Here is a 57,391-nt window from a genome sequence, read left to right on the forward strand (position 1 = left end):
ACCGGCACGCCGGCTTCGTGTTGCTTGAGAATGGCCAGAATCTGGCGGTCGGAAAATCGAGACTTCTTCATGCTTCACTCCTTCTGCGATCATCTTAAAAGTCTCTACTCAAAACCTCGACTAAAATCTGGGGGGATTACAAATGAAGTCGACTCTTTTAGAGGTTTGAGGGACCTTGTATTCAATCGCCACGCCGGCATCATCAGGAATGCCGGCCCCAAGGAGCGCGTTGTTCATATACATCATCGAGTTTCGCCAAGACTCGATTTCCGATTTACTCGTTGATGCATGTCCGTGGGTACGAAATGCATTCAAGATTTGTTCTTCTATGGCGTTGTCATATACGTCCGCCGTGAACTCAGAACGGAGGGCGTCGTAAATAATCATCCGTTGTCCGGATCGTATTCAGTATATTTCTTGGCGCTACCCCTTACCCGGTCAGCCGGGTATTTCTCCGCGTTAATTTTGAGCTTTTCTTCAACCGCGCTTTCAATATCGACTCCCACAACATCAGCGAGTCGAGCTAGGTAGATCTGAATATCGGCGAGCTCTTGTTCGACCGCGGCCTTTTGATCGTCAGAAAGGTTTTGCGATTGTTTTGGGTCAAGCCATTGGAAGATCTCGAGCAGTTCCGAAGCTTCTACCGTAACGGCCATAGCCAGGTTTTTTGGCGTATGAAACTGCTCCCAATCTCGTTCTCTGGCGAAATGTCGGAGGCTCAACTGTAGGGCGTTAAGATCCAAGCGGTCATCCCTATACTAATCAAAAGAGTGGAGGTTCAAGCACCATGAGGAGTATTGCATGAAATTACCAGACCCAGCGTTCAGCCTCTGCTTGGACAATTGGGTTACTCGATGAGTGTTCAGCTCATCGGTGTCGACTGCGCCGTAAACCCAAAAGACATCGGCATTGCTGTTGGACACTATTTCGACGCGGAAGTGGAAATTTCGCAGCTTATTGTCGGGCGTCCTCGGACAGTCGAAACTATTGCTTCAGTAGTAGATCCAAAAATGCCAACTCTTTTTGCCTTTGACTCTCCCTTGGGGTGGCCTCAGTCGCTTGCAGAAAGATTGGCGGATCACCAAGCAGGGACGGCCGTCGGAGCATGCCCGAATCATCTGTTTCGCCGCACGACGGATCGATTTATTCGTCACCTCGTCGGAAAGCAGCCGCTAGAGGTCGGAGCCGACCGCATCGCCAGAACCGCAGTCGCGAGTTTGAATCTGATAGCCGAACTTGAGGAGGCTCTTGGGAGCAATATCCCGCTGGTGTGGTCGCCTGCGGAGCTTTCATCTCTAGGCTGCATCGAGGTGTACCCAGCGGCAACACTAGAGGCCTGCAAACTGTCTTCTAGAGGATACAAGGGCAAGAAACCAGAGAACTTTGACGCCCGTAGTGTTCTGCTCGAATCATTATCAACACGATTTCAGTCTGATTCAGGATTGCTTGCTGAGGCCAAGGCCACCGATCACGGACTGGATGCAATGGTGTGCTGTCTTGCAGCTGTGCATTTTTTGGAGGGATCCTGCCCCCCGCCTCAAGACCTGGCCGTTGCTAGAAGGGAGGGGTGGATATGGGTGAAGTTACCCGGATCTAACAGTAGATAAGTGATCGGGTCATGCCGCGGGTCATGAAGTGGCTGAAGCGGGGTTCTGCCATCAGATTTGGGTTTCTTTCGGGATAAGCTCGCCTAAAGCGCACGTCAAAGCCATACTTCGTCGCCGATTTTCGATCGTCTGACAGGCGCTAAAAGGGAGCACTGCGCCCCGGAGACTGCGCAAGCTTTTGATAGTCGCCCGGCGTGACGCCGAACGCTTTGCGAAACACCCTCGTGAAATGGCTTTGGTCGGCAAAGCCTGTGATCTGCGAGACCAGCGACAGGTCGTTGCCTTCGTTGATCAGCTCTCGAGCCTTGGCCAGCCTGAGCTGCCGGAAGTAGTTGCCCGGCGTGACGCCGTGGCATGCGTGAAAGTCTCGGATGACCTGATTGCGACTGACCTCGGTCTCGTCGGCCAGTCTCTGAAGATCGATCGGTTGATCGAGATGCTGCTCCATCAGCGCTTCGTACGCGGGCGTTCTTTGCTGCGACCGATCGTTGTCCAGATCCTCCTTCGGTGCCGCGGCTGATACGGCGAAGCGAGCCACGAGCTGGGCGAGCGCCTCGATCGCGCTGGACTGACGATCCAACAGTTCGCCCTGCTGACTGTCCCGGTGGGCAGAGAGGAGCGTTTGCGCCATAGCTGCGTTGGCAATCTTTGGCGCCGCCAGCTTTACGCTGTCCGCCAGGCCGGCCGCAGCGCCGAGTTCGTCCATCAGATCTGCAGAGAGATACCAGGTCTTGTGCGACCAATGACCATCGTCAATGGGCCCGCACCCGTGCAGCTCTCCGGGGTTTGCTACGGCAATCTCCTCGGCTTGAACCGTGATGGTGTCTCCCTGGTGATGAAAGGTTTTCCGACCCGAGTCGAGGACGATGATGGAGTAGGCGTCATGGGCGTGCACCGCGTGTTCGTGAGGTCCGGGTTCCGCGCTGAACAGCGTCAGGCCATCGATTTCGGGGTGTAGCTCAAGCGTTGTTGCCGCGCCCATGTTTGCTCCGATTCTGGTGTGTGACACCGAGCATGAGAGGACGCGGAGCAAACTGCTGTGACGCCAATCACAGTGCAGCAAGCCCTACGGTGATCAACGTCAGTTCGGTGTCTCGAACGAGTCCCGGAACAGGTCGTTCGATGTTGCCCTGACCGACATGTAGGCGTTGTACTCCACCATGAACGTGGCGTCCGTTGCGATGTTGCGCCCACCGATGTAAGTCAGCTGGCCGGTCCCGCTGACGGTACCATCCACGTCGATCATCAGGCTATCTTCCAGGTCAACGCCTTCGCGGCCCATGTACCAGAAGCCGGGGGTGTCGATCAGCGTGATGTTGGAGGCCCGCAGATAAGGAGAGGTATCCAGCACGTCCTTCCACATCGTAAACGCGCCGGGTTCAAAGCCCACAAAGGTCACGTTGTCGACTCGCGGGTTGTCTCCGCCGCGGCGTCCGCCCTGAAAGTGCATGCCGCCACCGAGATGCCGGCGATTCCCGATAATTTGATTCTCACCGCCGATCAGATTGTCGGTCTGCTGGATGGCGACAATGTTCTCGATGTTGGACTGGTGGTTAAAGATCGCCATCGAGCTGTCGGCGATGATTGAGTCTCGAAAGGTGTGGTTGCGGTTCTCCAGCCACGCGCCGGCTAGCGAATTTTTGTAGGCGGTGAACTGCTCGAAAACCACGTTTTTCCCCAGCCCCGCGTAGTGGGTCACCATCAGCCCGCTGGTGCGGGTCTTTGGCCCATAGGTGGGAATGCCGCCGCCGGGCAGCACGCGGTAATGCGAGTGTGCGACGTTGCCCCGAAAAATGTTGGGCGTCTCGTTGTACACAATAAACTGCTGATCCCGATGACCGATTACCTGGGAATCAAAGAAGAACCCAATGCCCTGCGCTCCGCCGGCCGCGTGGTTGTCTTCAATGATGTTGTGATAGCTCCGCATCCAGAACCCTGACGGGCGATGCTCCGCCTGGTCCGACTCGGTGTGGTCGTCGCGCGGAAACGAGAAGTCTTCGTTGGGGCGCCGCTTGTACAGCACCGCCAGGTTTCTGAGGTAAGCGTTGCCCACCTCGGTACCCGTCTCGGACGGCACGTACGCATGCCCCCACACGTCGTACACGACGTTATCGCTCACCAGCACGTTGTTCACCTCGTGAGTGACCACACCGCGCTGGAAACTGTTGTGGATGCTGGTGTCGCGGATGTAGCTGCCGCTGGCGTCTAAGCCAGGTTCTGAAGGGCCGTGCCAGTGAGCCGGATACCGGCCCTGTTTTCGGAGCTGGCCGCCGCGCGTCATCTCAACGCCCGAGATCTGTACCTGGCTAAGAGGCATGAACATGGCGTGGAAGCCAAAGTGATCAGCCTCGGAAGACTCGGGCGCCTGGATCCGAACGTTCCGGGTCAACAGGCCGACCTCAGCACGAACGTCGAGGTCGCGACCGACAATCGTTTTGACATGGCCGAGGTGCGGAAAGGCCAGCGCTGGCGTGAACGACACGGTATTCTCATCGATCGCCGTTATCGTCAGTTTCTCAGCTTCTTCAGCATGGAAACCGCTGGCGGCGATCACAATTTCGTCGCCGATTGACCAGCCTGGCGCATTTGCCAGCGTCAGCTCAGTGTCGCCGGGATTCACGTCGGCCGCGAGCTGTGTCCAGCTCGTCTTGGCCGCGCTGGCGCCGTGCAGTGACAGCGAGCCGCCGCCCATAACTCCGAGCACCCGGTTGCCCATGGCGCCGCTGCCCAGGTCGGGTTCGGTCAGCTCGATCACGGCGTTGGCGGTGAATGGTTGAGCCGAGGTGCCGACCTCCAAAGCGCCGCCGTTGTGAATCATGATGCGCGCCACCTCCAGGCGGAGATCCTGATCGGCAAAAGCCAGCGTTCCCATAATGTCGAGCGAACCCAGCGGCGGTGGCGAGACGTCCAGCGTGATGAGCTGTCCAGCCGGAATCGTAACGTTCTCTCCGGTCCCGGGAACGCCACCTGGCCAGCTGGCCGGATCCGACCAGTTTCCGGCGTTAGCAGCCACCGTAAGAAAGAGCAGGGAAAGCGCTAGAAGCCTCATAGACCATTCCTTATTCGATCGGCAGCCGGGAGCGGTGCCGGAATGGGCTCAACTATCAAAGCAACCTTGAACGGGCGTATAGAACAGAATCAACGTGCGCTAAGCAGACGAACCATGAATTTTCTAATCTGTGACCCACTTCCGAAGAAAAGCGATTTCAGGTCACTGGCATTGGACCGACTCAAAATCATTCTGCACCAGCGCAGACCAGGTGGGGTTGAGTTCTGAAAAGCGGCAGAAGCGCTCCTGGAGCCCTTGCCGATCGCCAACCGCGAGCGAAAATCGAGCCGCGTTCAGCCAAATACGGTCCCAATCCGGAGCGAGCTTAAGGGCTAACTGCACAGATGCTTCGGCCTTTTCCACCTCGCCGCGGGCCCGAAGCCTGCCTGCCTGAAAAACCAGGCTGCGGGCTTTGACGGCGTTGTAGGCGTGACGGAGTTGATGAACGGCGTCACCCGTCGCGAAATCAACCCGCAGATCGATATCCACCGGCCAGCCCTGCGGTGTGGCAACAAGCAGTGCAGCCGACATGACGCCGATCCGTTGGCCTCCTGCCGCAAGCCCTGCCTCAAGCGCGGTAAGCAGGCCCTCACCCAGAGGCCCCCGATGCTGTTCAAAGGTCCGGAGCATCGCTTCCAACACCTCATCTGACGCAAGCCCGTTGCCCTGCACCGAGACGTAGGCTGATTGGCGATGGCCGGCAACCGGGCCAGCACTCTCTCCGGTGAACGCCGCGCTGTCACCTCTGATCGAGACTACCGCCACCTGTCGCTCATCGAGCCCGGCCCCATCGCCGAATTCTTTGCCGGCCTCGAGCGCAAGGTCCAAGGCGCGCTGCGCCGAATCGCCGGCCGAGAGTGAGGTCAGGAGGGCCTCGCGATGCAGCGGATTGGTCTCAAATTGTGAGACGCCGGCACCAACGCCAGCTTTGGCAAACGGCACGCTGTTACCGACGGCGAGGTTGTGTGTGGCAACCGCGACGCCGCAGGATTGAGTTTGCGGGTCGCAGGCCACGATGGAGTACGTTGCTGGCGCCGACGGCGATACAAGGAGCAGCAGCCAGAAAAGCGCTGCGGTTCGGGAGATTTGGATAGGCATTATCAAGCCGATTGCAAGAGTGAACTGTTGCTTAGACGCCGCAGGTGACCAATTTGCTACACGAAACGGAAACAAAAAGGGGTCAGGAAAGCTAAACCAAAGCGCAGCCCCCGACCGGAGGCTGCGCCGTCACTTTCTGCCGTAACTGGGCTCTCAGGCAGACGCCCTAGCTACTCCATGTCGACGACAATCGTGACGCCTTCGGGTACCGCAAAGAGCTCTGAGGGCAGAGGTTCATCGAAGGTATAGGTTGCCTCGAGCGTCATTCCGTCGCCGATGTTGGCCTCGAGCCGTACGGGCTGGTTGGTATCGACGTCAGCCCATAGGGTGACCCGCGTTGCGTCAAGCTCGAGGTGGTAGCCGCGGCAGGGCAGGCCGTCGATGATGCGGGTTTCCTCGAGCGGTTCGGCCCTTCCTTGAAAGTCCCTCAGTTCGGCAAACCAGGCCAGCGACTCATTTCCCACCGCGGCCGCATCAACCGCCGAGTCCCAGCCGGTATCGCCCGCAATGGCGATGCGCATGGCCTGGTTACCCGGCAATAGCGTGGTCATCGTGGCCGACTCCGGATCGACGATGTGGGTAACCGGGCCCGTCTCGATGCGGGCGAAGCCACTCGCTTCCGCCATGACGTCGATTTCCGTGACGATCGCGCCTCCGGTCTCGAACGTCATATGCATGTGGACGGTCTCGAAGTTTCGGAACCACTCCTGGACCGACGCAAACGCCACGCCGTTGCCCGGCACGAGCAGCGGAAAAAGCCCGACGCAAGCGACGAGCGCGAGGGCGGCGCCAGCCCAACGCAGGGGGCCTGACAAACGGGAGGCCGGGCGGGGTGACGGCAGTTGTTCCTGAAATCGTCGCGCCGCCTGGTCAACGGCGGCTTGCGGCGTATCACTTCGCGCAGCGTCGATGCAGGAGTCCAGCAGGTTGTTGGTCATGTCCGTAGTCATTGTGCTTCTCCAGTAGTTTGAGGCGCGGCATCCAGGAGTTGGCTCAGGTCTTCTGACAACCGTTTGCGGAGCCGATGCAGAGCAACGCCGACAGCGTTGGCGTTCATTCCTAGCTCACGACCGATTTCTGCTTGATCAAGGTCCGCAAAACACTGCAGCGAAAACAGCGTGGCGTCGCGTTCAGAAAGCCCCGCGACGGCGGTGCGAAGCGCCTCCGCACGCTGGCGTTGGACCAGCTGTTCGTCGGGTTCTTCGGGCAGCGTTAGATCGACCGGAAGCTGCGACGGATCCCGGCGCCTGCGCAGCTGATCAATCGCCCGGTTCACCGCCATCTTCTTGAGCAATGCCGGCCAGCTTCGAACTTCCGCTGGACGTTTCCTCAAGAGCTTTTCCGCGATGTCCTGGGCAACATCTTCGGCTTCCGCCACGTCGCCAAGCACTCTGGCTGCCGCGCTGATCATCAGGCCCGCATGTGCACTAAGCGCCTCGATTAGCTCCTGCTCATCGACGCGGCTCGGAAAGAAGCGCGCCATCAGGTCCCGCGTTCGGGTGGTCATTTCATTGTCATCCTAAGTGCCGTTCGACAAGGAGACGTGGGTCTGCGGACTTTCTTACACACGCGAGACAAAAGAGAACAAAAAGGGGTCAGGTTCAATTACCAAAGGGAAATTGAACCTGACCCCTTTTCGCCAACAGCGATGCCGTCAGGCGGAGTCGATCTCAAGCATGTAGCGGTTCTGGATGTCGCCGACGCCAAACACTCGCAGCGTGTATTCGCCGCCCTCGCCAGGGGGAACCAGATAATTGACCGATTCGTTATTGGTTGTGGAGTCGCCTCGGGCGACCACAGCGCCAGAGGGGTCGAGCAGCTCAAAGTCGATGTTGCCGCCGGCATGATCAAAAGTTGCCGTAAGAAACACGACCTCATTTTCCTCCGCCGTAAACCGAAAGAAATCGTCATTGCCGCCGCAGCTCACAAAGCTGTCGCGCTCGAAGGGCGTTAGGATGACTGTCGGGGCCGCCAGGGAGTCGTTGGGTTCCCAGCCGTCGTCAAGCGGGCAGAGCTCTTCGAGGCTGTCGGAGAACAGTTTGCTGGTTGCGCCCACCTGGGTAAAAAATACCCGGCCGAAGAACTCGTTCTCGTTGGCGTTGGGTGATTCCAGGATCCGCAGAGTGTCGAAGACGATTGGCGTCCATATTCCGACGAAGTTGTCTACGGACGGGTTCGGCGTTCGAAACGAGAGCGTCCCGACTTCGCGGCCGAGCAAAAACATCACGGCGTCAAAGGTGGAAGGGCTGGATCCGCCGGATGCGTCGTCAAATTCAATACCCAGACCTCGAACCGATTGGCCAATTGCCTGGATAACGAGGTTCTCGGCGTCGTTGATCGCCAATTCGATGTTGTTGTCGCCGGGAAAGTCCGCCGGCCAATTGCTGAAATTGAGCGACGAGGGTGCCACCGCCGAGAGCGTGACACCGCCGCTGACAAAAGGCTCGCCGGGGCTGCTGTTGTTAGGATAGGGGTCGGATACAACAAACCCCGCCGGCGCGCCTTCAAACACCTCCCGACGGGTGATCAGCAGCGGCGCCTCGGCGTCAAACTCATAAGCCCCGATGTCCGGGCCGCCGCCAATTCGTCGGGTGGCGCCGTCCGCGTCCAGTCGGAAGGAGCCATCACCGCTGGCACCCCTATCGATCAGGGACGACTCTTTGCGCAGCCGGAAATTGGCACGAGCAACGTCAACAAAGTGAGGGTCAATCGCCAGCACGCCGTCAGCTGCCGAGCCCTCCAGGCCCACATCCGGCTGACCATTGTTGAAGCTGTTGTTGTCCAGCACCAATAAACTCGAAGCGGCACCCTCCGGGAGGATCCTATATCCGGATTGGCGCGCTTCGGAAACCGTGTTGTTGATGATGGCCAGCGAGACACTCGCGCCGGGATCAATGATAAAAACATCGATGCCGTCACCCGTGCCCTGGATATCGTGCATCGTGTTGTGCTGAAAGTCAGCGTCGACCTCCGCCGCGTCTTCAATGCGGAGCTGGATTCCACTCGCGTTGCCGCAGGAACATCCCGCGACCGAGTAGATCACGTTGCCGTAGGCCCGCAGGTTGTGGGTCCCGGTGCCGATAATTCGGTAGCTCAGGCCGGAGTTGCTCTGTTCCGGCAGGCTGGTGGTGACAACGTTGTCGAAAAAGTCGACAGTCGTTGCATCGCCCTCGCTCTGCACCCGGACGCCTTGCCCGGTGCTCGCAATGTGATTGCGTTCGATGACCGTCGTGGTCGGGACCTCCAGCCGCAAATCCACGGCGCCGGAATTGTTGTTGTCCAGCTGGAACGTCATCCGATTGTTTCTGAGCAGCAGCTCATGGCCCGTGCCAAACCGCACAACGCCGGTTAGCCGGGCGTTGTCGAAAGTCAGATCTTCGACGATGACCCGCTGGTTGTCACCGCTTATGCCCGTTTGCCCCAGACCGCCGAAATCAATACCGCGAGTGGTTTCGCCACCGCCGATCACCGGCGTAAAGCCGGGAGCGGGCCGCAGCCTCAGCGTGCGACCGATGAACAGCTGTTCGTCGATCGGCGTGTTGGTCGCAATGTCGATCGTGTCACCCTCGGCGGCCGCGGAGATGCAGGCCTGGAGCGTTGTGTCGCAGGGGGCCGGTCCTGGGTAAATGAGCTGGGCCGCCTGCACCGATCCGGCTATTGACAAGGCCGCCAGCGCAAACAGCGCTGGAAGGAGGGAGGTGGCGGCCTGCACAAGGAGTTTCTTTCTGCGCCAAATCAAGGGCGCGATAGTCGGCTTGCTCATTCGGTTCCTCGTTGATCCACCTTGTCTCACCCTAGCGGTGATTAGCCTCTTTGACTACAGGGTGAGTGAAGCTGGTGCAGTCGCGGGACGGGAACCCGCCCGAGCTCTGAAGTAATGGGTGAAGCCCTTGATCACAGGTGTTTGGTGATTGCGCGTATCGCTTTGAACGCTAGGTTCTCATACCTGCTTTTGGTCGTGCTCGAGGATCACCGAACTGAATTCGGAGGTTCAGCATCATACGGAGGGGCCATAAGTAGTGTACAATCGTACATACAATTTAGTTAAGTGGAATACGTCTGGGATTTAAAGAAAGCCAAGGCTAACCGGATCAAGCACGGCATTGATTTTGCTGATGCCGTGATTGCGCTTGAGGACGACCTCGCCTTGACGATTCTCGACCCCGATTTTCCAAACGAAGATCGATTTGTTTCCCTTGGTCGGGACGCCTTTGGCAGGCTGTTGGTGACTGCATTTGTATTGCGTGAGAGCACAATCCGAGTGATTTCTTCGCGCAAGGCCTCTCGCGGTGAACGACGTATGTATGAGTCAAGAAGATGAAAAAGGAATACAACTTTTCCCAAGCTCAGCGCGGGCCGGTTTCTACATCTCCCTCTGGCAAGACCAGAGTGACGATTCGTTTAGATGACGATGTAATCGCCTGGTTTAAGGAACAGGTTCACGCGGCTGGCGGCGGCAACTATCAGACGCTGATCAACGCTGCCCTGAGAGAACACGTCAAGCGCAAGGCTGAACCTCTGGAAGATACGCTTCGCCGGGTCCTGCGCGAAGAATTGAGCAACTAACCGTGCTCCGGGACCGCCTCGGGCGCCGCATGTTCCTCGATGCCAAACAGCCGGTGAAACCAGACCTCTATCCCGCGGACGTAGGAAAACACCACGGGTACCACCAGCAGGCTGAGGGCTGTTGACGAGATCAGGCCGCCGATGACCGCAACCGCCATCGGCTGGCGGAAAGTGCCGCTGCCGCCGAGGCTCAACGCCAGCGGCGTCATGCCGGCGACCATCGCCACCGTGGTCATGAGAATCGGGCGGGCCCGTTTGCGGCAAGCGTCGATCAGGGCCTCGATGCGGTGCTTTCCCTCCTCCTGCATGCTCACCACGGCAAAGTCCACCAGCAGGATCGAGTTTTTGGTCACGATGCCCAGCAACATGACCAGGCCGATCAGCGACGGCAGCCCAAGCTCGCTGCCCGAGATCAGCAGCGCGATCATGGCGCCGCCCACCGACAGCGGCACTGCGGACAAAATCGTGATGGGCTGGAACCAGTCTTTAAACAGCAGCACCAGCACGCAATAGACGCACAGCACGCCGGTAGCAAGCGCGAGCAGGAAGCCTGAGAACAGCGCCTGCTGATTTTCAGCATCTCCCGACTGTAGCAGGGCCACCGAATTGGGGCGGCCAGCAATCGACGGCAGCGCCTTGGCGGTAGCCAGCGCCTCACCCAGCGGGTAACCGCCCAGGTCGGCGGTGATGCTCACCTGACGCTGTCGGTCGTAGCGATTAATCTGGGTGGGGCCACTGGAGACAGAGATATCGGCCACGCTCGCCAGCGGCACCAGGCCGTTTCTGCCCGGAACCCGCAGGGCGGAGATGGCGTCGAGGTCAGCCCGCACTTTGTCGGGCATTATCACCCGGATGTCGATCTGGCGCTGGTCGAGGTTGAGCTTGGCCAGCGCTGAGTCGAAGTCACCGCTGAGCGCTACCCGCAGCGTTGCGCCGATGGCCTGGGTGGTCACCCCGCGCTCCGCGGCGCGCTGCGGGTTGGGGCGGATCACAATTTCCGGCCGCTCGAGGCTGGCGGTTGAGGTCACGCCGGTCAGGTAGGGCACGTTGCGCAGCTCGCGCTCCGCGGCCTTGGCGGTGGCTTTGAGCGCTCGTGTGTCGCTGCTGGCGAGGATGAGCTCCAGCCGGCGGCCGGGGCCGCCGCCGGTGACCGAAAACCGTCCGCCAGGCACTTCTTTCAGCCGGTCCCGGATATCCCACTCAATATCCTGCTGGTGTCGTCGCTGGCTGCGTTCGGCCAGCACTACCGATAGCGTCGCCTGGCGCACCTCGCCGGCGTTACTTTTGTCCGGATCGCCGACCGTGGTGAAGATGGTGACCACGCCCGGCGTGTCTTTGATAGCGCGGCGGGCTGACTCGGCGATCTCCTGTGTTGACTCGAGGCTTGACCCCGGCGGCGACTCGATCGTGACGGTGGTGGTGCCGGAGTCGGTGGCGGGGATAAATCCGGTCGGAATCAGCGGTACTAGAACTACCGCCAGCGCAAAGAAGCCGAGACCGGCGATTACCGTGGTCTTGCGGTGGTGCAGGCACCAGGCCACCAGGCGCAAGTAGCCGGCCAGTAGCGGGCCATCGCGCTGGTCGTGCTCTTTCGTTGGCTTTCGCACCATCCAGATGGCCATCACCGGCGTGATGACTCTGGCCACCAGCAGCGACACGACTACCGCAAACACCACCGTCCAGCCAAACTGCTTAAACACTAGACCGGGTACACCGTCCATAAACGCTGTCGGCAGAAACACCACCACCAGCGTCGCGGTGGTCGCGACCACCGCCAGCGCAATCTCTTTCACGGCATCAACGGTAGCCTGCCGCACCGACTTTCCCTGACGCAGGTGTCGGGCGATGTTTTCCACTTCCACGATCGCGTCGTCAACCAGGATGCCAACCACGACCGAGAGCGCCAGCAGCGTGATGAAGTTGAGCGTGTAGCCAACCCAGGACATGAACGCGAACGCCGGAATGATCGATAGCGGCAGCGCCACGGCCCCGATCAGCGTTGCCCGCCAGTCGCGCAGAAACAGCCAGATCACCAGCACCGCCAGCAGGGCGCCTTCGTACAGCACGCGCATCGAGCCGTTGAAGTCGCGCTTGGTGGTAGTCACGGTCGTGGCGACCAGCTGAAACTGGATGTCCGGATAGGCCTCACCGACCTTCTCCAGCACGTCGGCCACCCGCTGGGCCGTGGTGATCTCGTCGAATCCTTTGGTTCGCAGCACCTGAAAGCCGAGTGCTGGCTGGCCGTCCAGCAGCGCTGCCTGGGTGCGGTCGGCGTGCGTGTCCGCGACGTTTGCCACCTGGTCGAGACGGATGAAGCGCCCGTCCCCGAGCGCAATCGGCAGCGCGGCGAGCTCGTCTGCGGTTTGCACCGTGGCGATCGTCCGCACACCCTGCTCGCGACCCCCGATGGTCCCCCGACCTCCCGAGGCTTCAGCCTGGACCGTGCGCAACGCGCGGGAAACATCCAGTGCCGTTACGTTGAGTGATGCCATCCGCGTTGGGTCCACCACCACATGCACCTCTCGCTGCACGCCGCCCAGGCGCTGGAACTCTCCGACGCCAGGTATACCTAGAATCGGCTTGGCGAGCGCGTCGTCGACAAACCACGACAGCGCCTCTTCGTCGCGTTGGTCGCTATAAACGCCGTAGCTGAGCAGCGCGCCACCGGGCCCTATCTGCACTTTGCTAATCTGAGGCTCCTCCAGATCGGCCGGAAGATCGGAGCGAATACGGTCCACCGCGTCTTTCACGTCGGCCAGCGCCTGCGTGAGCTCTGTATCCAGCTCAAAATCCACCCGCATCGTGACGTTGCCGTCCGTGATGGTCGTCTGGATGTGCTTCAGTCCGGTGAGCGTCGCCATGGAGTCTTCCACCGGGCGCGCCACTTCGGTCTCCAGCTGGGCCGGGGCCGCACCCGGCAGCTGCAGCTTCAGGTTGATTCGCGGCAGATCCAGGTCGGGAAAGCTCTGAACGGACAGCGTGTTGAATCCCACCAGCCCCGCCAGTGTCGCGAGCCCAAACAGCAGAATCGACGGGATCGGATTGCGGATGGACCAGGTGGCGAGATCCATCGTCAGGAGTCGCCGCTCTCGCGGGCAGCGTCAGGGTCGTTGACCACTTTCACCAGATCACCGTTGTTGAGGAAACCCGCACCTTTCAGCACCAGCTTGTCGCCGGCCGAGACGCCGGACAGAATCTCGATCAGGTCGCCTTCGCGTCGGCCGGTATCGACCACCAGCTCGTCCACGACGCTGCCGCTTAAGCGAAACAGCAGCGATCGGCCGTCCCGGATCACGATGCTTGCCGCCGGCACTACCACCGCTGGGGCGTTCCCCAGCTCCAGCCGGCCGCTCGCGAACATGCCGGCGCGCGCGTTGCTGTCCGGTTCGATGTCAACGTAGGCCAGGCCGAGCCGCGTCTGGTTGTCCAGCGAGGCCGCCCGCTGACGTACGTTGCCTGTTGTGGTGGTCCCATCGGGCAGCGTCAGTTTCGCGGTCATGCCTGGACGAACAGCAGCAAACTGTGAGGGGTTCAGCTCGGCCCGCCATTCCAGACGACCCTGCCGGATCATGCGAAAGAGTTCACTGCCCGGCTGCGGCACCTGGCCGAGCGTGGCCGAGCGTGAGGTGATGACCCCGTCATCCGGCGCTATCACCTGCGTGTCTTCCAGCCGAATCTGGAGCGACTTCAGCGAGGCCTCGGCCGCCGCAACCTGGGCGATTGTCGTGTCGGCCGTGGTAACCGCCTGCAGAATGTCCTGTTCGCTGATCGCGCTGGATTTACCCAGCGCCAGCACCCGATCTTTATTGACCTGGGCCTGTTTGCGCATCGCCTTGGCCTCAGCGAGGTTGGCCTCCGCCTGGTTGATATCTGCTTCCACGGTGCGGGCGTCAAAGCTAGCCAGCATCTGGCCTTGGACAACCGTATCACCGACGTCCGCGCTGATCTCCACCAGCGTCAGTCCCGAGACGCGCGCGCCGACCACCGCCTCCTGCCAGGGCGCAATGGCGCCCTGCGCCACCACCACCTGCGGCCAGATCTCGCTGCTGGCGCTGACGGCGGACACCACAGCTACCGGAATCGGCTCTAAAAGCGGATCCTCGGCATCGCTAGCGCCATTTGGCGCTCGAACGAAGAACGTAAGCCCTGCGAGCACTGCAATGCCCAGCAGGGGATAGAGCACTTTCTTCATTGTTAACTTAGCGGACTTTGGGTCCGCGCTGCTCCCTGGTGTCGGTTAGCGCGAAACGGATTAGAAGTCCCATAGTGGACGTCCAATCTACACGGTTCTGTGAACATCCTAATTATCGCCCACTTCGCCCAGAAGTTTCGGGATTGGAGCGGCTTTTTGAGCACATTTCCCACCGCTTCCCGCGTTGAAATGAGCCGGTATCGCGATGCGCAAATTGACACAAAATTCGTGTTACACGAAGATCGTGTAATGAAAAACATCACAATCACCCTCCCTGAAGAGGTCGCCCGCTGGGCGAGAGTATGGGCCGCGAGGCAAAACGGCAGTGTCTCAAAACTCGTCGGAGAGCTACTGACGGAACGCATGAACCAGGAAACCGCCTACCAGGCCTGCATGAATCGCTACTTGAACAAGAGGCCAAAGCCATTAAAGCCGGCTGATGCCCCGCTGCCCGATCGGGCCTCCAGGCATCAACGTTGACCTGGTTTGTTGATACCAATCTGCTGGTCTATGCAAGGGATTCCAGTGAACCCTCCAAACATGGGCGAGCCAGAGATTGGCTAAGCTTCCTGTGGACCACGCAGGGTGGTCGTTTGAGCGTTCAGGTGCTGCAGGAGTATTACGTGACCGTCACTGCAAAGCTCAATCCGGGGCTCAGCCAAAAAGAGGCTCGTGACGACGTAGCGCTCTTTCTTGCCTGGCGTCCTCTGGGCGTCGATAGCGCGCTGCTGGAGGCGGGTTGGCGAGAACAAGATGACTTTGGGTTTTCCTGGTGGGACAGTCTCATTGTGGCAGCCGCACGGCAGCAGGGGTGTAAGGCGCTACTCACAGAAGATTTGCAGCATGGCCAGGATCTGGGTGGACTGCTCGTCGTCGATCCGTTTCGTCGGGAGCCGGAGGAGCTTTAGACGACTCCTAAGCAGTCGTGGATGGCTGATGGGAAAACGTTCGCGATCAGCATACCGCTTCGTCGACGGCTTACGCCGGCCAGGTGCCGGCAAACTGAGCGCGTTCGCCGGTTTGAACGCTGACGCTGTGCGTCCAGACGAAGCCAAGTGCCGCCAGTATAGGGGAATTACGAGATACCATGTCCCTATGCTGCCTGGTGTTCCCTAACCGCTAACTTAGGGCGCAAGCTGCGGAAAATAGTCTCGCAATTTCCGCGGCGTTTAGGTCACTCCACCAAATCGGACTTGTTCCATCGTAGGCTCGATTACTGTCCTAGCTGGCGGCTGTGTTCGGCAAAATGCTGCGCCCGATCAGTGTCACCCTGCGCCGCGTAAAGAGCTGACAGTTCGTCGAATATGTAGTGCCGTTGCGCGTTGCCGGACAACGCCTCGTCCGCCAACCGTTGCTGTATCTCGAGGGCTCTTTCAACCTGACCCAACACGCGCAGGGTTCGAGCAACGTGCCAGCTTGCGTCGCGGATCTGGTTTTCCGGCGCTTGGTCGAGTATCCGAAGCGCCAGTGCGCGCTGAAACTCGGCCAGCGCATCATCGTAGCGGCCTGCCTCAAACAGCGTCTCGCCGAGGTTGCTGCGAAGCGACGGTTCCCAGCGCTGGGCAGCCGGCTGCGTGGAGCGTGTCGCGAGCAGGATCGCCTGCTGATTCCAACGGATTTGTGCCTCTAGTTCCGTCTCCGCAAACGGCATCATATGCAGAGCATCGACGGCTAACCCATCCAATCCGGCCTGTTTTGCGAGAGTCATCGCTTGTCGAAAGGCCTCCAGCGCGAGTGCGCGAGTCTCAGGCGTTTGTGCCCCGTCGGAGTGCTGATGAGATGCGTATGAGCGACCCAGCTCCAACCAATAATAGGTCCGAGCTTCTGGACCCGCTGTCGGGAGCACCTTCTCTATGGCCTCCAGCTCTTGGCGGGCCTGATCGAACTGACGTCGGAAAATATGGACGCGGGCGAGTTGAGTGCGAATGATCATCGCCTCATCGCCGCTAACGGCGGCGAGGGCAGCCTGCATCCGCGCCTCGCTAGCGTTCAGGTCACCCCGCTGCCATAGATCTGCAACCGTCAGTTCAGCAGCGCTGCTTGCGTGAGCGAACCAAAAAACCAATCCAGCAATAGCCGACTTCCATTGCATCGTTCGGTGTCCTCCTGGCTTTTATCCAGCCTAAGGGTCACCGCACCATAGTCAAGTGCGAACAAGGACGTAGCCCTCGCGTATTTCGTTTTGGCCGATTACCCTTTCCGTGATGACGATGACGCAATACCAGGTTGACGCATTTGCTTCCCGGCCGTTTGAGGGGAACCCAGCGGCGGTTTGTCCGCTCAAGAGCTGGCTGGATGACAGTCTGCTCCAGGCGATCGCCGAAGAAAACAACCTGTCAGAAACGGCCTTTTTTGTGCCTGACGGCGAAAGTTTCCACCTGCGCTGGTTTACACCCCGTAGCGAGGTGGATCTTTGCGGCCACGCGACGCTGGCCACAGCACATGTTCTGTTCGAAGAGCTGGGTTACCGTGAGCCAAGCATCAACTTCAACACTCGCAGCGGCCGGCTGACGGTCGAACGGCGCGATGGTGCGCTCGTCATGGACTTTCCCGCCCAGCCGCCTGAACCCTGTGAAGCGTCAGAGGTGCTGATCGAAGGCCTAGGCGTGAAGCCGGTTGCGGCCCTGGCGGCGGACGACTACATCGTGGTGGTCGAGAGTGAGGCGGCGGTCAGGTCGGTGAAACCCAATCACGCGCTGCTGAGCGAGATAGACCGGCGAGGTGCCATCGTCACCGCGGCGGGGAACGGCGTCGATTTTGTCAGCCGGTTTTTTGCCCCGGCGCTCGGCGTGCCGGAGGACCCGGTTACGGGATCAGCCCACTGCGAGCTGGCGCCTTACTGGGCCGATCAACTGGGCAAAAACCACATGACCGCCAGGCAGCTGTCGGCCAGGGGCGGCGAGCTGACCTGTGAGCTGCGCGGAGACCGTGTTGTGCTGACCGGCCAGGCCGTCACCGTGATGCGAACCGACTGGCTGATCGATCTCTAGCGGACCTCTTTTCTGGTCTGCTGTTTTGTCCAAGCCCGTCTAACACCCAGCTACCCGCCCTCAAGGAGTCCATCAATGATCACTGTTCATCATCTGGAAAACTCACGCTCTCAGCGAATCCTTTGGCTGCTCGAAGAGCTCGGCGTGGACTACGAGATTCAGCGCTACGAGCGAGACAAAAAGACTAGCCTGGCTCCCCAGGCGTTGTTCGACGTCCACCCGCTGGGTAAGTCGCCGGTGATCACCGACGATGACGTCACGGTGGCCGAAACGGGTGCCATCTTTGAATACATCATGGATCAATACGCTGACGGGCGGCTTCGCCCGGGAGACGACGCTGCCGCAAAGCGAGCCTACACCTATTGGCTGCACTACGCAGAGGGCACCATCATGCCGCTGATGGTGATGTCACTGATCTTCAACAAAATCGAAACCGCTCCTATGCCGTTCTTCGTCAAGCCAATCGCGAAGGGTATTGTCCGGGAGGTGAACAAGAGCTATCTCGGACCGAACCTGGACCGCAATCTCGATTTCATCGAGGTGTCGTTGTCGCAGTCCACGTGGTTTACCGGCGAGGGGATGACGGCGGTCGACATTCTTATGAGCTTTCCCATCGAGGCGGCGGCCGCACGGGGCGGGCTGCTGGACGATCGTCCGAAAATGAAGGCGTTTCTCACGCGAATCGGGACACTACCAGCGTACCGGCGCGCGCTGGAGCGGGGCGGCGACTACCTTTACGCGGCCATCTGAGGCTGTGATCCGCATCTGTTAGGTGAGTTAAATCGATCACAGCGACTACCCGGATGTGGTTCGCCTAGCGGGCTTCGTCCTGCAGACGAACGGGCCCCGGACCCTGTGTGGCCAATTCGTCCTCGGGGTTGTAGATCGGGCAGCTTTCCAGCGACAGACAGCCGCAGCCGATGCAGCCGGTCAGACTGTCTCTGAGCTTTTCCAGCCGCGTAATGCGGTCGTTCAGCTTATTGCGCCATCGTTCGGACATCCGCGACCACGATTTCTTGCCCGGAGCCCGGTAACGCGGCAGCGGCGCGAATACCGCGGCGATTTCCTCGAGTGATATGCCTAGCTTTTGCGCCGTTTTGATCACCGACACACGACGGATCACGTCGCTGCCGTAGCGCCGATGGTTGCCCGCATTGCGGCTGCCGTGAATCAGCCCTTTGGCTTCATAAAAATGCAGTGCCGAGATGGCCACGCCCGTGCGACGCGCCACGGCTCCGACGCTATAGGTTTGTGATTTCATGTCTTGACCTCAACTTAACTTGAGGTTTTAGCATGCTGACGCACTGGCTGGCAAAGCCGTTAGCGGAATCTACGATGACAACAAAGGCGAGCTTCGGGCCACCGACGGGCCCCGTCCTACAACGCATGCTCGAGAAAAAGCAGCGATTGCTTCGAGCGCTGAAGCGAGGGTTTTCCGATCCGGACTTTCGGCGGCGACTTCACCAGCTTGCTGCCGGCGTGATGAGAAACAAGTAGGCGGTTGAGCAGCTGTAAAACCAAAAAACCCCGGAGCGCTGCCCCGGGGTTTTCGTTTCACCTTGCAGTACGGCTGCGCTACGCCTTTTCGGTCGGCTCCATTTTCCAAAGCACGTTCTCACTGCACTCGGAAATGCCGTCAAACAGCATCTGCATTTCTTCGCCGCCTTCCGCGTCGAGGGTTTCCTGGACTTTGGCCCAGGCGGTCAGGCTCGGGTAGGAGTCGACAAACAGAAAAATCTGGCTGTTGCCCACTACCGCTGTGCCGATCGAGCTGCTTACCTCGACGCCCGATTTGTCGGTGACCCAGGACAGCCACTTGGCGTTTGCCGCCTGGACGTCTTTCACCGTTTTCCCTTTCTCGGTTTTGCAGGTGTACGACTCGACGTAAGTGTCCGCGGTCGCCATACCGCTGATCGCCAGTGCCCCAATACCGACTAACGCTGCCATGTTCGTTCGAAGATTGTTCATCGTTGTTCTCCCTGTTCTTGTTAATGGCCAGCGGTTTGAGTGTAGCTCGCATGTGTGGTCGCCAGAAGGAAAAGCGGCGGGAGTAGTGATTTCGGACCCAAGGCCTTAGAAACCTCGGTCTTTTTGACCGAAAACAGCGATCTTCGCTTGTTCCGGACGCGGTGCCGGCAGGAATACATGCTGAATCCGATCCGGGGTCGCAGCCGGAATCGATGAGGAAAACCCATATCATTCGGGCCGCCCCTTTCTCGATGCGCCTTGCTATCCTGCGCTAATGTTTCGCGCCCGCTCTGAAGCTAGTCATGAAACTCGGCGCTCGTCATTCCGACGACTGATCTTTTTGGCAGTTACGCTATTGTCTGCGGTGCCATCCTGCCGCGGCGATACGATCATTCGAATCGGTTCCCACCTCCAGGCCCGCACCACCGCAATCTCAAAAATTGTTCTTCCCTGGCTGGAAGCCGTGCGGGCTGAGGTTGGAGATCAGGTCACCATCAGGGAGTATTGGGGCGGCTCGCTGGGCCGCCACGCCGACAAGCAGATGGAGCTGGTGCAGAGCGGGGTGCTGGACATCGGTTACGTTGTCCCGGCCTACACTTCGGGTCAGTTTCCCGAGCTGGGTATCTTTGAGTTGCCCTATTTCTTCGAGTCGGCGGAAGTTGCCGGGCTGGTGGGGTGGTCCCTGTATGAGCAGGAAAAGCTCAGCGGCTTTGACCGGGTCCACCTGCTCGGAATATTCACCACGCAGCCGGCGGGGCTCTTTATGAGAACACCCGTCACGCGCGTCGAGGACCTCAGGGGTCTGAAGGTTCGTTCTCTTGGCGCGATCCACAACAGCTGGCTCGAAGCATTCGGTGCCGCAGCGCAAACCATGAACCCGATCGACATGAATCAGTCGCTGAGTCGGGGCATGCTCGACGGCGGCATCCAGGGCTGGTCCGGTATGCGAACCTTCGACAGCTTTCCGCTGGTTGATCAGGCTTGGTCGGTGCCGCTCGGCACCACCGCCTTTCTGCTGCTGATCAACCAGCAGAGCTGGGAACGGTTGCCGGAGCCGGTGCGTAAGGCAATGCGCAAGCACGGCGGTCCGGCGCTGGCCCGCGCCAGCGCGCTCGCCTTCCAAGCGTTTGGTGAGCGGATTCAAAGTGATCTGCGGCGGGAAAATCGCGTGGCAATTGTGGCGCCCGATGAAGGTATCGAAGCTGAGTTTCGCCGGCGCTCAAAGGATATTCATCGCGCCTGGGCGATGCGCACGCCGACGGGTTCGGAGATCTTCGATGCGGCGACACGCCTGCGAGACGATTTGCTGAGCGATGGTGTGATCGAAAATTGACCCTGACCTCTACGATCGACCGCTGGTTTGACCGGCTGACGGGTGCACTGGCGCTCGCCGGGTTTGCCGGTCTGGTGCTGTTTGCCGCGCTGACGTTCTACGACGGTACCGCGCGCTACTTCAACTGGCCGCGCGTGTCGGGCTTCAGCGACTACGCGGCGCTCTGGTTCCCCGTGGTAATCGCTTCATGTTTTCCGGCCAGCCTGATGAAAGGGTCCCACATTACCGTCAAGCTCGCCGGCAGCCTCGGCGGGCCGGGATGGCGGCGTTGGTTGGACGGTTTTGCTGCCGCCGTCACGCTGGTGGTTTTTGCGCTGGTTGCATGGCAGCTGATTGAAATGAGCCGCGAGCTGGCGGCCGCCGGACGAACAACCCCCACGATTGAAATGCCCGTGGCGCCCTGGTGGTTTGCGGCGAGCGCTATCTTCGCCTTAAGCGTTCCCGTCCAGGGCTGGGTGCTGCTGCGGACGCTTGGCGGGGCGTGGCGCGGCGAGGACGCGCCGCGGTCAGCGGGAGAATCGCTTTGACCGGGGATATGTGGATCGGTCTGGGCGGGTTGGCCGGCCTTTTCCTGCTGATCGCCCTGCACGTTCCCATCGGCGTTGCCCTGATCCTCGTCGGCGTGTTGGGCACCGGCACGCTGATCGGCTTTGAGCCCGCTCTGAGCCTGCTGGCGATCGAACCGTCGGCCTCCATGGCGTCAGAAGGTCTAGCCATCGTCGCCCTGTTCATCCTCATGGGAAACCTGGCGCACGTCAGCGGATTGTCGGCTGAGCTCTACCGGGTCGCCGATCATTTCCTCGGCCATCTTCGGGGCGGACTGGTATTCGCCACCGTGGGCGCCAGCGCCGGTTTCGGCGCGGTTTGCGGTTCATCGGTTGCCACCACGGCCACCATGGCCAAAATTGCCCTGCCGGAGATGCTTGACCGCGGCTACGCGCGGTCACTGGCGGCCGGGTCGATCGCTTCGGGTGGAACGCTCGGCATGATGATTCCGCCGTCGCTGATCCTCATCCTCTACGGCGTTCTGACCGAGAACTCCGTGATGGCGTTATTCATTGCCGCCATTGTTCCGGGAGTGCTCGCCGTGGTGTTCTACGTGCTGAGCGTTTTTCTGACCGTACGATTACGCCCAGCGCTGGCCGCGCCAGGGCCACGCCGCACGTGGGCCGATCGGCGCCGGGCACTGGTCGACAGCTGGGGCATTGTCACCCTCATTGCGGCGGTGTCGGGCGGCATCTATGGCGGCGTCTTCACCGTGGCTGAGGCGGCGGCGGTTGGAACCACCGCGGCGCTGCTGCTCGGCGTGTTTCGAAGGCGCCTGGACGGCCGAAAATTTATCGCCTGTCTGCGCGATTCGGCTTCGAGTACCGGGATGATCTTTGTCATCATCATCGGCGCTTCGGTATACAGCTACTTTGCGACGTTGTCTGGTTTGCCGACCGCAATCGTCGATTGGATCAGCGGGCTCGGTCTGCCGCCCCTGGCGGTCATTACTATGCTGTTGTTGATGTACCTGGTGCTCGGCAGCGTGTTCGACACCATTGCGGCGATGGTGCTGACGCTCCCGGTGGTGTACCCGCTGATCCTTGACATGGGTTACGACCCGATCTGGTGGGGCATCATCAACGTGGTGGTGATGGAGCTTGGAATGATCACCCCACCGTTTGGCATCAATGTCTTTGTCCTGCGGGGTATGGCGAACGACATCCCGCTGGGCGCCATCTACCGGGGCGTCGTGCCTTTTGTCGTCGCCGACCTGCTGCGTTTAGTGGTGCTGGTGCTGCTGCCGGCGTTGACCCTATGGCTTCCGATGGAGCTGGGCTGGATCAAAGCCAAGTAGATCAAGCATCTACGCCGCCCCAAATCGCGTCCGCGGTCTGGACCACGAGCTCGAGCTTGCGGCGCTGATCGTCGAACGTCAGCTCGTTGCCCTCCTCGGTGGAGGCGAATCCGCATTGAGGCGCGATGCCGAGCTGATCAAGATCAACGTATTTGGACGCCTCATCGAACTTTCTTTTAAGTGCCTCCACCGGCTCCAACTGCGGCGTCTTGGTCGTAATGAATCCCGGCATGACGCGCTTATGGCCTTTCGGCAAAAGGCGAAGTGGCTCCAGCCCTCCAGCGCGGTCGCTATCGTATTCCATGAAATAGATGTCGACATCGGTCTGGTTGAACACTGCGTCCGCAGCGGGGTCGTAGGCTCCCTCTGCCGCCCAGGTTGATCGGAAATTTCCGCGGCAAAGGTGCATGGCGATGACCATGTCGTCAGGCCGGTCCTCGATCGCGTCGTGCATCATCTTGGCGTACTGGGTGATTAGCCAGTCCGGATCCATGCCCTGCGCGCGTTTTTCCTCGCGATGTTTCGGGTCGCAAAGGTAAGCAAAAAAGATGTCGTCCAGCTGCAGGTAGCGGCAGCCTGCTTCGTAAAAGGCGTGAACCGCCTTTCGGTAAGTCTGGCCAACGTCGTGGAACAACACTTCCGGATCTTTGTAGGCTTCAACCTTGATGTCATCGGCGGCGGTGCGGAAATGGCAGGCGCTCGGTCCGGGGATAGAGATCTTGGGCTGGACCTGACTGACCGACTGCAGGAAGCGAAAATGATCCAGCATCGGATGGTCGTCCGGGAAGTCGAGCCTGCCCGTGATCGTTGGGAAGATCGGCCGCAGATTCATACCGTGAAACGGTAACCCCTCGTTGCGCTCGACCAGCTCCAGGCCCTCAAGCGCCGCCATAAAATCGTAGTGCCAGAACGACCGACGCATCTCGCCGTCGGTCACCGCCTGAAGACCAACACTTTCCTGCATGGTGACCATGTCGCGGATCGCGTCGTCTTCGACCGCCTTGAGCTCGTCGCAGGTCGCAAAACCGTCAGGCCCCAGCGCTTCAGCCTGGTAGGCCTTTCGGGCCTTGTGAACAGACCCCGGTCGGAGGAGGCTGCCAACGTGGTCAGCGCGGTAAGGAGCCTTGGAATTCATGTTGTTCTCCCTCAAGAAACCGATGGATCACGGCACACACTATGGTAGCGTTTCCCCGACTCTCCGGGGTGACTGACGCTATGGATACCGCGCAACTGTTTCAACACGCCGGCCAGGCCGCGATGCTCGGCTGGGTGATTCTGCTATTGCTGCCGCGACATCGCTATGTGTTTTGGCTGCCGCGCTACGCCATTCCTTTTGGGTTGTGTCTGCTCTACGCGGCGCTTTGGTTTGGCTATGGATTTACCGGCGACGGTGGATTTGATTCGCTAACCTCCGTACGTGCGCTGTTTGAGCGCGACGAGGTGCTGCTGGCCGGCTGGGTGCATTACCTCGCGTTTGATTTGTTTATCGGCAGCTGGATTGCGCAGGAGGCGGATGCGCTGCGCATCTCACGCCTGCTGCAGGCGCCTTTGCTGGTCGCGACCTTTCTCTTTGGGCCGGTTGGCCTTGGTATTTTTCTTGCGCTGCGCTCTGGCTACCGCTGGCGCCAGTCGGAGGTTGCGCCGTCGTGAGTACAGACCGTTTACTAACGCTCAGGCTGCCGCTGGCCGGCGCCCAAAACCCGGATCGGGTCACCCACCTGCTCGCCTCCGCGGCGCTTTTTGCTCTGGCGATGTTTGTGGTGCTGCTCCCGCCCTGGCTTACCGATCCACGTCTGTTCGAAGGAGCGCCAATCTTTTCCAAGCCGCAGAAGTTCAACCTGTCGATGGCGGTGCATTTCTTTACGCTGGCGCTGCTTGCTCAACAGCTACCCCGGGCGGTCCGGCGCGGGCCGATACTGCTAACCACCAGCTATCTGGCGGTGGCGGCGATGCTGCTCGAAATTATCTACATCACGCTCCAGGCGGCCCGCGGCCGCCGCTCACATTTCAATTTCGAAACGGGCATCGAGGCGAGTATGTATGCCGTCATGGGCGTTGGTGCCGTCACGCTGATCGCCGCTGCCGTGGTGCTGGCAATTCTGCTCTGGCGTCGCGGGCAGACGGATATGCCGGGCTATCGCTGGGGCTCGATCCTGGGATTGATCACGGGCTTTGTCGTTACCGGCGTCGTGGCGGGCGTCCAGTCATCCATCGGCACCCATCCCGCTGACGCTCACCCGTCCGGCGGTGCGGTCATCCCGTGGATCGGGTGGTCACGCGAGGTTGGTGACCTCCGGCCCGCTCACTTCGTCGCGCTGCACCTGATGCAGACGGTACCGCTGATTGGTTATCTGGCGGACCGTCGGGGTCTGGCCGCGGTGCCGATCGTGATTGTGGCCACGCTCCTGCAACTGGTGCTGGCGTTTGCGCTCTTTGCTCAGGCGCTTGCGGGCAAGGCGTTGTGGCCGATCTAGCAAACCTTTCTTGAGCGTGAACAAGAATGCCCGGGGCCGAGCGTCGGCACCGGGCATTAGCGTTACTCAAACCCGCTGCTGAATAGCGTGTCCACGGGTGAGACGACCTCCGTGGTCTCAGCTGCCGTGTTGTTGATCGACTGCGGATCTATCTCCGCAGCAGAGGCTGTGGCGATCATCGTCATTTGCGTATCGGTGTCGGGCGCCTGCACGTTGATGTCGACCGACCGGCTGTCGCCATTGGCGAGAATTCCAAGCTGGCAATCCACCCGGGTGCCGGCAGCGCTGCAGTCAAAACCGACGCTGGCTTCGCTGATAAACGTGCTGTCGAGGGGGAGGCTCGTCCCCAGCATGACGTCGCTGGCGTTACTCGGACCGTTGTTAGTCACGGTCACCGTGTAGGTGACCAGGCCATCTGGCTGCACAGGGTCTACGTTGTCCGTCAGTTCCACCGCGATATCCGCCACCGGATTGTTGCCGGTGACCAGCAGTGTGCCGGCTACCAGATTGTTATTGGTCACCGCATCGACGGTGTCTCCCTGAAAGGTGACGCTCACCGACTGGAGGTAAGGAAAGGTTGTATCGGCTGCGCCGTCAGCCTCCGCCCTGACTTGCATCGGCAGCAATCGATCTTGCGGCAGGATTACACCAAACAGCACGTTGCAGCTGATCTCGACCGCGTAATCGGCATACGGCGTCTGAGAGCAGCCGAAGTAGATGCTTGTATCGATCTCCACAGAGTTCGGGTCTACGCCTCGCATGATGTAGCGGTAGCCGGTGCCGATGGGCGCCGGCGACAGTCCATCATTTCTGAGCGTGATTTCCATTTCGACCGTCGTACCGCTGTCGACCGACTCCACGAGCGGGTCGCCGTCGGTGTTCGGCGCCAGCAGCGTCAGTTCGGGGACCACATCGAAGAAGGCGATGCTGTCACCCGGCGCTTCGACGGCACCCACATCGACCGGCCCGCCGTTATCGATGCCCGGAGCATCCTGAGGTCGCTGTCGGAAGGTTCCATCGATGGTAGTGTCGCTGGTCAGCAGCTCGTAGCCGCAGGCGTCGATGCCGGCGGCCTCCCCACTGGTCGCAAGCCCGAAGTCTCCGTTGTCCGGGTCGATCAGAGTCTGGCCGCGGTCGATCAGGTCCTCCACGTCCGTGACAAGGCTGAGACTAACCAGATCATCGGGATCGTCCAAGACGCTGCATCGCACCAGTGAATTTTCGGTCGGGGACGATGCCATATAGTCTTGAAAATCGTTCGAAATCAGGGGCAACGTAAAGTTGCTGTCCAGCATCAGTGATCCATCGATCCGAAATCGGTAATCAGTAGAGTTTCGTCGAATAAAGCCGCTGAAGAAGCCGAAATCGTCACCTTTGTTTCCGGTGCTCGTGAATTCGGCCGCGGTGCTGTTGATGAGCGCAAACTGATGATCAGCTTTTGACATAGAGGCGTGGAAAACGCTGTTGGCGCCGTAACCAAAGTGGCGATAGAAGACGCTGTTGGTGATCAGAACGTCACTGTCGCTGGCCGAGATAGCGGCCCCGCGAGGGTCATAATCGTGGACGTCGAATCCTAATGGGCAGGTGTCCTGGTCATAGCTGGCTTCGTTGTCTCGAAAGAGGACCTTGTCGATACGCAGCGTGGAATCGATCGAATAGATCCCGCCACCGTGGCCTGGTTCATGCGTGCAAAATTGAAAGGCCACAACCTCGAATTCGACGTCGTAGTCACCGATGGATTGATTTTCGGCGATCAAGATACAGGCTTCCTGCTCAGCTGGATCCTGCCCGCAGGCCATACTGCTGCTGATGGCGCCGTTTAGCGTTAGGTGGCTGTCATCCCTGGCGTAGATCCCAGCGCCGCGGACGGCCCGATTGCCCGTCATCTTCATGCCTGCAATGGTGGCTTGAGAACGATTCAGAAAGATCCCGCCGCCTACGTGGCTGTTCTTGCCAGCCCCCGGATCTTTGTGGTCGCTGATCTGGACTAGGGCGGCATTGTCTTCTACAAAAAGTGGCTGGCTGCGTCCGGTCGTCATCGTTGAATCGACGAGGTAGAGGCCGCCGCCACCGAGCAACGACAGCGCATCAAACTCTTTCGCGGACGGGAAATCCGACAGCATGCGAAGCGCGCGGTTGTCGCGGATGACTCGTCGCTCATCGCTTTGATCCGGATCGTTGCGTGTCGTGAGGCTGCAGTTTTCCAGGTACATGCCGCCGCCAAGTCCACTCTCCGGATTTTCTACCGCCGGATTGCCGCTGAAATAGATGGCGTCGTTGCCGGAGATTTGGCCTGACTGAAATTCAATAGTTCCGGTATCGCAGGCGATACCCCCGCCGCGCGACGCGCGATTGCCGGAGATCTGAATCGACTTCAGCACCAGCTCCTTGCCGCCGGCGCCGTTCATCGCAATCGCGCCGCCCCGGCTGACTGTGTCATCGAACCCGTTGTCCAGCAGCGATACGTTATCGAGTACCAGACGGGACGTAACTGCCGTATTGCCGTTCACCATAAGGATGCCCGAACCGGTTGCCGCCCGGAGATTGCGCAGGACAAAGTTGTTTAGTCGAATGACCACGTTGTTATTGCCGACGCCGGTGGATATACCGCTCAAGCCCTGGGAAAGCTGATCGCCGTCGATTTCCGTGGTGCTTGTCGGCGAGCCGCCGCAGCTCGTATAACCCCCGGTGACTTCCACCGAGCGATTGAGCAGAACGGGCTCGGTGACCAGGAGGTCCTGGTTCACCAGGATATGAAATTCGCCGTCGGCCGCGTTGACCGGCACGGCCTGGTGCGCGTCGTTGATTGAGTTGAAGTCGCAGGAAGGCTCGTCACCCACCCGCAGCAGCGTTTGCGCCTGTAGCGAACTTGCTGACATCGCTAGAGTTAAGGGAATCAGAAATTTCATCGTGTTCTCCATCGTTTTTAAAGTCGTTGGCAGGGTTTTCTGCCCGTCATTGGCTAGAAACGAGGGGAAATCCAATGTTCGCCAAATTTTTTTGATTCAGCGGTGGTTAACGGATTGGCACGAAGAGTTTTTCAAATAAATCAGTTGCTTGGAGAGCTGTTGCGGCTGAGCAAAGAGAGCCAGCCTCTGTGCTACGATCGAGCTGGAAGCGCATAAGCGCTCATGAGTCGGAGCTAAAACACCCCCGATGTCTGGCGTCCTATTGCTTGAAACCGGCGGCGGTCTGGAAGTGCTGACCCGTTTTGCGGACGACGACGCGCAGACGAGCGGCCGTCACCTCGAGCCAGGTACGCCGATCGGTCCATATGAGGTAGGCGAGCGCGTTGGGCACGGGGGCATGGGGTCGGTCTATCGGGCCGTACGTCGGCACGACGGCTTCGAACAGGAGGTGGCGCTCAAGATCATCCGATCTGGCAGCGTCCCTCGCGACGAGCTGCTTGCCAGGTTCAGGCATGAGCAAAGGATTCTGGCAAGCCTGAACGCTCTCGGCGTGAGCCGAATGCTGGACAGTGGAGTCAGCGAGAACGGCCATCCTTACCTGGTGATGGAATACATCGAGGGTATGCCGCTGCAGGAGTATTGTGAGCAGCGCGAGCTTTCGACTCGCGATCGACTTGAGCAGCTCATCCGCCTTTGCCGCATCATCGCGCACTGCCATCGGCGCGGGGTGATCCACGGCGACATCAAATCGAATAACGTGCTGATCGACACCGATGGCGAAGTCCGGCTGCTCGATTTTGGTATCGCCGAAATGCTGGGCGACCGCGAGCATCCCGAGTCCGATGAGCCGCGTTCGGTTGCTATGACCCTGGCGGTGGCGAGTCCGGAGCAGGCACTGGGTGAACCCGTGACCACCGAGTCCGACGTTTACCAGCTTGGGCTGATGATTTACAGCTTGCTGTCCGGAACAACACCCCACCGCGTTCAGCCGGAGTCGGAGCCAGACACCTGGGCAACCCAGATCACCACGCTGCCGCTCCCGTCAGTCGACGAACACGTGAGGTGGCTCAAGCGGGATCGGGTCTCTGACTTTGGCGACCTCAACGACATCGCTCGAACGGCGACCGCGAAGAATCCTGAGAGCCGTTACCGCAGCGCAGACCTCCTGGCCGACGATCTGCTCAGCTATCTCGATCATCGGCCAATTTCGACCCGTCAGCACGATCGCTGGTATCGCCTGGGTAAATTGATGAGGCGAAACCGCCTGGCGTCAGCGTTGGCGTTGCTTCTATCGGTCGCCTTGCCGACGGCGCTCGCTGCGTATATCCAGCAGCTCAACGCGAGCCGGGCCGCGGCGGAGACGGCGGCACTCAAGGCCAGCCGCACGCTCGACTTTATCTCCAGCCTGTTTGAAATCTCGGCGCCGGAAAACCGCCTTGGCGAACCGGTCACCGCCAAGCAGCTTCTCGATCAGGGTGTACAGAAGCTGGAGCCGCTGCGGCAGTCGGATCCTCGGAGCTTTGCTGAACTTCGTCTCGAACTGGTCGGACGTTACCTGCGGCTCGCGGAGTATGGTTCGGCCCTCGATCTTGCCGTAGACACGCTGGCGGTGATTCGCAGCGACGAGCGCTACGGCGATTTGCTGGTGTTCGCGCTGGACCAGCAGGCGACCGCCCTGAGCGGTCTTGAGCGTCACGCTGAGGCGCTGACGCTCGCGCAGCAGGCTTGGGACCTTTTCACCGTGGCGCCCGAAAATCATCCGAGGGTCAAGGCTTATCTACTGCACTACTCGCTCGCCAATGCTAGCTTTTTTCTAGGTCGGCTGGAGCAGGCCGAAGAGGAATCGCTGGCGGCGTTGGGCAGCCTTGACAGCGAAGAGGCGATGGAGGCGCAGGGGAACGTCAAAATTCGGATTCATCAGATGCTCGGCAATGTCTCTCGAAAGATGGGTAACCCTCAGGGTGCTCTCGAACAATTCCAGCTGGCCCACGATCGGGTGGTCGAGGAATACGGTTCTAACCATCCTGAATTTGTCCGCTCTCTGGGGAATCTGAGCCTGGCGAACTGGGGGCTTGGCAACTACGGCAAGGCGCTGGCGTTGAGCGAATCGGTCTATGACGCCAATCGGCGGGTCTACGGGGCGCGCAATAAGCACACGTCGACGGCATTGGGAAACCTGGCGCTAAACTACGTTGAGGTAGGGCGCTACGACGAAGCGATCGAAAAGCTCAGCGAGCAGCAAGGAATCGTCAGCGAGCTCGGCCTCGGTGCTCGCAGCGTCGGCAATAACTGGCACAACACGGGTTTTGCGCTTCAGTCGGCGGGACGCTATCGCGAAGCGCAGCAGTCCTATGAGCAGGCGCTGGACGCGATTGTCGAGGCAAGCGGCGAGGACTCGCTGTGGGCGGCCAATATGCTTGGCAATCTGGGAGAGGTGGCCGTCGAGCTAGGCGAATTTCAGCAGGCTGAGGCCTATTTCGAACGGTCTCTCAACATCAAACAAAAGCGCTTGGACGACACCAGCAGCGGGATGGCGTGGCCCTACTACGGGATGGGTTTGCTGGACCTGCGTCGAGGCCGCCTAGATTCTGCAACCGCCCATCTTGGCGAAGCGCTGGATCGCCTGATCGCGACGCTGGGACAGGATCATCCGGAAACGGCGTTTCCGCTTACGGCGCTGGGAATGCTCGCGATCGAAGCGGGAGACTACGCGGAGGCCCAGCGCCATCTGGAGAAGGCGCTGGCGCTACGATCTCACCTGCCATCGCAAGCCGGTCCGCGGCAGCAAACCGTGTCAGCGCTGGCTGAGGCGCTGGCGGCCCAGGGCAAAGAGGACGAGCTTGCGCGGCTAAGAGCACAGGTCGAGTAGAAGGCGACCAAGCTATACCGCTTTAAACCAGAACGCCTTCACCCTGCCCGTTTGTAAGTCGCTGTTTTAGAAGAGATTTAAATTGATTAGATTTCCGTTGGATTTCCTTCAAGACCTTCATAGCTGAATTCCGCACGATCAAGCTCACGATTTCGATCGATCAGGCAAAGGAGTGCAGGGCGTGAATACCAGCGCAGTCGATTTTCCCCGTTGGCGGTCAGTTGGCGACACCCTAAGGGTGTTCGCTCTTCTGGCAGGCCCCGCGCTGGCGATGGCCGGTACACCCCCGGAACCACCGCCCCCGGTTCCGGAGGTCTATGAACTGGTTCCTCTGGGCCCTGACTACCAGGGTCTGGCAATGAACGATGCCGGGGAGGTGCTGCTGACCGATGCGATCAACGTGGCTTTCGACGAACCCTTCGACGTGCAGCGCAGCATCTGGCGGGATGCGAATCGCGACGGCGTGATCGACAACGATGAGCTGGAGCCGGTGTGCCGCTGGCGGCGAACCTTCAGCACCCCCCAGAACGACTTTCCGCCGGATATGTTTCTTTCGGGGTGCAGCAACAGCGGCTTGGGAGGGCTACTGAATAATTTGGGTCAGGTGGTTCTGGTCGATTGGGAAGAGTCTCGAGTGGTGCTCTCCTGCACGCCCTTGCCCGGTCGAACCTGCGCGATGCGAACTGATCGCTTCGTGAAGGCCTTTTTCTGGAATCGTGGTTCCGTGACGTTGATTGACGACGTTGCCGACACGCAGGGCGGTGGCAATGGGGACATGGTCCAGAACACGCAAATCTCTGACCTGAATGACCTCGGTACTTTTGTTGGTCAGACCCTTCGGCTTTCACCTTTTGGCTCCGAGCCGTTTCTGTGGGACGGCGCGCTCCAGCGACAGCCGGAGCTACGAAATATCTTTGGCGCCCTTCGGATCAACAACCTCGGACAGATCGCCGCGCAGACTGATCTCATTCAGCCAAGCGGCACCATCGTGCCCTTCGGCGGGGTGATCTACGACTTGAACAACCTCGGAGACCTGGTCCTGACCGACGATATGGACCGCCGGGGACTCAACGTATGGCTCGAAGACGGCACCATCTATGACCTGACGCCGGCGCTGGTGGAGCGTGGTCAGGAGTTTGCGCCCAGCGCTTACGCGTTTAACGATCGGAGGCAGTTGGTATTCGTCACGCCAGACGAAAACCAGGACCGCAAGGTGATCAACCTGTTCCAGGACGACAACCAGAACGGCCAGGTTGATCCAGAAGAGATTTACGACCTGCGTCTGCGTTTGCCCGATCCTCTGCCGTTTGAGTTTGTTCGCCGTATCCGCAAGCTCAACAATCGGGGCCAGATGCTGCTCGATACCAGCACCGGTGATTACCTGATGCGGCCCCAGCAGCCCTGGCTGATGATGGTGGTGCTGGCGCTGGACGACACGCTGCAGTTCGACGCCGCCCGCCAGGCTGCGCGGGTGCAGGTGCTGCTCAACGATCTGGAGGCTGCCGCCATGAACCCGGCTGTGAAGGTGGTAGCGCTGGTGGACGGCCCGGAGCCAAACGACAGCTTCTACTACCTGATCCAGCCCGACGACAGCGATGAGCTGCTCGCCAACTACGAAGACGGCGTGAACCGCTTTCCGCTGGGGGAGGCGGATCTGGCGCAGGCCGGCACGCTCACCGAATTTGTGCGCTGGGCCCGCAACCGGGCGCCGGCGGCGTCCGAATTGCTGGTGCTGGAGGGCGCCGGTGGGGTCGGCGGTCTGCTCGTGGACGACACCTCCGAGTTTGAGCCGCCGTTTATGTCAATGAGCCAGTTTCAGGCGGCCATGGCGGACATCGGCAGCGACGGCCCGGTGGATGCGCTTTATCTGAAAACGCCCTTTCAGGCCATGCTGGAGGTGGGTTTTTCTGCAGCGCCCGGCGCGCGCTATCTGATTGCCAGCCAGGAATACATCTGGCGCTTCCCGGCCATCTATCGCCGTATCGGTGAGCGGTTGACGGGCGTCGGCGCGACCGAGCGGCTGGAGGATACGCTGCTGGCGCTTACCCAGGCCATTTCCGCTGAGCGGTCCATTGTTCTCGGAGGAGAAACACTGATTCCGGTAACAACGTCACTGGTCAACCTCAACAAGCTGCAGCCGGCGCTGGACCTCGCCAACCTGACGGCGCTGGCGCTGAACACCAATTTGCCGCTCTATCGCCCGGCGCTGGAGGCGACGCTGGACATTGTTCAGCGCTTTGATACGTCCGGTGACTCGCAGCATACGAAAGAAGACGATCTGATTGATCTGTTTGTTTTTGTTGGATTGCTACGCGGGTTTGCGGAGCAATTGCTCGACATCGACCCCGCCACCGACCCGCTGCTCAGTAGCGACATTACCGAAGCTGAGTTCAGGGCAGGTACCGAATATGTGGTCGGTGCGTTTCAATCTGAGGATGAAACGTCTGTCGGCACCGACGTGTCGTTTGCGCTAGGCGTATCGATTTTCTTCCCTAGCGATGCGAAGCGATTCTACGACGGCGCCAACTACAGCTTTGCCGCCGGCACCGTTTGGAACAGCGGCCCGGGCAACAAGGGTCTGGCGCCGAGCGGTCCTCCGCTGTACGAACCGCCCGCCTGGGGTCAGTTCATCGCGGACTACGTGGCGTTGACCAACCCTGATGCGCCAGGCGTGGACGATTTGCCCCGGCCCGACGTAGCGCAGCCGGTGCCGATCGACATCACGCCCAACCGGATTTTTGGCAATGGTTTTGAATCGGCTGCCGCGCCGTAGGTCCCTCGCAGGCGCGCCTTACCAACGCAACAGAAGTCTAAACGCGATCAGGCGCCGGCAAATCTTTTTGCAGCTGACTGCGAGCCTGCTGCCACTTTCGCTGCACCGTGCGATGGGTCATCGAGAGCGCTGACGCCACCTCGTTGTCCGACATGCCGGCAAAGTATTTGAGCTCAAAGACCCGGGCCAGATCCTCGTCACTCTGCTCTAGCCGCTGAATCGCTTTGTCGATCTGCAGCACGAGATGCAGCGGCTGGCTGTCGCCACTGACCTCCGCAAAATCCTGGGACGTTTCCGGTCGGGCGAGCTTGCGGCGTGCCTCATCAATGACAATCTGGCGAGCCGCCATGGCGGCGGTTCGAAAGAAGTGTTCCCGATTTTTGAACTCAAAGTTTTTGTTCTTGCTGAGACGCAGATAGAGGATATTGACCACCTCGGTGGTATCCATATTTCCACTGCGGCTCTGCCGCCGGGCGATGTTCTTCAGGTGCGAATAGACGAGCTTGTAGAGCGCCTGCGCGCTGTCCTGATTGCCGGACTGGCCCCGGTTGATCAGGTGGGTGATCTGGTCGTACTCGTCCTGTGGTTCCGACATTTCAATGCGGCGGCAGTGCCTGCCAGGTTGGTTGCCTAAGCATGCAGAAACCCGGGCCGGGAGTCGAGTGCCGGCCGGCCGCTAGGGTTATTGTCGGGCGAGGGGCTTACCGCTTCGCTGATGGCGCCAGCGGTCAACGGCACCGGCGACAGTCAGCACCACCGCCAACGCTCCGGTCAGAATTCCTAGCAGGCCCAGCGCCAGGGCCATTTGAAGCAGCAACGTCATCATCATCCATTACTCTGCCGTCCAGTTAATAGACGTCTAGGAACGGACAATCCCTCGCCGGTCGGCGAGAATCAGCTGTTGTTGGTGCTCGACGCGGAGCCGAGAAAATCCCGGATCGCCGAGACAAACGCCTGTGAGGAAGGCTCACGACCCAGCAGCAGGTGGTTGTCACTCTCAAGTCCCAGAAACTCTGCGTTGGGAATGGCGGTGGCGAGATCGATGCCGGTCTGCACGGGGATGCGCTGATCGCGTAGCGAATGAATTACCAGCGTTGGCACCCGAAGCTTGCTCAGGAGGTGTCGGACGTCGATGTCCCCGAAGGCGGACAAAAAGCGCACCGCATTTTCCGGCGACGCGGTGGCCCGCTGAAACTCGTTGAACCACTCCAACTCTTCCGGTGTCGCCGTAGGCATAAAGGTCGATGAAAAGATCTGCCGGTAGGCCGGGTTGTCCTGACCCCAGCCGGAGGCGGTTAACGTCATGATCGCCTCCCGCTCACGGATGGTCTCTTCGTTGGCGTCGATACGCCAACCTGCAGGATAGCCCCCGAATAAGATGAGCTTCGAGACCCGGTGCGGATGCTTGACCGCGTACGCGATAGAGACCGCTGCACCCTGAGAAATGCCCAGTAGTGCGAAGCGCTCCAGACCCGATGCGTCCACGACAGACTCAAGGTCGGTGACAAACGCATCGAAGGTCAGATCGTCCACGTCCCAGTCCGATAGCCCGTTGCCTCGTTCGTCATAACGAATCAATCGATAGTCCATGGCGAGCTGGCGAAACAGGGGACTCCAGATCGGGGCGTCCCAGTCCAGCTCGAGGTGGCTCAGCCAGTTCGCCGCCTTCACTAACGGGAGCCCCTGCCCGACCGTCGCGTAGGCGATCCGGACGTTGTCCTCAGCCATACAGAACTGGATCTTTTGTCGATCCAGGAATGGCCCCGCGCTGGAGGGTTCCGGTGCAGACTCTGAGCTCGACTGACTGGACACGCCGGTAGGCGCGCTCCAGTCTACGCCGGCCTGACTGAAGCGCTGAGCGTAAACGTCGCTCTGCTCACGAGCTTCATCGGCGAGGCCAAACTGTTCTAGCCGCGTGATCAGATTGCTGGCGGCTCGGCGGCTGAACGGCTCCGCTTCACACCACGCCCGAGCCAGCGGCAGCAGTCGGCCCGGCGCCAGGCCTGGATGGGTGGCGAGCCGAGCCATAACCCGTTCGCGCAAGCGCTCGATCTCCTGGCGTTGCGCCGTCAGCCAGTGGGCAAAGGTCGGCTGGTCGGACAGATCGCACCCGTCCAGCAGCGTCTCGGACAGCTTCTCGGAGATCTGTTCCAGTCTGGCCAGCGCGGTATCTTCAGCGTCGATCTCTGCGGCGAGCTTTCGGCGGTCGATTTCGATCTGGGTACTGTCGATGCCGGCCCGTTCCCGGTCGGTGATGAGCCGATCCTCGTCGCCGGCTTTGACCAGAGGCCGAATCTTGCTGAGCGACCAGCGAAGCGCGCCGCGGGGATCATCAGGTTTCCACCACAGGAGTTCGCACAAACTTTCCCGACGATGCGACCGACCGGTGAGAAGCAGATAGCCCAGCAGCGCGCGGGTGCGCTTTGAGGCGGGCAGCGGCACCGCCTCACCGTCGCGGTGAATTGTCAGTTCGCCGAGCGTCTTAACCACCAGCTGAGACATTGGGTCGAGGCGTCATCCCTGTCGGACCATGTGCTGATTACATTTTCCCGAAAAAAGGAGAAATTTCCACGATGTTGGCCAATTATTTTGCCTTTCTTCAGAGGTGTCCCAACTGGCGATAAACAGGCTGGGCTCGGTCCTAGCATGCTAAATTGCGCGGATGCTTGAGCAGCTGCTGACCCCCCAGGTGCTGTGGATTCTGGCCGGCGCCTCGCTGGTCATGTTTGTGGCTTCGCTGATCGCCGTCCCCTGGTTTGTCGCGCGGATTCCCGCCGACTATTTTGCCGGTGAGGAACGGCCTCCTGCCGTGGCGTTTCGCAACCAGCCCGTGCTGCGGTTGCTGTTCAGGCTCCTGGCCAACGTGCTGGGGCTGATCCTGATCGCTGCCGGCATCGTGATGCTGGTACTGCCTGGGCAGGGCATTCTCACGATCATTGCAGGCCTGCTGGCCATGAGCTTTCCCGGTAAATACCGCTTTGAGCAGTGGCTGGTAGGGCTGGGCCCCGTGCATCGTTCGATCAATGCGCTGCGGCGCTACCGCAACCAGCCGCCGTTGCAGCTACCCAATGAGCCGCTACCCTAGTGAACGGAAACTTGGGATAGCGCACGCTTCGCCCGTCCGGCGCTCTGGGTTCCTGCCGTTCCTTCGAAGCTGTCCCGAAACACCCGGTCAGTTTGGACGGCGCTAACGCCCAGAGTGACCCAATCCGAGGGTGCCGATTCCATCATGTTCTCTGACAGGCTGGCGATCCGGTACTGGTAAACCGTATTCGGCCGTACGTTCGCGTCGGCAAAGCCGTTGACCGGGCTGAAGCCCACGCTGTAGATGGTGGTGGAACCCTCCTCGCGCCGATAGATGCGGTAGCCGACGACACGGTCATCTTCCTCGATGCTCCAGTCGAGGAAGGCTATCGTGCCCACCTGGTCGGTGGAAGGACGCGGGTCGAACGGCACGGGCATGGCGCCAAATTCGACGGTGAGCGTGTTGTTGTCCAGCGTCGTCTCCGCAGGGCTCATCTCGGGGTTTAGCGTTACGTAGAGCGTATGCACCTCGTCTCGCTGAAAGGTGCGAGGGATCGGCACGCTCAAGACCTGCACCGCGGGGCCGTAGTCGGGTCGGATTAGCCGCTCGCCGGCGGATGAGCCGACGCCGAGTGGCCCATCCCAGTAAGCCGCCAGCGTCACTTCGCTATTGAAGGCCTCACCGAGGTTATCGAAGGTCACCTCAACGTCGACCGTCTCACCGGCACTGAGGATTCGCGATGCCGGCACCGCTCCGGTCAATGCACCATCGGGACCGCGCTGCTGGACGTTGATGAAGACGCCTACCGTGCTGTCGAGCCCTTTGCTCATGACGCCCGGTACTGGACCGGTGACCACGTCGCTGGCGATGGACTTGCCGAGGCGGGCCTGAGAAAGCTGTTCCACCGACAGGCCTTTGGCGTTCACCACAATCAGGTTGTTGCTGATCGGGTCAAACGTGGCCTCAGGCTGCCAGTTGACCGCGCCGTCGTTGCTGAGCTGCGAATTCTCGCCCACGCTCAGGTCAGCGAGTGTGGTTCGGTACTGGAAAAGATCGCCGGTGCCGGTCACCACGCCGATTGACTGATTGCTTGCCGGGTTGCCCTCAATGCCGACCTGGCGGCCAACGATTGAAACCCGGTCAAAGCTGTCGATCTGGATGGTCGGGTTTTCGACATAAATCTGCAGACCGTCGTCGAGCAGCGCCTGACCGAACCAGGTGCACGTTCCGGCCGAGCAGTTGCGGGCCCGGGCAAGCCACAGCGAGCGTCGGTTGCCAAAAAAGGTTGTGTCGCTGGATTGGGTGAAAGCCACGGCGAAAGTCCCGTCTGAGAAGTCATCAGCGGAAGGTGAGCTGACACCCGCAGGCAGAGTTGTCGCTTTCTGCGGCCCGGCCGTTTCTTCGATGAACTCGTACCAAAGCTCCCGCGACTGAAGGTTGAGGTTCTGGCGAGTGGCCAGCGGATTGCGAATCCAGGTAATCACGGGCTGTGCCGAGATCCCCTGCAGCAGGTCGCCGGCGATATACAGCGGCTCGGCCTGCACGTCTTTGGCCGTACTGCCGGGATCCACCGTGGTGACCGGCGACCAGGACTGCGTTGCACCATCAAAACGGGCGTAACGCAGCTTGATGCTCTGTTCGTTGATGTCACCCGCCGTATCGATTTCCCAGACGGCCAGGATCTCCCCACCCGGCGCACAGCCCGGGTCTCCCCCCATGCACGCCGCGAGCTCAACACCTCCCTCACCGGTACTTGGGAGCGTCAAATCCAGCGTTGGCCCCCATGTGCCGTTTTCCAGCACCGCGTAAACCATATGCTGAAACTCGGTGCCCGGGAGCCGATTCGGTCCAGGCTCGTCGCAGCTGAGCGCGCCGGTGAGCGTATCGGCGTAGCTACTGGACGGATCGTCGTGGCACGGGTCGTCGGACACCTGATCGGGCAGCGCGTCGAACGCCGCCTGATCGAGCGAGGACTGTGCCCAGACCGCGATGCCTTTACCGACGTCGAAGAACGCCGCCGCCGGCCGCATCGCGCCGGGGCCGGAATCCAGATCCTGCAGGTCGCCGGGCGTTCCCGCCGCCAGCCCAAAAGACTTGATGCCGGTGTCGGTCGCGTACACGCTGGCCGTGGTGCCAAACCCGTCAGTGGCGATGGCAAGCTTGCCGGCAATAGGTCGCTGAATGTTCTTGCGGCTTTTGTTGAGTCCGGACACCACACACATGTTTGGTTCGGCGTAGTCGATCATCCGCTCACTGAACCGCAGCTCAGCGCAGAGGGGGCATGGCCCGAGTGCAACCTCCAGCACGATGTCCATTACAAAGTTAAAGCAGGGCCGTGTCGCCAACTCGTTTAGGAGTGTGTTGGTAACAACAATCGGCATGCTGATGCCCAGCGCCGGCGAAGCGGTGGCGCTGGCACTGACGATCCCGCCAAGCGCGCTGAGATCAACGAACAGGTCGAGCCCGCCGTTCACCTCGGGTTCGACGAGCCCGTCGACGTCGATGATCAGATCCGCCTGATCCAGGAAGGCGAAGTAGGTCAACGTTGCGCGGAACCAGACGTCAGCACCGATGGTGAGCGCCGCGATGGGCGGTACGCCCCAGGCGTAGCGGAAAAGCGGAATCTTTCCTGTGTCGAGAATCGTCCGCGGCCCGGAGCTGCCGGTTGTTTCAAAGCCGATGCCCTGGTTGAAACGTCGTTTCAGGCACTGCACGACCCCCTCACCCGGGTTGCAGTCGTCGTCGACGAGCGTTTTGCGAAAGGCCTGATGCTCTGCAGGTGTCAGGTCGCGGCTCGCGAAACTTGCCGCGGAGCCCGTAAGAAATGTCTCGACCAGTTTTCCCGGGCCGGTCGGCTGATTGGCGACAACCTGGTCGGAGAAACCGGTACGTTGGATGGTCTCAACCACGCCTCCATTGATCACCTGACGCATGCTCGCCATCTCCATATTGTCGTTTTCAACGGTTCCGACATCTTTAGGCACGTTCGGGGCTGTGGCGTCATTGACCTTGTCCGCCTTCTCGTCAGCGCTGATGACGATGCGATCCAGGTTCCAGAACACGTTGACGTTCTCGAAGCGGTTCGGGTCATCCCACCAGGTTGGCCCCTGTTCGATGACCACTTCAAAGTCTTTGTAGTACAGCGCGCCGGTGTTTGTGGCGGTCTCGATTCGTCCGGGAACAATCGCTGACTGTGCGCCGTTGAGGTTCCAGGTGGCCAAGCCGCTGACCGCTATTCGGTAGGCGTCCTCCAAGGCACACTCAACGCCAGAGTCGGGCGTCATGACACCCACTACTTGGTTGCCGAGCTTGACCAACACGTCTTCTTCCAGTTCCCCGAAGAGTGCAGTCGACCAAGGTAGCACCAGAGTGGCGGTGCGGTCGTCCAAATCGGTGCCCCGCAGCTGGGGAAAAGCGATAACCTTGGAAAACCGAACGACGGCAGCGTCGTCCGGCTTGGCCAGACCCTCGATAAACGGTGTCGACTGCAGCTCCTGCTCCGCGCCAAGCTCGACCGTCGGCATGACCGAAATCAGTGTCTGGGTTGGGTCGAAGGGCACCTCAAAATCGGAGTCGAGGTTGCTGCGAAAAAAATAGGTGCCGTCAAACTCGCGCCGAAAGTCGTAGCGTAGCCCGCCATACAGGTTGGATCCCTCCTCCGTTCCAATGGGTATGCCGAATCCCAGCAGCAGGCCGTTCAGACGAATCAGAAACTCATTATCAAACGGGATCTTGGGTGGAATATATTCCACCTCACCGCCGGCCGTTGCGCGGATTTTGGTATTGGTGAAATTCAGGTAGTCGGTCTGCTGCGGGGAGAAGGCAAAGGAGAACTCGCCCTGGCTGTTGGTCACTCCGTTGTTGAGCGTCTTGGGGCAGCCGGTAGGCGTCAGCAGCTGAATATTCGGATTGACCAGCTGATTGTTACCGTGGAGTTCGGTTGCTAACACGTTGACCGACGTGGCTTCTTGCTCACCTTTGCCCGCAAGGGGATTAACAAACTGCGTGCCGGGCTCGATGAGAGCGGTTTTTGCCGCGACGTTCCAGATGGCGCCCACGATGGGCTCGTTGTCGCTAAGGTCCGGATCGTTTTCGCTCTCGAAAGCCACCAGCTTGCCGGTGATGGTGATACCAAACTCGTCCTGGAGCCCGACGGCGGCGGAGGGGTGCACAATACGGCCGGACTGGCCGGTCTTCGGATTGGTGTACACAAAGCCCAGCTGGTCTTTGTCGCTGCGGTCCGCCGGAGGAAAGCCGTTCTGGATTGACGGCAGGGCGACGTCGACACGGAAGCCCACCGGCTCGCCACCCAGCGGCGCCTCCTGGCCTCCCAGGTCGAATGTCAGCGGCTGTGTGTTGACCGGGTACTGACCACCTTCATCGGCGATCCACACCACCGACCAGCTGTAGTCCGTGACCCGCGTTCCCTCCGGCACGCTCAGCGTGCCTTCGACATCGATGATGTCGTTTCGACTGAAGCTCGATGGCCACGTTAATGAACGAACCGAAGGCGCTGCGAGCGTTTGCTCGCGCCGCAGCAAAGAATCGGAGCCGACGCCGACTACGCGTGTCCCGACTCGATTGATCAGCGTCGCAACAAGGGTTTCCTCGCGACCCTTGGGAATCACCACCGTGGTGGTGTACTCCGCTTCGCTGACGGCCCGCGAGCCGATGAGCGGGATGTCGTCCAAGTAGAACTCGATGAGGCCCGGTACCAGGTTGGAGAAGGTGACCGAAATTTCGGTGCCACCAAAACCCGACCGCTGGGCAAAGTCGATCACAGGCGGCTCGATCACCTCCAGTGCAGCGGTGGTCAGCAGCTCGTTTTCGGCATCGTCATACAGCTCAACTGTATAGGATCCCGGCGCTATCGAGTCAGGCAGGGGGCCGACAAATGCGCCTCGCCCTGCCGGATCGGTGGAGAAGCTGGTGATCAGTTGCAGCGAATCGCTGACGCCCGCCAGGCGCACAACGCGTTCCACCTGCGCGCCGTCGCCGCGCACGGAGCCGCTGAGGTCGCCGCCAACCGCCACTCGGTTGGGGAGCAGCTCGAACTGAAATTGTGCTATCGCCTGTGGGGCAGCAACGCACAGCAAAGCAAGGAGAGTCAGCTTTCGCATGAGGATCACTTTTCAATCGCAATACCCTCTGAATGCCAAAATGAGGAAAACCGCACAAATCCCCGTTACTGGTCGGGTGGTTTCAAGCAGGTGAGGTAGATCAGAAGGTTAGGCAAAAAGCTGAGGACTTTCGGTGGCTCGTGCTTGCGCCACCCTTCCCGCCAGAATGGCGCTGGTATGCCAATCGGTCTAACCTACGCTGATGCAGGGATTGGTGGTATGCGGCGGATGAGCAGGCGATGACTGAGCCCGGAAAGCTGCTGGCCACCACTCAGCTGCTCGCACGCTATCGAGACGGTGAGCAGGCGGCGGCTGACGACCTCTTTCGTTGCTATATGCCGAAGCTGCGCCGCTGGGCTCGGGGTCGACTGCCGGCCTACGGACGAGACCTCTCGGAGACCGAAGATCTGGTGCAGGTGACTTTCTACCGCGCCCTGAATCGTCTGAAAGACTTCGATACGCAGCAGCCTGGTGGCTTTCTCGCCTATCTGCGAACCATCCTGCTCAATCTGGTGCGCGAGGAAATCCGGAACTCCGCGGCCGGCGCCCGGCCAAAGCGCCACTGGAGAATTCGCTGCCTTCGAATCAGGCTGCCCCGCTGGAGCAGGTGATCGGTTCAGAGCAGCTGGCGGTTTATGAGCGCGCGCTAACCAAGCTACCCGATATGAAACGCAACGCCGTGATCATGCGCCTGGAGTTCGGCATGACCTCCGAGGAGATTGCGACCGAGCTTGAGCGCCCGTCGGCAAACGCTGCGCGGATGACGGTATCCCGAGCTGTCGATGAGCTCGCCACCCTGATGGCGCCATGACCGACGACGAGAATAAACCCACCGATCTGGCCCAGCAGATTGCTGACCAGGAGTCGCCCGATTGGGATTCGCTGCCAGACGATCAGCCCAACGTGGATGCGCTCAAAATCCTGCACAGCATCTCAAGCGAGCTTCGTCGGTCTGAGACGCTGGAGCCTGAGAAGCCCAAGCTGTTCCAGTGGCGGCACCTGGAAGTGCGAGAGGAGATTGGCAGCGGCGCGTTCGGTCGCGTGTATCGCGCATGGGACGCCGTGCTCAACCGAGAGGTTGCGCTGAAGCTCGCCAAAGAACGTGAAGATTTTCGGGTGGATCCGAAGATGATCATCGCCGAGGCGCGGTCCATGGCGCGCGCCCGCCATCCCAACATCCTGGCGATCCATGGTGCGGATACCGAGGAACAACAGGTGGGCATCTGGACGGATCTGCTGACTGGCAGGACGCTGGATGAATACCTGGAGGAAAGCGGGTCGCTGTCGGTCGCCGAAGTTCTGAGGTTGGCCACGCCGTTGGCCGACGCACTGACGCTCATCCATCGACGAGCGATGGTGCACGGTGACGTCAAGCCATCCAACATCATGATTCAAGCCGACGGCACGCCAATCCTGATGGATTTTGGCGCGGCCCGAGAACAGGGCCGCGGCTATTCTTCAGCACTGGGCTCGCCGCGGTTCATGGCGCCGGAGCAATTTCATGGCGCCATGCCCGGCCCTGCCAGCGATCTATTTGCCTTCGGCGTGGTGCTGGCCCGCTGCCTTTCGGGGGCCTACCCCTGGCCGGCCGAGTCGCTCGAGGAGCTTGAGGCGGCCTATGACGCTGAGACGCCGCCGGATCTCAGCGGCGCGCCGCGGCGCTTTCGTCGACTGCTGAGTGAACTCCTGGCCCGCACGCCGGAAGCCCGACCTTCCGCTGAACAGCTCTCGATACGTCTCGAGCACCTGCGCACGGCCCCGCAGCGTCGGCTGCGCCGGGCTGCGGTGGCTGGCGTTATCGGCGCGATGGGTTTGGGTCTGGTGACCTCGGTGATCGCGCTGAGGTCCGAACGGGCGGGGCGAGTCGAGGTTCAGGCCATTCGAGACGTGACCGTTGGGGCAATTCAGGCTGCGGACCCTAACATTGCGTCGGGCCCCACTGCCGTCAAACTGATCTTCGAGAAGCTTGATGAGTTCAGTGAGCCCTCGCTGACACCCTTCCCTGATGCCCTCGCGGAGATCCGCCTGCTGGCGGCTGACGGGCAGATGCGCTTTGGCGAGACGGAAGCTGCGCTTGCGCTGTTTCAGAAGACGTTGGGTGATCTTGATCCAGACGACAAGCGCCACATCCGCCGCCGCGCAATCGCCTGGGCGGGAATCGCGGATATCTATGCGGACACCGGCGAGCTGGACAAGGCCGAACACGCTGTTCGGAAGACTTTAGAGATATCGGAAAAGCGATTCGATCAACATGCTGAGGGTCAGAAGCTGGTGGCCCGAAACAAGCTGATCGGCTTACTGAACCTCCAGGGCCGAGCGGTGGAACAGCGCGACGAGCAGCTCAAGCTGCTGGCCGACCGCGAGGCGCTCTATGGCGTCGACGCCGTAGAAACGGCGGTAGATCACCACAATCTAGCGACGGCTTATCGGTCGCTCGGAGAGTTTGAGCAGGCGCTCGCCAGCGAACAGCGCACGCTGGAAATCCTGAATACTCACGAATTCGGCCGATCGCTCCGCGCTGTATTTGTGCATCACGCCCTGGCGTCCATCCACATAGACCTGGCGCAGCTGGATGATGCGCAGCAGATGATCAATGCTGCGGAGGAGATTGGAGAAGCGTCGCTGCCACCTGATCATTCGATGGTCTCTGAGCTACGGGTCCAGCAGGCGAGGCTGTGGCGCAAACAGGGGGAGCTGGATCGTGCGGAGTCCGCGCTGCTTGCTTTGCTGGAGCTGAAAGCTGTCAACCTGAAATCTGCTCAAAAAGACGCTCGGCGGAATCTCGCCTACATCTATTTGACCCGAGAGCAGTGGTCTCAAGCTCAGTCGTTGTTCGCTGAGCTTCGCTCGGCCGTCAATGATCCCGAGAACTGGCGGATGAGCTACCTCAGTGCAGCTGAGGCTTACGCCGGTGCACGGATCGACCTGACCGGTGTACCGGAGGCATTGGAAAAGACTCAGCGGGCGCAGGCGGAGCTGACGGCAAAAAATCTGACCCGCCTTGAGGCGTTCGAAAATCTGAGTGCCTGGAGCCTAGCGCTCGAAAACCCATCGCCAGGTGGATCTTCAGCGCCCTAGCGCAGCCGAATCGCTGTTTCGTTCTTAGCGCTGCGCAACCGAATTTGGACCGGCCGGACAAAGCGGTTTTTCGGCTTCCGCTTCGTAGGGCACCGTGACTCGAGTCAGACCTCGATGCCCATCACCATCTTCCAATAACTCCGCCTCGGGGGTTGCCGGATGGTTGGTCCAGCGGCCGTCGATGATGAATTTGTACAGATAGTCGCCGGGCGGAAGCGAAAGACAGGCCAGCCATCCGCCCTCCGGGCGACGGGCCATGCGCGTCGCAAACATGTGCCAGCTGTTGAAATCCCCCGTGACTGAGACTTCTTCCGCCTCGTCGAAACCGGGGAGAACAATGGGGGTTTCGCCGGCAAGGGTCGGCAGCGGTCCGGAGTTTCTGCGGCGAGGCAACGGGTCGTCAAGATCCGCGAGGCGCCACAGGGCTGATGCCACCGTCACTGCGTTGGCCCGCGTGGCGCCGGCAGGCACAAATTCCGGCCGATCGAGGGTTGTGTGATGGGTTCGCGCCATCGTGTCGAGCGGGTCTTGAATAAACTGGAACGCCGGAATCCCGACGTGATCGAAGAGCTCGTGGTCGGTCTGGTTGGCCGCCTGGATCGTTACTGTTGAGGTCTGCGGTTCAGTGAGGATCTGCTCGAACGTGGTACGCAGATCGTTGCGTCCGCTTAAGTAAACGCCACGAATTCGCCCGGCGCCGTTGTCGATGTTCAGGTACACGGAGATGTCGTGAAACAGCGGCGAGCGGATTTCGCCTGCGATGGTGCGAACCTCTCGTTCGAGATACCCGAGGGAACCCGCAAAAGCGCCCTCGTGGCCGCCCCAAAGCGCAATCTTGATGGTGCGCCGGGGTTTTGCTTCAGCCTCCTTGAGCAACGCCATGGCTGCAAGCAGCGTCGCAACGCCGGCAGCGTTATCTGATGCTGACGATCCTGCCGGCCAGCCGTCGAGATGGGCTCCCGCCATCACCACTTGATGCTTGAGCTGCGAATCCTCCCCAGGAATGGTTGCGATGAGCGAGACGCTGCTTTCGGGCAGGTCATAAAACGTCGAACGCAGATACAAACGCAGCTTTGGCGCCTGGCCGCCGTCAACGAGGCGGACAACGCGCTGAAAGTCGTAGCGGTCCATCACGATGCCGGGAATCGATTCCTCCGGTTCCCGGTTCGGGTAGACCGGCAGCAGGTTGTTGGCGTCGACGTCGATGATGCCGTCGCCGTATGTCGATTTTTGAACGATCGCCGCAACGCCCGCGTCGTGGAGAGACTCGAGAAGTGGTCTTACACGTTCTCGGTTTTCGTCCCAGCGCTTGAGCGTGCTCGGCACCGAAACCCGAGCGTGATACCCGATCAGCCGTCGATTGGTATCGGTATTCGCTGCAGCGGCCTGGAGTGTTTCCTGGCTGAACGTTCGGATATTCACCGGGTCCGCCGGCCCACCATGCGGCGCGAAGTCGAGGAACACGAACGCCCCGCTGAGTGACTCCGGCTGGCTTGAGAGGGCTTCGCGTAGCTCCTTCGACGTTTGAAATACGGAAGCATGCCCGTCGAGGGTTCCATCGGTGGACGGGGAATACGGCAAGGCTCGCACTGCCAACGGTGACAGGTTGGGAGCCACCAGCCCCATATGAATCTCGCCGGAAGCCCAGCCGTTGATGTCCTCAAGGAAGCGCGGTCTATCAAAATCTTCGACGCCGGCGGCGCGCAGTATCTGCTCAGCCCATTCGAGAGACGCCAGATAGTGCGGTGTCCCGACGGCGCGCGCACCGAATCGGTCGGAGAGCTCGTACACGAGGTTGTGGGCGTCGGGCGCGCGCTCCTGCGCTTCGCGGAGCCTCGCCAGGCGCTCATCCCCAATCGCCGTGGGCTTCAGCTCCTCGTCCGCTGGCGTTTGGGCACCGGCGAAACAAACCAGGGTGAGTCCAAACAATATCCCGGCAAATTGTTCAATTGAAGTGAGGCGCAGTCTCATCAGCTGTCGGGTATCCCAGTTATTTTGTGAATTAATATTCACATCGTATGATATGAATATGGATTCACAAGTCAACCTCAACGACGACCAGGTCATCGCACCCAAACAGCAGCGATCGCGAGATACCCAGGAGCGTCTCGTCCGAGCGACGCTCAAGCTGTTGGAACGCCATCGGTTCGAGGAAATTGGGGTGGCGAGTATCACCGACGAGGCAGACGTTGCGGTTGGCACGTTCTATCGACGGTTCAAAAGCAAAGAGGCCTTGCTGCCTTTGCTCTACGACGTGTACAACCAGAAGGTCGACAACTGGCTGGCCCGCACCCGCAAGCGCAAAGGCTTTCGGGCTGGCCGCCGAATCGATCGGATTCGGTGTCTTGTCCGTGCGACGCTAGACCTGATCGACGAGACCCGGGGCCTGATGCGCACGCTGCATCTCAACAGTCGTATCCATGAAGAGATTGTTCCTGACGGAGCCGTTAAGCAGCGGACCGATACCTACAGCGCGATGGGAGCGCTGGTTGTGGGTGATGAGCCATCTGCTGAAGAATCCTCCATCGCTCGAGTGATGGTGATGATCATCGTGAGCACCTGCATCGAATATCGACTCTACCCCGCACAGACTCCGACGGCGTTTATGCCCCTCAACGACACCGATTTGGTAAAGCACCTGTCTCGGTCAACGAACGCGCTATTTGACTAATGCACGTCCATCGCTGTCTGTGGCCGCCCAGCAAGTCCGACGGTTAACGCGCTGCGCTGGCGGCAGCCAGGCTCTGTTGGCCTACGAGAAGCTCGCGGGCCTGCTGCACCAGGTCGGCATGAAGCAGCCACCGTCCATTGTTCAGCACCGCATAGGGCTGGCGCAGCGCTGCTAAACCCTCCTGAGGATCAGCGTCGACGAACAGAACGTCGGCCTCTTTGCCGGGAGCAATCTCGCCGATGTTCGGCAAACCCAACGTCTCGGCTGAGCGGCGTGTCGCCAGGTCCAGTACATCCATCAGCGGGATGCCGGCGTCAACGTGAAGCTGCATCTCGATGGCCATCAGCGGACCACCGCCGTTTCCGTCAGTACCGATCAGCAGCGGCTGCCCGGCCTCGAACAGTCGACGGGCCAGCTCTCCGACCTTCGGCAGTGTGGCTCGAGCGGTTTCGAAATCCTCAGGCGTCCAGGTCATGCCGCCCATCCGGAGAAAGCCGGCGGAAGCTTCCCAGGTTTTGGGGTGGAGATAACTGATCGCGTCTGCGTCGATCACCTGATCCATATCTCGGGAATAGGCCACCATGTGGTTGACCAGCAGCGTGAGGTTCAGCGTAACCTGCCGCGTCTTGAGTGTCTCAAACAGCTGGCGCATGGGCGGGGCGTTGTAGTCCACCCACTGAAACCAGAGGTGCAGATACTGCGAGCCTCTGGGCCGCGCTTGCTCGAAAGCCTCGCGATAGGTTTCCGGAAGTAGATCCGTACTTGTCGGCAGCGCATGCTCTAGCCCATCGATTCCCAGCTCAAGCGCCTTTTGCCAGCTAACCCGGTCGAGATGAGCAATTGCTTTCAGGCCGTGCGCGTGTGCGGCCTCGATGCCAAGCGCCAGCTCCTCTTCCGTGAGCGACTGATAGAGCTTGAAGTAAGTCATGCCCAGCGCCGCCTGCCGGCGGGCTTCCGCAAACCACTGATCGCGACTTTGAGGATACGCGAACGCATTACCACCAAACGGCGGCGGCTGGATAACGGCACCCGCGTGGAGTGCCGACGGCCCGAGCCAGCTGCCGGTAGCAACATGCTCGTCATAGCGCGAACTTGCCCCGGGATCACCTCCCGGATTACGAACGGTCGTAACGCCGAAAGCGAGCGCCATGAGGGCGTTGTAGCGCGTGACGTCGTCAACGCTGTCGATGGTGACCAACGGTTGACCGTCCACCATGCGAATCTTGTGGGGGCCAGAGGTGATGTGGCCGTGGCCGTCGATCAGTCCGGGAAGGGCCCAGCGTCCGTCAAGATCCACCCGCTTGCCCGAGAAACTCTCCGGTGTCGACCCGCTGCCCAGTTCTTGAATGGTCCCGTCGCGTACTACCATCCAGCGGTTGGGTACAACCTGGCGTGAGGCGCTGTCGATATGGTGAAAGTTATAGTAAAGCACCGGTTCCGCTGCCGCGGTCGACAGCATTAGGCCCAGCGCGGCGAGCGCCGACAGAATTCGGTAAAACATGGTTTGCTCCGCGGGAGTATTGGCGCAGGAGACGAGGACTCTTCGGTTTTCTGTCGAATCGACAGAAAAATCACTGACCTGCGACTGACTGGTATGCGGAAAGCTATGGACACCCAGGAATCGATCCAGTCGCTGCTCGACAACCATGGCGATATGGTCTGGCGCATTGTGCTGGCCCATGAGCACAACCCCGCTGTGGCTGAAGAGCTATACCAGGAGATCTGTTTCGCCCTGTGGCAAGCGGGCGACAAGATTCGGAGCGCGGACAATCCCGGCGCCTACATTGCCCGCATCGCCACCAACCAGGCCGTCTCGCATATTCGCCGCGAGGTCGCGCAGCCCACGACCGTGCCGTCACCGTTGGAGGGAGCCATGAGTGATGCCGCGTCGCTCGAAGATTCACTCAGCCGCTACGAGCAGCAGCGTCGGCTGCTGGACGCGGTTCGGCAGCTGCCGCTGAACTGGCGGCTCCCGATTACGCTGACCCTGGAAGGCTTTAAGCCGCAGGAAATTGCCTACGTCATGGGCATCAGCGCCAACACCGTTTCGCTGCGCCTGACGCGCGCACGTCGGACCCTGAGCCAACTGCTTTCGAACGACGCCACAAGCCGCCCGCAAAAAACCAGGAGTCAAGCTGATGAATCTTGCTAAGAACGACCGAGCCATCTCTGAACTCTGGCGGTCTTTGCCCGAGGGTGCCGGACCCAAACGGCCGACGGTCGACCTGCGCGCACGGCGCCGCCGCCAGCTTCAGCTGTTGTGCATTGAGGTGCTGGTAGCCCTCGGCGGTATCTCCCTGGCGGTTGCGTTACTGCTACAGGGCAGCCTGGGCCTGGGCCTGGCGACGCTCTCGTACTGCCTGCTGGTCGGCGTGCTGGGCCTGCACGCTCGCCGGGGCAACGTGGCTGCGCTCGATCTGAGTCTGGCAGAGCAGATGCAGGTAACGGCGGCCATGTTGCGGGCACGGCGAAGCTACGACGTGGCGTCGGCCCTGATCTGGGTCGTCGCGCTGGGTTACTTTTTCACGCTGGCGGTGCTGCGAGATCAGCCGCTGACGCTTTCGGGCCAGCTGATCGTGGCAGCTTTAGTACTGGCGATTGGTGTCCAGACTTGGCGCGCTGCACGAGCGCACCGTCGGTGGTCGGACTTCACTCGGCAAGCTGAACTGCTGAGCGAGAGCGCTAGCTGAGATCGACCGCAAAGCGTCGCAGCACGTCCATCGGCACCACGTCGAGCGCCCGTTGATGGGTCGACTGGAGATAAACCCTGGGTGCCGCATCGTTTTCGTAGGCCTCGAGCCAGCGCCCGGCGCAGAGGCACCAGCGATCGCCGTCCCGCAATCCGGGGAAACCAAAGTTGGGTTGTGGCGTGCTGAGGTCGTTGCCTCGGCTCTTCGAAAATGACAGAAACTCCTCCGTCACGCGGGCGCAAACCGTGTGGGAGCCCCGGTCCTCCCGGCAGGTATTGCAGTGCCCGTCGCGAAAGAATCCGGTGAGCGGCGCTTCGCTGCATGAGGACATCGGTTCACCCAGAACGTTGAGCGCGTCGTCTTTCTCCATCGTTTTCCTTTTCGCTGGTTCAACGATTTTTGCGGTCCAGCATCTGGTCCGCGGCTGACGTATCATCTTAGCCCCAAAACGCCGGTGATAGATCATGCTGAATCGCCTCCTAGTGCTGGTCCTTTTGCTTTCGTTCGGTCCGATTGCTGTTGCCTCTGACGCTGCGCTATCCGCAGCCGTGATGCGTATGGCCAAGGTCGGCAGCTCTTCATCACCCAGCTTTTCGCCCGATGGCAAAACCCTGGCGTTTGTATCGACGCTATCGGGTCTGCCGCAAATCTGGACGATTTCGGCGTCCGGTGGATTTCCTCGCCAGGTCACGGCGCTGGAGGATCAGATTCAGAGCGTAACGTGGTCCCCGGACGGCGAGTGGCTGGCGTTCCTGCTGGCGCCCGGCGGCGGCATGAACAGCCAGATCTACCTGGTGCGGCCCGACGGTACCGGCATGCGCCAGCTCACCGCTGGCGGTCAGGTCAATAACTTTCTTGCCGGCTGGAATCGAAGTGGTTCGCGCCTCTGGCTGGCGTCCAATGAGCGAAGTCCTGCGGCGATGGACGCTTATACCTATGAGATGGGCTCAGGCGAGCTCACCCACCGCGCCAACAATCCGGGCATCGGCGGGGCCAGCGACGAAAGCCCGGACGGCCGACGAGCGATCCTTTGGCGGGTGCAAAGCCGTTCAGACGGCAATCTCTATGTGATCGACCTCAAGAGCGGCGCGGAGCATCTGCTGACACCTCATAAGCCGCCAGGGACTTTCAGCAATGGCCGCTTTCTGGACAACGAAACGATCCTGTTGGCAAGCAATGCCGAGCGCGATTTGATTGCGCTGGGTCGGGTGAAGCTGGACGAAGACGGTCGCCCGGGTCCGCTGGAAGTTGTCGCCTCCCACCCGACGGGCGAGCTGCAGAGCCTGACGCTCACCAAAGACGGTCGCACCGGGCTGCTGATCTGGAACGTCCGTGGCCGCAGCGAGCTGGCATGGCTCGACACCCAAACCTGGGAGACCCGCCCGGGCCCAACGGTGCCCGCAGAGGTGGTCTACAGCGCGACCTTCTCCGCTGACGGGAAGCAGCTGGCCTTTGTCGCCAACGGCGCGGCCCGACCCACGGACATCTGGGTCTACAACCGCGAGGCAGATCGGCTGACCCAGCTTACGCGCAGTCCTCACGCTGGGGTCGATCTCAAGAGCCTGGTGGAACCGGAGCTGGTGACCTTCGACGCTCATGATGGCCTCACGCTCTCGGGTTGGCTGTACCTGCCGCCTGAGCGCAGCGATCCGGTACCGATGGTCTTAAGTTTCCATGGGGGTCCGGAAGGTCAGTCGCGCCCACGGTTCCGCAGCGATTTTCAGGCGCTGCTCTCACTGGGCATCGGGGTGTTCGACCCGAACGTGCGCGGCTCCGCTGGCTTCGGCAAAAGATTTGTCAATCTGGACAACGGTGAGCTCCGATTCGACGGCATTCGCGATATCAAAGCCTGCGTCGATTACGTCGTCGGTGAGGGCTATGCGAACCCGGATCGACTCGGGATCATGGGTGGGTCTTACGGCGGCTATATGACCATGGCCGGCCTCGCCTGGTATCCCGACATGTTCGCCGCCGGCGCCAACCTGTTTGGCGTCGTGAATTTTGCAACCTTCTTTGCGGAAACCGAGCCCTGGATGGCGGCGATATCGAAGGTGGAGTATGGCGACCCCGACACGCAGGCCGAGCTGCTCGCGCGCCTGTCACCCATCAATAAGCTGGATCAGGTAAAAGCCCCCACCCTGGTGCTCCACGGCCAGAACGATACCAACGTGCCGGTCGTTGAGGCGGAACAGGTGGTCGACCAGCTCAAGGCGCGGAATGTTCCGGTGGAGTACGTGCTGTTCCCCGACGAAGGGCATGGATTTCGCAAAACCGCCAACCGCGTCACGTCCACCGTTTCAATTGTTCGCTGGTTTGAGCGTTATCTGCTGGCAGAAAATGCACCCAAGGCGGCGCCATGAAGCTCAGCCAGATGGTCCGTACGGCTATCCTCACCGCGAACCTTGATCGGTCGCGCACGTTCTACGAGCAGGTGCTCGGAATGACGGACGTCTACTGGCAGGGTCATCTCAACGATCCGACCGTCTGGCACCTGCTGGGCACGGCGGACAACGCGCAGTGTCGCGCGGTCATCCTGAAGCCACCGGGTCAGCCTGATTTTGGCATGGTGGGATTGTTTGAGGTTTCCGGCCCAGGGCCATCAGCGCTGCCCGAAGCCTCGAACGAAATCCGCGTCGGAGAGGGAGTCTGCGTCTTCTACTGCTCCGACCTGGAATACGTTGTTGATCGAACCGAAACCTTTGGCGGGCGCGTCGTTGCGGCGCCAATCAATCTCGTCCATGAAGGCCGTACTAAACAGCGAGAAATGTGCCTGCGAGACCCCGACGGTCACGCGATCAATCTCATCGAATGGGATCCCGCGGAGGTGCGACGACCGGAGCTGACTCCGGGAGAGCTGTGAGTCGGGAATCGAACCGGTACTCTACTGTTTGGAAGCTCAACCGCTCCGCGCAGCGCTGTTGTTCGTTCACGCGATCAGAGACGGATCCCTTGGCCGGGCCGTCTCAATGGGCGTATTCCACCGCGCCTAGTTTCCGGGCACCCCGTTAAACCGACAGGAGCTCCTCCGCTATGAACCGGCTTTTCACCAATATTCTGACCAACGACGTTGCTAAAACCGCTGCTTTTTATGAGGCCGTCTTCGGCATGAATCGCCACTACGATTCGGACTGGTTTGTGATCTTGGTGCATGACGCGCAGCCGGGTCAGGAGTTTGGTGTACTGGATCGATCCTCCGAGATTGTCCCGGAAGTTGCTCGCGGCGATTTTGGTGGCGCCATGATCACCTTTGTTGTCGACGACTGTGAACAGACGTTCTTGCTGGCTCAGGGTCAGGGAGCTGCGGTCGTCGAGGCGCCGCAGCTAATGCCGTATGGCCAACGCCGCGCCGTCGTGCGTGATCCGGCCGGCACGGTCATCGATATCAGCTCTCCGGAAGGAGAACCCACGGGATGAGGCGCCACTGAGTGAAGCATCGGTACGTCGACGGTAGCGAAGGCCAGCTTCATGTCAGCCTTGCGGGCAAGGGGCCACCGGTTTTGCTGCTGCACTGGGCGCCGCAGTCTGCGCGTATGTATGAACACGAAATGCCCCAGTTGGCGTCTTCCGGTTATCACGCCATCGCGGTCGATCTGCTGGGTTTTGGTCGCTCGGACAAGCCTGAGACCATCCTTCCCTACGAGCGCCAGGCTCAGGCCGTGGCCGAGGCGGTGGATCAGCTGGGTCTGGAACGCTGCGCGGTCCTTGGCGCGCATTTGTCGGCGCCGATAGCCGTGCATTTGGCGCTGACCCATCGGTCAAAAGTCACCGCGCTCATGCTGGATGGCTGTGCCCATTTGCTGCCAGCGGCCGCGCAGCGGCGGATCGGTGAAAAAATGGCGGCCGTCAAGCTCAAGCCCCCGGGTTTCCACGAAGACGGCACCCACGAATCGCTGCCGTGGAAGCGGGCCCAGCGCTCGCTGGAAATCTACGATCCGGACTTTGTGGTCAGCGAGGCAACGCTGCCGCTGGTTTATCGGATCATGGCGGACGATCTGGCCGCCGGGCTGCTGGAAGACTACGGAACCTTTCAGCCTTACGACATGGCCGACGCGCTAGCTCAGGTCACTCAGCCGACGCTGGTGCTTTCGGCCGAGCGCGACCCGTTGTTCGACGCGCAGGCGCCCACCGTCGCAGCCTTGAACGCCGGCCATGCATCGGTTAAAGCGAAAACGTTTCGAGGCACCCACCCGCTCCATAATCCCCGACGCCGCGGCGAGTATGCGGGTGCGGTAGCCGACTTTCTGGAGGATCAGCGGTGATCATCGACGACGCGGTTGTGGGAAGGTATCGCCGGGATGGCGCGGTTCTGATTCCCAACGTTTTTGGAGACTGGACAGCTTCTCTTGGTGACGCCTGTTTGTCGGTGCTGGATGATCATCGTGCCGGCGGTATCGACCCGTCCGTCCCCGTGTCGGCGCACCAAAATCCCTTGACGGTTGTCGAAGGCTTCGGCGGTGGAGCGATGATGCTGAATCTGGTGCCCTACCACGCTGGTTTCGCCCAGTGGCTGGAGGCTTCGCCCGCGGCGGAGCTCACCGCGAACGTGATGCAAAGCCAAACCTCCCGCTTCTGGGTGGACGCTTCATTCCTCAAGGACGAAGCCGACGCGAGCGAAGGCACACCGTGGCACAACGACACCTGCACCTGGCCGTTCTGGGGTGCACAGATGACCATACTCTGGATCGCGCTGACAGACGTTGAAGAGGATAACGGCCCGCTGACGACCGTCGCCGGGAGTCATCGCGGGACTGGCCGGTACTACTCCCCTTTTTTTCCGCCCACGGACGCGATACCTGAACCTTACGAACCGTGGCAGGCTCTGCTCGACCAGGTGGAGGCACCCGACGCGCGTATCCAGACCTGGACCATGAGGCGTGGCGACTGTCTCTGTATGCATCCCTCAACCATCCACGGTTCGCTGCCTCGCAAGGGTGGCGCAACGCCGCGACTGGCGTTCAGCAGTCGATGGCTGGGGGATGACGTCGTCTGGAAACCCGATCCGCTCACCGAACGGATGACCACTCAGCTCAACGACCATCCGGCGATGCACCGCGGTGAACCGCCGCCCGAGAGTGTAATGCCGATTCAATGGGGTGCTGCCAACGCCTCCGCTTGACGGCGAAGGGTGTTCTACCTGGCGAAGGTCTATGGCACAGTGGGACTGCACAGTTTCCATACCAGGTCTGTTCGATGCGATTGACTCTAGCTCTTTTAGTTCTTCTGCTCAGCGGTTGCGCCGGTTCATCCAAGCCGCCAACCTTCGACACGCCACCTGACGTGACGCCGGATGGTCTCCAGCGGTTCGACAGCCCGGTTTTTGAGCTGGTGTACGTGAAGCCTGATCTCGATCTCTCGAGCTACAACCTGATCCAGATCCGACCGATCGGCTTGGGCTACAAGCGAGACCCGGCGAAGGGCCCGATGCTGCTGCGGCCGGCGAGAAACTTTGAGCTGAATCCGTCCCAGCGCACGCAGGTCAGCCGAGCGTTTGCACGGGCGTTTACCGAGGCCATGACGGGCGATCAGCGGTATCGCCAGGTTATTGACCCGGAAGCGGGCGCCATGCAGGTGAAACTTGCGTTGGCCAGACTCGAGGTCAATATCCCGGAAGCCGGTGCCGACACCACCGAAAAAGTCACGGTCGACAAGGCCGGTGAGATGACGCTGGTGGTTGAGGTGTCAGACTCCATCAGCGGGGAGCCGCTGGTGCGGGGGCGCGATACTTATGTGGTTTCAGGGGATGGCCAGTCCCGGGCTGACCTCAACCTCGAAATCAGCGCGGTATTCACCCAGTGGGCTATAGACATCCGCAACGGTTTTGATCAGCTATCGCCGGGCAGAAACTAGCCACGGTTTTGGACCAGCCCCCGGCGCTGAAGCCGGCTTTTAGTACAATCCTCGAGATAGGTACGTGGCGATTACGTCGTCTTCTTGTACTGGGCATGACCCTCAGTCTTTCCAACGCCATCGCTGCGGCTGGCTGGATCGAAGCGACCGCAATCGTTCGGTCATTGGACCGCCACGTAGCGTTTTTTGTCGACGTTGGTGGTTACGAGGTGCGGCATACAGGTCAGACGAGCCGAGCGATCCTGCGCCACTGGGGTCTTGGCGAACAGGTCACCGGCCGGGAGCTGCTGTTGGCGGAGCCCGAGTCTACCCGGGGATTTATCCGACTCGTTGCGCTAACCGGCGCAGAAAATCAGCGAGAGATCCGATCAGCCGGGCAGTTTTTCGATTCCGGCGGCATCATGGGCCTGAACGTGCGGGTCAGCAGCATCAGCAAAACGTTCGAGCGGGCTCAGGCTTCGGGCTGGCGCCCACTCTCGGGTCCAGTCTGGTTTTCGGTCGAAGACTTCTCCGTCGGAGAAGCGGTTTTCTTGGGTCCCGACGGCCTATCCATCGGGCTGATCGAGCGCAAAAAGCCGCCGCTTGGACCTGAGTGGGCGCTGACGGACGGAACCTTTTCACGTCCGAACAACGCATTTGTGATCACGGCAGATTTGCAGTCCTCAAGAGCGTTTTATCTGGGAGAGCTCAGTTGGAAACCCTTTCTTGAGGACACCGGTCCCGCGGCGCAACCCGGGATGAACCTCTACGGGTGGCCGCACAACCGAGTCGAGGATGTCGAGCGCCACGTGGTGTGGTGGCATCCGGGCGAAGGTGGAGAAGGTTCGCTGGCACAGATCCAGCTTCGCGGTGCGACGGGGCGAGACTTCAACCAACATGCTGCGCCGCCCAACCTGGGTTGGGTCGCGTTGAGGCATATCTCGGATGACGATTTGACCGAAAACGCTCAGGGCTCATCTTTAGTGTTGGAGCCTTACGGTTGCGTCCACTTAAGTCACCGCGTCGACCCCGATGGCGTTCGCCATGAGTTTCTCCGCCGATCGTCTGCCTGCCCGGACGTGAGGTAGGCGGCTCACACGAAGCTTAACGACACGTCATGAGGGCTTGCTCGGTGCACCGATTGTCCAGGTGTACCCGAACGGGTCTTTGAGGTGACCATAGCGATCGCCCCAGAACTGATCCGCTAACGGCATCGTCACCTCGGCACCAGCGGCTACCGCCCGGTCCCACCACGCGTCAGCGTCATCCACGGCCAGATGGAATACGGCACACGCGGGCTCGGGCGCTTG

52 protein-coding genes (1 of these 52 cut by a window edge) are annotated in these 57,391 nt (G+C 60.5%); 29 read left to right on the forward strand and 23 right to left on the reverse strand.

Annotated elements, in window-relative coordinates; translation table 11 throughout:
• Positions 1–120: 120 nt before the first annotated feature.
• A complete protein-coding gene (locus AAF358_23240; GenBank protein MEM7708489.1) occupies positions 121–387 on the reverse strand; it encodes a hypothetical protein in 267 nt (88 codons plus the stop codon).
• Positions 384–743: a nucleotide pyrophosphohydrolase gene (locus AAF358_23245; protein ID MEM7708490.1), complete on the reverse strand. Its 360-nt coding sequence runs from the start codon at positions 741–743 to the stop codon at positions 384–386. The genes AAF358_23240 and AAF358_23245 overlap by 4 nt, the downstream gene beginning before the upstream one ends.
• Before the next feature lie 111 nt (positions 744–854).
• Between AAF358_23245 and AAF358_23250 the strand changes: the two genes are divergently transcribed.
• Positions 855–1,607 (forward strand): DUF429 domain-containing protein, encoded by a 753-nt coding sequence (locus AAF358_23250; protein MEM7708491.1) that lies wholly within the window; start codon positions 855–857, stop codon positions 1,605–1,607.
• A 139-nt stretch (positions 1,608–1,746) separates the two neighbouring features.
• Here AAF358_23250 and AAF358_23255 read toward each other — a convergent pair whose 3' ends face one another.
• From AAF358_23255 to AAF358_23280, 6 genes are all read right to left on the reverse strand, one after another.
• Complete coding sequence (locus tag AAF358_23255; GenBank protein ID MEM7708492.1) at positions 1,747–2,589, reverse strand: AraC family transcriptional regulator; 843 nt, start codon at positions 2,587–2,589, stop codon at positions 1,747–1,749.
• A 99-nt stretch (positions 2,590–2,688) separates the two neighbouring features.
• Positions 2,689–4,656: a G8 domain-containing protein gene (locus AAF358_23260; GenBank protein MEM7708493.1), complete on the reverse strand. Its 1,968-nt coding sequence runs from the start codon at positions 4,654–4,656 to the stop codon at positions 2,689–2,691.
• Between the two features lie 162 nt (positions 4,657–4,818).
• The gene (locus tag AAF358_23265) at positions 4,819–5,754 is read right to left on the reverse strand and encodes a DUF1028 domain-containing protein (protein MEM7708494.1); all 936 of its coding nucleotides are present in this window, start codon (positions 5,752–5,754) and stop codon (positions 4,819–4,821) included.
• A 170-nt stretch (positions 5,755–5,924) separates the two neighbouring features.
• Complete coding sequence (locus AAF358_23270; protein ID MEM7708495.1) at positions 5,925–6,704, reverse strand: hypothetical protein; 780 nt, start codon at positions 6,702–6,704, stop codon at positions 5,925–5,927.
• Entirely contained in the window at positions 6,701–7,261 is a 561-nt protein-coding gene (locus AAF358_23275) for a sigma-70 family RNA polymerase sigma factor (protein ID MEM7708496.1), read from the reverse strand. Before AAF358_23275 ends, AAF358_23270 begins: the two co-directional genes overlap by 4 nt.
• A gap of 147 nt (positions 7,262–7,408) precedes the next feature.
• Entirely contained in the window at positions 7,409–9,517 is a 2,109-nt protein-coding gene (locus AAF358_23280; protein ID MEM7708497.1) for a choice-of-anchor Q domain-containing protein, read from the reverse strand.
• A 285-nt stretch (positions 9,518–9,802) separates the two neighbouring features.
• On the opposite strand from AAF358_23280, the gene AAF358_23285 reads away from it, so the two are divergent.
• Together AAF358_23285 and AAF358_23290 are read left to right on the forward strand one after the other, a co-directional pair.
• Positions 9,803–10,075 (forward strand): BrnT family toxin, encoded by a 273-nt coding sequence (locus AAF358_23285; GenBank protein ID MEM7708498.1) that lies wholly within the window; start codon positions 9,803–9,805, stop codon positions 10,073–10,075.
• A complete protein-coding gene (locus AAF358_23290; protein MEM7708499.1) occupies positions 10,072–10,320 on the forward strand; it encodes a BrnA antitoxin family protein in 249 nt (82 codons plus the stop codon). Before AAF358_23285 ends, AAF358_23290 begins: the two co-directional genes overlap by 4 nt.
• Here the strand turns inward: AAF358_23290 and AAF358_23295 are convergent.
• Together AAF358_23295 and AAF358_23300 are read right to left on the reverse strand one after the other, a co-directional pair.
• On the reverse strand, positions 10,317–13,391 hold the full coding sequence (locus AAF358_23295; GenBank protein MEM7708500.1) for an efflux RND transporter permease subunit: 3,075 nt from the start codon (positions 13,389–13,391) through the stop codon (positions 10,317–10,319). The genes AAF358_23290 and AAF358_23295 overlap by 4 nt on opposite strands.
• A gap of 2 nt (positions 13,392–13,393) precedes the next feature.
• Complete coding sequence (locus AAF358_23300) at positions 13,394–14,512, reverse strand: efflux RND transporter periplasmic adaptor subunit (GenBank protein ID MEM7708501.1); 1,119 nt, start codon at positions 14,510–14,512, stop codon at positions 13,394–13,396.
• A 156-nt stretch (positions 14,513–14,668) separates the two neighbouring features.
• On the opposite strand from AAF358_23300, the gene AAF358_23305 reads away from it, so the two are divergent.
• Together AAF358_23305 and AAF358_23310 are read left to right on the forward strand one after the other, a co-directional pair.
• Positions 14,669–14,992 carry a hypothetical protein gene (locus tag AAF358_23305; protein MEM7708502.1) on the forward strand — a complete coding sequence of 108 codons (324 nt, stop codon included), beginning with the start codon at positions 14,669–14,671 and terminating at the stop codon, positions 14,990–14,992.
• Positions 14,989–15,420 carry a PIN domain-containing protein gene (locus tag AAF358_23310; GenBank protein MEM7708503.1) on the forward strand — a complete coding sequence of 144 codons (432 nt, stop codon included), beginning with the start codon at positions 14,989–14,991 and terminating at the stop codon, positions 15,418–15,420. The genes AAF358_23305 and AAF358_23310 overlap by 4 nt, the downstream gene beginning before the upstream one ends.
• 305 nt (positions 15,421–15,725) lie before the next feature.
• On the opposite strand, the gene AAF358_23315 is transcribed toward AAF358_23310, so the two are convergent.
• The gene (locus AAF358_23315; protein MEM7708504.1) at positions 15,726–16,604 is read right to left on the reverse strand and encodes a tetratricopeptide repeat protein; all 879 of its coding nucleotides are present in this window, start codon (positions 16,602–16,604) and stop codon (positions 15,726–15,728) included.
• A 112-nt stretch (positions 16,605–16,716) separates the two neighbouring features.
• On the opposite strand from AAF358_23315, the gene AAF358_23320 reads away from it, so the two are divergent.
• Entirely contained in the window at positions 16,717–17,502 is a 786-nt protein-coding gene (locus AAF358_23320) for a PhzF family phenazine biosynthesis protein (GenBank protein MEM7708505.1), read from the forward strand.
• Positions 17,503–17,577: 75 nt separating this feature from the next.
• Positions 17,578–18,252 (forward strand): glutathione S-transferase, encoded by a 675-nt coding sequence (locus tag AAF358_23325; protein MEM7708506.1) that lies wholly within the window; start codon positions 17,578–17,580, stop codon positions 18,250–18,252.
• A gap of 64 nt (positions 18,253–18,316) precedes the next feature.
• Here AAF358_23325 and soxR read toward each other — a convergent pair whose 3' ends face one another.
• A complete protein-coding gene (gene soxR, locus AAF358_23330; GenBank protein MEM7708507.1) occupies positions 18,317–18,763 on the reverse strand; it encodes a redox-sensitive transcriptional activator SoxR in 447 nt (148 codons plus the stop codon).
• A 74-nt stretch (positions 18,764–18,837) separates the two neighbouring features.
• Between soxR and AAF358_23335 the strand changes: the two genes are divergently transcribed.
• The gene (locus AAF358_23335) at positions 18,838–18,999 is read left to right on the forward strand and encodes a hypothetical protein (protein MEM7708508.1); all 162 of its coding nucleotides are present in this window, start codon (positions 18,838–18,840) and stop codon (positions 18,997–18,999) included.
• A gap of 78 nt (positions 19,000–19,077) precedes the next feature.
• Here AAF358_23335 and AAF358_23340 read toward each other — a convergent pair whose 3' ends face one another.
• Positions 19,078–19,470: a hypothetical protein gene (locus AAF358_23340; protein ID MEM7708509.1), complete on the reverse strand. Its 393-nt coding sequence runs from the start codon at positions 19,468–19,470 to the stop codon at positions 19,078–19,080.
• Between the two features lie 340 nt (positions 19,471–19,810).
• On the opposite strand from AAF358_23340, the gene dctP reads away from it, so the two are divergent.
• The 3 genes from dctP to AAF358_23355 are packed head-to-tail and all read left to right on the forward strand — an operon-like array spanning position 19,811 to position 22,646.
• On the forward strand, positions 19,811–20,803 hold the full coding sequence (dctP, locus tag AAF358_23345) for a TRAP transporter substrate-binding protein DctP (protein MEM7708510.1): 993 nt from the start codon (positions 19,811–19,813) through the stop codon (positions 20,801–20,803).
• The gene (locus AAF358_23350; protein ID MEM7708511.1) at positions 20,800–21,330 is read left to right on the forward strand and encodes a TRAP transporter small permease subunit; all 531 of its coding nucleotides are present in this window, start codon (positions 20,800–20,802) and stop codon (positions 21,328–21,330) included. The genes dctP and AAF358_23350 overlap by 4 nt, the downstream gene beginning before the upstream one ends.
• Complete coding sequence (locus AAF358_23355; GenBank protein MEM7708512.1) at positions 21,327–22,646, forward strand: TRAP transporter large permease; 1,320 nt, start codon at positions 21,327–21,329, stop codon at positions 22,644–22,646. Before AAF358_23350 ends, AAF358_23355 begins: the two co-directional genes overlap by 4 nt.
• A gap of 1 nt (position 22,647) precedes the next feature.
• On the opposite strand, the gene AAF358_23360 is transcribed toward AAF358_23355, so the two are convergent.
• Entirely contained in the window at positions 22,648–23,781 is a 1,134-nt protein-coding gene (locus tag AAF358_23360) for a 5-methyltetrahydropteroyltriglutamate--homocysteine S-methyltransferase (GenBank protein ID MEM7708513.1), read from the reverse strand.
• Between the two features lie 80 nt (positions 23,782–23,861).
• On the opposite strand from AAF358_23360, the gene AAF358_23365 reads away from it, so the two are divergent.
• Both AAF358_23365 and AAF358_23370 read left to right on the forward strand, forming a co-directional pair.
• Positions 23,862–24,296 (forward strand): ABA4-like family protein, encoded by a 435-nt coding sequence (locus AAF358_23365; protein MEM7708514.1) that lies wholly within the window; start codon positions 23,862–23,864, stop codon positions 24,294–24,296.
• Positions 24,293–25,120, forward strand: coding sequence for a hypothetical protein (locus AAF358_23370; protein ID MEM7708515.1), 828 nt, complete (start codon positions 24,293–24,295; stop codon positions 25,118–25,120). The genes AAF358_23365 and AAF358_23370 overlap by 4 nt, the downstream gene beginning before the upstream one ends.
• Before the next feature lie 62 nt (positions 25,121–25,182).
• Here the strand turns inward: AAF358_23370 and AAF358_23375 are convergent, their stop codons facing one another.
• A complete protein-coding gene (locus AAF358_23375) occupies positions 25,183–28,029 on the reverse strand; it encodes a hypothetical protein (protein MEM7708516.1) in 2,847 nt (948 codons plus the stop codon).
• Between the two features lie 247 nt (positions 28,030–28,276).
• Between AAF358_23375 and AAF358_23380 the strand changes: the two genes are divergently transcribed.
• Positions 28,277–30,898: a tetratricopeptide repeat protein gene (locus AAF358_23380; GenBank protein MEM7708517.1), complete on the forward strand. Its 2,622-nt coding sequence runs from the start codon at positions 28,277–28,279 to the stop codon at positions 30,896–30,898.
• Between the two features lie 181 nt (positions 30,899–31,079).
• Positions 31,080–33,671, forward strand: a complete 2,592-nt coding sequence (locus tag AAF358_23385; protein ID MEM7708518.1) for a hypothetical protein — start codon at positions 31,080–31,082, stop codon at positions 33,669–33,671.
• 37 nt (positions 33,672–33,708) lie between these two features.
• Here AAF358_23385 and AAF358_23390 read toward each other — a convergent pair whose 3' ends face one another.
• The 3 genes from AAF358_23390 to AAF358_23400 all read right to left on the reverse strand — a co-directional run bounded on the left by AAF358_23390 (position 33,709) and on the right by AAF358_23400 (position 36,173).
• Positions 33,709–34,266, reverse strand: coding sequence for an ECF-type sigma factor (locus tag AAF358_23390; GenBank protein ID MEM7708519.1), 558 nt, complete (start codon positions 34,264–34,266; stop codon positions 33,709–33,711).
• Between the two features lie 87 nt (positions 34,267–34,353).
• Positions 34,354–34,500 (reverse strand): hypothetical protein, encoded by a 147-nt coding sequence (locus tag AAF358_23395; GenBank protein ID MEM7708520.1) that lies wholly within the window; start codon positions 34,498–34,500, stop codon positions 34,354–34,356.
• A 65-nt stretch (positions 34,501–34,565) separates the two neighbouring features.
• Positions 34,566–36,173, reverse strand: a complete 1,608-nt coding sequence (locus AAF358_23400; GenBank protein MEM7708521.1) for an alpha/beta fold hydrolase — start codon at positions 36,171–36,173, stop codon at positions 34,566–34,568.
• Between the two features lie 160 nt (positions 36,174–36,333).
• On the opposite strand from AAF358_23400, the gene AAF358_23405 reads away from it, so the two are divergent.
• A complete protein-coding gene (locus AAF358_23405) occupies positions 36,334–36,756 on the forward strand; it encodes a PGPGW domain-containing protein (protein ID MEM7708522.1) in 423 nt (140 codons plus the stop codon).
• Here AAF358_23405 and AAF358_23410 read toward each other — a convergent pair.
• Complete coding sequence (locus AAF358_23410) at positions 36,753–41,816, reverse strand: hypothetical protein (protein ID MEM7708523.1); 5,064 nt, start codon at positions 41,814–41,816, stop codon at positions 36,753–36,755. The two genes, AAF358_23405 and AAF358_23410, sit on opposite strands and share 4 nt — an antisense overlap.
• A 239-nt stretch (positions 41,817–42,055) precedes the next feature.
• On the opposite strand from AAF358_23410, the gene AAF358_23415 reads away from it, so the two are divergent.
• The 3 genes from AAF358_23415 to AAF358_23425 are packed head-to-tail and all read left to right on the forward strand — an operon-like array spanning position 42,056 to position 44,894.
• Entirely contained in the window at positions 42,056–42,427 is a 372-nt protein-coding gene (locus AAF358_23415) for a sigma factor (GenBank protein MEM7708524.1), read from the forward strand.
• Entirely contained in the window at positions 42,424–42,627 is a 204-nt protein-coding gene (locus AAF358_23420; protein ID MEM7708525.1) for a sigma factor-like helix-turn-helix DNA-binding protein, read from the forward strand. Before AAF358_23415 ends, AAF358_23420 begins: the two co-directional genes overlap by 4 nt.
• Entirely contained in the window at positions 42,624–44,894 is a 2,271-nt protein-coding gene (locus tag AAF358_23425; protein MEM7708526.1) for a serine/threonine-protein kinase, read from the forward strand. The genes AAF358_23420 and AAF358_23425 overlap by 4 nt, the downstream gene beginning before the upstream one ends.
• 24 nt (positions 44,895–44,918) lie before the next feature.
• Here AAF358_23425 and AAF358_23430 read toward each other — a convergent pair whose 3' ends face one another.
• Positions 44,919–46,865 (reverse strand): M28 family peptidase, encoded by a 1,947-nt coding sequence (locus AAF358_23430; GenBank protein ID MEM7708527.1) that lies wholly within the window; start codon positions 46,863–46,865, stop codon positions 44,919–44,921.
• 58 nt (positions 46,866–46,923) lie between these two features.
• Between AAF358_23430 and AAF358_23435 the strand changes: the two genes are divergently transcribed.
• Positions 46,924–47,565: a TetR/AcrR family transcriptional regulator gene (locus AAF358_23435; protein ID MEM7708528.1), complete on the forward strand. Its 642-nt coding sequence runs from the start codon at positions 46,924–46,926 to the stop codon at positions 47,563–47,565.
• Positions 47,566–47,608: 43 nt separating this feature from the next.
• Here AAF358_23435 and AAF358_23440 read toward each other — a convergent pair whose 3' ends face one another.
• Positions 47,609–49,066: an amidohydrolase family protein gene (locus tag AAF358_23440; protein ID MEM7708529.1), complete on the reverse strand. Its 1,458-nt coding sequence runs from the start codon at positions 49,064–49,066 to the stop codon at positions 47,609–47,611.
• Between the two features lie 105 nt (positions 49,067–49,171).
• Here AAF358_23440 and AAF358_23445 point away from each other — a divergent pair, with 105 nt between their 5' ends.
• Together AAF358_23445 and AAF358_23450 are read left to right on the forward strand one after the other, a co-directional pair.
• A complete protein-coding gene (locus tag AAF358_23445; protein ID MEM7708530.1) occupies positions 49,172–49,717 on the forward strand; it encodes a sigma-70 family RNA polymerase sigma factor in 546 nt (181 codons plus the stop codon).
• Positions 49,704–50,255, forward strand: a complete 552-nt coding sequence (locus tag AAF358_23450) for a hypothetical protein (protein ID MEM7708531.1) — start codon at positions 49,704–49,706, stop codon at positions 50,253–50,255. The genes AAF358_23445 and AAF358_23450 overlap by 14 nt, the downstream gene beginning before the upstream one ends.
• Here AAF358_23450 and AAF358_23455 read toward each other — a convergent pair.
• Positions 50,248–50,625, reverse strand: a complete 378-nt coding sequence (locus tag AAF358_23455) for a DUF2237 domain-containing protein (GenBank protein ID MEM7708532.1) — start codon at positions 50,623–50,625, stop codon at positions 50,248–50,250. The two genes, AAF358_23450 and AAF358_23455, sit on opposite strands and share 8 nt — an antisense overlap.
• A gap of 94 nt (positions 50,626–50,719) precedes the next feature.
• Here AAF358_23455 and AAF358_23460 point away from each other — a divergent pair, with 94 nt between their 5' ends.
• The 7 genes from AAF358_23460 (at position 50,720) to AAF358_23490 (ending at position 57,169) form a co-directional block, all read left to right on the forward strand.
• Positions 50,720–52,615 carry a S9 family peptidase gene (locus AAF358_23460; protein ID MEM7708533.1) on the forward strand — a complete coding sequence of 632 codons (1,896 nt, stop codon included), beginning with the start codon at positions 50,720–50,722 and terminating at the stop codon, positions 52,613–52,615.
• Positions 52,612–53,115 (forward strand): VOC family protein, encoded by a 504-nt coding sequence (locus AAF358_23465; protein MEM7708534.1) that lies wholly within the window; start codon positions 52,612–52,614, stop codon positions 53,113–53,115. Before AAF358_23460 ends, AAF358_23465 begins: the two co-directional genes overlap by 4 nt.
• A 170-nt stretch (positions 53,116–53,285) precedes the next feature.
• Positions 53,286–53,669, forward strand: a complete 384-nt coding sequence (locus tag AAF358_23470) for a VOC family protein (protein ID MEM7708535.1) — start codon at positions 53,286–53,288, stop codon at positions 53,667–53,669.
• A gap of 11 nt (positions 53,670–53,680) precedes the next feature.
• Positions 53,681–54,514, forward strand: a complete 834-nt coding sequence (locus AAF358_23475; protein ID MEM7708536.1) for an alpha/beta fold hydrolase — start codon at positions 53,681–53,683, stop codon at positions 54,512–54,514.
• The gene (locus AAF358_23480; GenBank protein ID MEM7708537.1) at positions 54,511–55,371 is read left to right on the forward strand and encodes a phytanoyl-CoA dioxygenase family protein; all 861 of its coding nucleotides are present in this window, start codon (positions 54,511–54,513) and stop codon (positions 55,369–55,371) included. The genes AAF358_23475 and AAF358_23480 overlap by 4 nt, the downstream gene beginning before the upstream one ends.
• A gap of 74 nt (positions 55,372–55,445) precedes the next feature.
• Positions 55,446–56,102 (forward strand): DUF3313 family protein, encoded by a 657-nt coding sequence (locus tag AAF358_23485; GenBank protein ID MEM7708538.1) that lies wholly within the window; start codon positions 55,446–55,448, stop codon positions 56,100–56,102.
• 95 nt (positions 56,103–56,197) lie between these two features.
• Entirely contained in the window at positions 56,198–57,169 is a 972-nt protein-coding gene (locus AAF358_23490) for a hypothetical protein (GenBank protein ID MEM7708539.1), read from the forward strand.
• A gap of 27 nt (positions 57,170–57,196) precedes the next feature.
• Here AAF358_23490 and AAF358_23495 read toward each other — a convergent pair whose 3' ends face one another.
• On the reverse strand, positions 57,197–57,391 hold the end of the coding sequence (locus AAF358_23495; protein ID MEM7708540.1) for a VOC family protein. It continues 219 nt past the right edge of the window; the window shows 195 of its 414 coding nt (coding positions 220–414); the start codon falls outside the window, past its right edge — the gene reads right to left on this strand; the stop codon is at positions 57,197–57,199.

The sequence above is a fragment of the Pseudomonadota bacterium genome (assembly GCA_039033415.1).
Lineage (GTDB): Bacteria > Pseudomonadota > Gammaproteobacteria > Xanthomonadales > SZUA-38 > JANQOZ01.

Bases quoted from the DNA above. Each gene is read 5' to 3' on its own strand.
- AAF358_23340 (MEM7708509.1), bottom strand. From the start codon at position 19,470: ATGAACAATCTTCGAACGAACATGGCAGCGTTAGTCGGTATTGGGGCA.
- AAF358_23455 (MEM7708532.1), bottom strand. From the start codon at position 50,625: ATGGAGAAAGACGACGCGCTCAACGTTCTGGGTGAACCGATGTCCTCA.
- soxR (MEM7708507.1), bottom strand. From the start codon at position 18,763: ATGAAATCACAAACCTATAGCGTCGGAGCCGTGGCGCGTCGCACGGGC.
- AAF358_23365 (MEM7708514.1), top strand. From the start codon at position 23,862: ATGGATACCGCGCAACTGTTTCAACACGCCGGCCAGGCCGCGATGCTC.
- AAF358_23450 (MEM7708531.1), top strand. From the start codon at position 49,704: ATGAATCTTGCTAAGAACGACCGAGCCATCTCTGAACTCTGGCGGTCT.
- AAF358_23335 (MEM7708508.1), top strand. From the start codon at position 18,838: ATGACAACAAAGGCGAGCTTCGGGCCACCGACGGGCCCCGTCCTACAA.
- AAF358_23270 (MEM7708495.1), bottom strand. From the start codon at position 6,704: ATGACTACGGACATGACCAACAACCTGCTGGACTCCTGCATCGACGCT.
- AAF358_23410 (MEM7708523.1), bottom strand. From the start codon at position 41,816: ATGCGAAAGCTGACTCTCCTTGCTTTGCTGTGCGTTGCTGCCCCACAG.
- AAF358_23265 (MEM7708494.1), bottom strand. From the start codon at position 5,754: ATGCCTATCCAAATCTCCCGAACCGCAGCGCTTTTCTGGCTGCTGCTC.
- AAF358_23380 (MEM7708517.1), top strand. From the start codon at position 28,277: ATGTCTGGCGTCCTATTGCTTGAAACCGGCGGCGGTCTGGAAGTGCTG.
- AAF358_23300 (MEM7708501.1), bottom strand. From the start codon at position 14,512: ATGAAGAAAGTGCTCTATCCCCTGCTGGGCATTGCAGTGCTCGCAGGG.
- AAF358_23460 (MEM7708533.1), top strand. From the start codon at position 50,720: ATGCTGAATCGCCTCCTAGTGCTGGTCCTTTTGCTTTCGTTCGGTCCG.
- AAF358_23325 (MEM7708506.1), top strand. From the start codon at position 17,578: ATGATCACTGTTCATCATCTGGAAAACTCACGCTCTCAGCGAATCCTT.
- AAF358_23470 (MEM7708535.1), top strand. From the start codon at position 53,286: ATGAACCGGCTTTTCACCAATATTCTGACCAACGACGTTGCTAAAACC.
- AAF358_23485 (MEM7708538.1), top strand. From the start codon at position 55,446: ATGCGATTGACTCTAGCTCTTTTAGTTCTTCTGCTCAGCGGTTGCGCC.
- AAF358_23240 (MEM7708489.1), bottom strand. From the start codon at position 387: ATGATTATTTACGACGCCCTCCGTTCTGAGTTCACGGCGGACGTATAT.
- AAF358_23395 (MEM7708520.1), bottom strand. From the start codon at position 34,500: ATGATGATGACGTTGCTGCTTCAAATGGCCCTGGCGCTGGGCCTGCTA.
- AAF358_23430 (MEM7708527.1), bottom strand. From the start codon at position 46,865: ATGAGACTGCGCCTCACTTCAATTGAACAATTTGCCGGGATATTGTTT.
- AAF358_23400 (MEM7708521.1), bottom strand. From the start codon at position 36,173: ATGTCTCAGCTGGTGGTTAAGACGCTCGGCGAACTGACAATTCACCGC.
- AAF358_23445 (MEM7708530.1), top strand. From the start codon at position 49,172: ATGGACACCCAGGAATCGATCCAGTCGCTGCTCGACAACCATGGCGAT.
- AAF358_23360 (MEM7708513.1), bottom strand. From the start codon at position 23,781: ATGAATTCCAAGGCTCCTTACCGCGCTGACCACGTTGGCAGCCTCCTC.
- AAF358_23290 (MEM7708499.1), top strand. From the start codon at position 10,072: ATGAAAAAGGAATACAACTTTTCCCAAGCTCAGCGCGGGCCGGTTTCT.
- AAF358_23280 (MEM7708497.1), bottom strand. From the start codon at position 9,517: ATGAGCAAGCCGACTATCGCGCCCTTGATTTGGCGCAGAAAGAAACTC.
- AAF358_23440 (MEM7708529.1), bottom strand. From the start codon at position 49,066: ATGTTTTACCGAATTCTGTCGGCGCTCGCCGCGCTGGGCCTAATGCTG.
- AAF358_23250 (MEM7708491.1), top strand. From the start codon at position 855: ATGAGTGTTCAGCTCATCGGTGTCGACTGCGCCGTAAACCCAAAAGAC.
- AAF358_23490 (MEM7708539.1), top strand. From the start codon at position 56,198: ATGACCCTCAGTCTTTCCAACGCCATCGCTGCGGCTGGCTGGATCGAA.
- AAF358_23435 (MEM7708528.1), top strand. From the start codon at position 46,924: ATGGATTCACAAGTCAACCTCAACGACGACCAGGTCATCGCACCCAAA.
- AAF358_23375 (MEM7708516.1), bottom strand. From the start codon at position 28,029: ATGAAATTTCTGATTCCCTTAACTCTAGCGATGTCAGCAAGTTCGCTA.
- AAF358_23295 (MEM7708500.1), bottom strand. From the start codon at position 13,391: ATGGATCTCGCCACCTGGTCCATCCGCAATCCGATCCCGTCGATTCTG.
- AAF358_23275 (MEM7708496.1), bottom strand. From the start codon at position 7,261: ATGACCACCCGAACGCGGGACCTGATGGCGCGCTTCTTTCCGAGCCGC.
- AAF358_23465 (MEM7708534.1), top strand. From the start codon at position 52,612: ATGAAGCTCAGCCAGATGGTCCGTACGGCTATCCTCACCGCGAACCTT.
- AAF358_23320 (MEM7708505.1), top strand. From the start codon at position 16,717: ATGACGATGACGCAATACCAGGTTGACGCATTTGCTTCCCGGCCGTTT.
- AAF358_23390 (MEM7708519.1), bottom strand. From the start codon at position 34,266: ATGTCGGAACCACAGGACGAGTACGACCAGATCACCCACCTGATCAAC.
- AAF358_23425 (MEM7708526.1), top strand. From the start codon at position 42,624: ATGACCGACGACGAGAATAAACCCACCGATCTGGCCCAGCAGATTGCT.
- AAF358_23260 (MEM7708493.1), bottom strand. From the start codon at position 4,656: ATGAGGCTTCTAGCGCTTTCCCTGCTCTTTCTTACGGTGGCTGCTAAC.
- AAF358_23415 (MEM7708524.1), top strand. From the start codon at position 42,056: ATGACTGAGCCCGGAAAGCTGCTGGCCACCACTCAGCTGCTCGCACGC.
- AAF358_23405 (MEM7708522.1), top strand. From the start codon at position 36,334: ATGCTTGAGCAGCTGCTGACCCCCCAGGTGCTGTGGATTCTGGCCGGC.
- AAF358_23255 (MEM7708492.1), bottom strand. From the start codon at position 2,589: ATGGGCGCGGCAACAACGCTTGAGCTACACCCCGAAATCGATGGCCTG.
- AAF358_23315 (MEM7708504.1), bottom strand. From the start codon at position 16,604: ATGCAATGGAAGTCGGCTATTGCTGGATTGGTTTTTTGGTTCGCTCAC.